Source organism: Paenibacillus sp., assembly GCF_031177825.1.
In the GTDB taxonomy this organism is placed as follows: Bacteria; Bacillota; Bacilli; order Paenibacillales; family YIM-B00363; genus Paenibacillus_AE.
This window is the reverse complement of the sequence record NZ_JAPSKE010000024.1, coordinates 1-57671: the sequence shown is the minus strand read 5'-3', so window position 1 is coordinate 57671 and position 57671 is coordinate 1. Positions and strand designations below refer to the sequence as shown.

Here is a 57671-nt window from a genome sequence, read left to right as displayed (position 1 = left end):
TACTCGGCTTGCCACCGTTCGAGGCTCGCCATCACTTCGGCTTGCGGTTCCGCCTCGAGCGACCGCGCCTCCTCGTGCCACAGCCGCTCGACGTCGAGCGCCGACAGGAAGCCTCCCTTCCCGTCCGGCAGCACGCCGCGCGACGGCTCGTAGAAGAGGACCGTGATCGTCGTGAACGCGACCGGCAGCAGCACGACCGCGATCGCGATCAGCAGCAAGTACTTCCACAACAGCGAATGTCTCTTCTTCACCTTCAGCTTCTGGCTCCGATCGCTCATAGCCTTACCCGATAGCCGATCCCCCGGATCGTCTCCAGAATCGTCGGCGCCGCCGGATCGAGCTCGATCTTCTCCCGCAGATGTCGAATGTGCACCATCAGCGTCTTATCGCCGTCGAGATACGGCTCGCCCCACACCGCCTCGTAGATTTGTTCTTTCGTCGCGATTTGATTGGGGCGCCGCAGCAGGTACATGAAGATATGAAATTGTTTGCCGGTGAGCGCGATCTCCTCGCCCGTTCGTCCGTCGACGACGACGTTGTCCCGCATGCGCACCGTCAGGTGGCCGACGGCGAGCTCCTCCGGCGCGCCCGCTCCGGCGCGGCGCAGCAGCACGTCGATGCGGGCCGTCAGCTCCTCGGGGTGGAACGGCTTCGTCAAGTAATCGTCCGCGAATTGCAATCCGGTCAGCTTGTCCTCCACCGCGACGCGCGCGGACAACATCAGGACGGGCCTGCCCGGCGCCTCCGCCTTCAGCCGCCGGCCGACCGTAAATCCGTCGAGCCCCGGCAGCATGACGTCCAAGACGACGATGTCCGCGTCCCGCGCGCGTTCTACCGCCCCTTCCCCGGAGGGCAGCCAAACGACTTTATGTCCGGCTCGCTCCAGATGCTCTCGGACCCATCCGGCGATTTCCGTATCATCCTCGATATACAATACCGTTGCCATGCCTATGCAGCCTCCTATCGTTCGAACCCAGTATAAGGAAAACCGTCGGCGTTGTACATGCGCGCCGGCGCCGAACCGTTTTCGGCGCTGTTCCGCGACTCCCGGAAACATTTGAGCAAAAAAATATAAGCAAACTTTCATATCATCCTGGCGATGCGGGCGACTGTAGGCTTAGATATATGAAGTTTTGCCGATATGAAGCGGTTTGGGCTGGAAAGGGCGCGCCCGTATATGATATTTTGCGCATACCGACCCAGCACTACGTCCCCCCGCCCGTTCCGCAGCACGACTGACCGTTCACTACAGGAATCAGGAACGAATTAAATTGGGGCGCTTCTCCGCAATAATTAGGGCATGCCACCCCGAAAATTGAGGAACTCTCCCCAATTGGCCGCATAACACGAGTTTCATCTTGGTAGTGAGCTATAAATTGGGGCGCTTCTCCGCAATAATTAGGGCATCCCACCCCGAAAATTGAGGAACTCCTCCCCAATTGGCCGTACAACACGAGTTCATCTTGGTAGTGAGCTATAAATCGGGGCGCTTCTCCGCAATAATTAGGGCACCCCACCCCGAAAGTTGAGGAACTCCTCCCCAATTGGCCGCACAACACGAGTTCATCTTGGTAGTGAGCTATAAATTGGGACGCCCCGCGTGCGTGAATTGGTCGGTCGTAGAAAGAAAAGGCCCGACTTGTCGTCGGACCGTTCCCTAGGTTCGCATCGCATCGCGCCAGCCGCTCGCGAACCGCTTCCTTCTCCATCGGCTTACTGTAAGTAATACCCCTGCATCACATGCCCCGAACGTCGGAACGCCGCCGCGCCTCAACCCGCTTTGCCCGCGACCGATACGCGGTTGCGCCCTTCCCGCTTCGCCTCGTACAGCGCCTCGTCGGCTCGCCGGATCAGCTGCGGGAACGTCTCGTCCCCGCCCTTCCACTGCGCGACGCCGATGCTTACGGTGCAGTACAACGGCTGCCCCTTCGGTTGGCCGAACGGCTGCTCCCGCACCGCCGCGATCAACCGGTCCGCCGCGATGCGGGCGCCTTCGATCGTCGTATCCGGCAGGAGCACGATAAACTCCTCTCCGCCGAACCGGCCGAGCACGTCCGTCCGCGGGAAACCGGACTTCATCAGCTGCCCCAGCTCGCGAAGCACCTGATCCCCCGCCTCGTGGCCGAACGTATCGTTCACCTTCTTGAAATGGTCGACGTCGATCATCAGCAGCGAGACCGCGCGCCCCGGTCTCGCCCGCGTGGCCGCTTCGAAGACGTGGCTCACGTATCTCCGGTTGTACAACCCGGTCAGTTCGTCGGTATCCGCCAGCCGCCGCGACTCTTTCATCAGCTCGACCGCGTGGTCTTTCTCCTTGCGCATCCGCTGGATGTGGTCGGCGAGCCCCCAGGACAAGACGACCGCTTGGAACGCGGACCCCGCTTGAGACGCGTATGTCGTCCACCACGTCATCGGGAGCCATCCCGCGTCGGACAGCGACGACAGCATCGCCCCGATCATGAAGACGCCCCAGCCGAGCAGGAAATACTTCGCCGTCCGCGAGCCGTTCCGCCAGCCGGCGACGCATGCCGCGATCATCAGCAGCTGAATGGCCACGATGCTGTAGATGGACATCTGCAGCCCGATCGGATAGTCCAAGAACAGGACGGCGACGTTCGCGGACTCGAGCGCGACCAGACCCGAGAACGCTCGATATAGACGCGGGCTCTCCAGCTTCATGTTCAAGATGTTCCGCGTGAACAGCAGCGCCGCCACGTGGCTCAAGCAGATAAAAAAGACGATCGCCCGGTTGTTCCACCAGACCGCGTCCGGCCAGATGTATTGATACGCCGTACCGTTCAACGTTAAATATAAGAACAACGTAGACACGTTGATCAAGACGTAATACAAGTACGCCTTGGAACGCAGCGAGACGGCCAAGACGCTGTTATAGATAATCATGATGAGCATAATGCCGTAATAACATCCGAGCAGCAAGACGACGGATTGCTCCTTGCCGACGAACCGCTCCGGCGACGAGACGCTGACGGGCAGCGCCAGCGCGCCCTCCGTTTCGGTCCGCAGATATACCGTCGCCCGCTCGCCCGGTTCCAATTCTATCGGGAACACGAAATTCCGATTCGGCAGCGGCCGCTCGTCGAACGGAAGCGCGTCGCCCGTCGACGTCGCCGAGACGACCGTTCCGGACGCATCGATCAAATACAGCTGCAGCCGGTCCAACGGCGGGTACGCCACCGACAGCAGCCACTCCCGTCGCTCGGATTCGTTCGCGATTTCGAACCGCGCCCAATGTACCGGGGCCCCGTACCCGTCGTTCGGCGTCCCCTCCTCCGAGAGAACGAAAGAGCCGGCGTCGTAGACGGACCGAATGTCCTCCATCGTCCGGTCGCCGGCTTCGTCGCGGAACAATTCCATCGTCGGAACGTATTCATGGGCGTCCCCGCGCAGCGTCAACGTCGCCCCCGCCTCCGCCGAAACGTCCGCGGACGCGACGCCGGACGCGAAGCCCGCTATCGCATAGAGCAGCGCGAGCAGCCCCCATAACCTTTTTCTCATACCCATCCCCGCGTTTCTACGGCCATAAGGCCTTCTTTCCTTCTATTATGGGAGTTTCGGCGGAAAATTGCTGTGAAGCGCGTTACAAATGCGGGGGAAGCCCGCGAAAAAAAACCGCCGCCGCGCATGAGGCGGAAGCGGTTCCCGTGATCCGGTCAATAAGCGACTTTCACCGGTTGGCCCGTCTCGGCCGATGCGTTCGCCGCGGCGGTCACCGCCTGCGTCCGATACGCGTCTTCGTAATCGGAACGGATGCGCGAGACGTCGCCCGTGCGCACGGCGTGCAAGAACGCCTCGTTCTCGACCGCGTACGGATCGACCGCGTCGGTATAGACGGAACGGCTCCCGCCGCCGATCGCCGTCAAGCCCGACGGCGTCCAATCGAGGCGCCCCTCCGGCGTGAAGAAGCTCAACTGCACCGAACCCGCGTCCCCGGGCAGCAGGCACGTATTCGAAATCGACGCCACCGCGCCGCTGCTCAGCTTCAGCACGACCGAGCCGACGTCCGGCACCGTCACGTTCTCGTGCGTCTTATGCATCTCGCGGTTTCCGTAAGCGGCATACACTTCGTCGATCTCGCCGGCGGCGTAGCGAAGCAGATCGACGAGATGCGTCGTCTGCTCGACGAATTGCCCTCCGGAGCCTCCCATGCTTCTCCACCACGGCACGCCCGGCATACCGCCCATCCAGCCGCCCGTCGCCATCCCGATCGTACGCTCCGCCAAGATCGAGCGCAGCCGCTCCGAAATCGTTCGATAACGAAAATGATACCCGACCGATGTAATCAATCCCTTGTCCCGGATTCGACCGAGCAGCTCCTTCGGCAGCGCGGCGTCGATCCCGAGCGGCTTCTCCACCAAGAACGGGATGCCCCGTTCGATCAGCTGACGCTCCATGTCCCCGTGCGCCATCGGGGGCACGCATAGATAGACGGCGTCCAGCTTCTCCCCGTCCAACATGTCCTGCATCGACGCGTAGCCGCGCGCGGCGTCGAAGCCGGCGGCCATCGCGTCCGCCTTCTCCTTCGTCGTGCCCAAGATCGCCGCGACGCGTACGCCGTCCGTCTTCGTCAGCTTGTCCGCATGCACCTTCGAGAACCAACCGGTGCCCGCGATTCCGATTCGCAATGTCTTTTCGCTTCCAAGGCTTCCACGCGTCATGATTTCCTCACGGTCCCTTCGATAGGTTTGCTCCCATCTTACACGAACCGCCCCGGCAATACTATATTTCCGTCACTCCGCCATCAAGACGGACGGACGAAAGACGCGATCGATCGCGCTCAACACCCGGTCCGCGTTGAAGGGCTTCAGGATATAATCCTTCGCGCCGCGATGAACCGAATTGACGATCAAGTGCTTGTGGCCGAGCGCGGAGCACATGATGACCTTCGCCTTCGCGTCCATCCGCATGATGTGTTCGAGCGCTTCGATGCCGCCCATCTCCGGCATGTTCAGGTCGAGAATGACGAGCTCGGGACGATACGCCCGATACTTATCGATCGCCTCTACCCCGTTCGACGCCTCCGTTACGACCGTATGTCCGGCCCTCTCCAACAGATCCTTCAACATGACCCGCAAAAAAGCGGCGTCGTCCACGATTAATATCGTCGCCATCCCTGACTCAGCTCCTTCTCGCTTCCCAACCGTTCCTTGTTTTTACCAATTGTAGCACCCCCCGCTGAACAAAAACTGAACAAAAAAAGAACGGGGGCCGCGATGCCGCCCCCGTTCCCTCGTTACGCTCTTCCATAATGCTCCTCGTACCAAGCCGCGATGCCACGCTCCGGTTCCTCGCCGGTCTCTTCCCGCAGCGCCGCCCGCATCTGCGCGTACGTGCGCCGCACCTCCTGCGCCTGTCCCTGCCGATGAAACATTCGCATCAATAGCGAATAGCTCTCTTGCACGGACGGGAACCGGGCGATCACATCCGTCAGCAGCGAATAGGCGACGCTGCTCCACGATCGTCCGCCCAGCTCGCCGGCGAAGCGCAGCGCGCGCTCCAGCCACTTCATCCGGAGCCGTTCCCGCTCCTGCTCCGCCCATAGATAGCCTTCTTGCTCGAAGTAATCGCCCCGATACAACGCCATCCAGCGCTGCAGCTCCTCGACCGGCAGCGGATCCCTGTCGGCCAAAGCCGCCAGCCCTCGCTCCCACAGGTCGACGTCCACCGCGACGTCGCGCAGCTCGAGCCGATAGCCGCCGTCCACGAAGTTCAGCTTGACCGGCAGCGCCAGTCCCTTCACCGTCTGGCGAATTTGATACACGGTCGTATGCAGGTGCGTCTGGGCTTTGAGAAGATCCATCTCCGGCCACATGAGATCGAGCAAGGCGTCTTTGGATACCGCGCGGTCCCGCATATGAAGCAAGTACGAGAATACCTCCTTCGCCTTCGTCGTGCGCCAAGGGATATCCAGCGCCCGCTCTTCCCCTTCGCCCGCCCATACGCTAAGCCGATGGAAGCAGCATAACGTCGGCGCGGCCCGTTTCCCTTCCGCCTCGTCCTCGCCGGACGATCGGGTCATCCGCGACGCAAGCCGCGCCAGCGTCGTCTCGAGCCGCTTCGTCTGCACCGGCTTCAGCAAGTAGTCCGTCGCGTTCAGCTCGAAAGCGCTCACGGCGTATTGATCGTACGCCGTCACGAACACGATCTGCACGTCGGGAAGCCGCGCGAGCAGCCGCTCCGCCGCGGCGATCCCGTTCATCCCCGGCATCTCGATATCGACGAAGGCGACGTCCGCCGCAAGCGACTCCGCTTGATGCAGCGCCTCGCGCGGATCCAAGAATGCGCCGAGCACGTCGACCCCTTGGCGCCGAAGCATGCGTTCCATGCCGGCGAGCGACAGCGGTTCGTCATCCAGAATGATGGCTCTCATGTTCATCGGTTTCGGTAGGCACCTCCTTCGTTCCGATCGGAATTTCGAAGCGAACGGTCGATCCCCGTTCCGGCGAGGACTCGATCGTCAGCCCTCGGCCGTATACGTGCAGCAAGCGTCGATGAATGTTCGTCAGTCCGATGCCGCCCTCGTGCCGTCCCGACAAGATGCGCTCGGCCGTTCCGTCCGCGAAGCCGATCCCGTCGTCCGAGACGGCGACGACGATTCGATCCATCCCGAGCTCGACGTCGATCCGCACCTCGCCGCCGCCGGGCTTCTTCAGGATGCCGTGCCGCAGCGCGTTCTCGACGATCGGCTGGATCGACAGCGGCGGCAGGTCGAACGCGGCGAACTCCGGCACGTTCGCGACGATGCGCATCCGCTCTCCGAAGCGCGCCCGCTCTACGGACAAGTACGATTCGACGAGCGTCCACTCCATCGCGAACGGCACGACGTCGTTCAGATTGCGAAGATCGAAGCTGTTCTTCAAATACAAGCCGAAGTCCGTCAGCACCTCCCGCATCCGGTCGGGATCCGTCTCGCTCAGGCTGGCGATCGTGTTGAGCGCGTTGAACAGGAAATGCGGCTTGATCTGCGCTTGGATGAGCGCCATCTCCATATGCAGCTTCTCCCTGACGGACAGCTTCAGCTGCAGCAGCGTGCGCACGCGCGCTTTCAGCTCTGCGGAATCGACCGGTTTCAGCACGTAATCGTTCGCGCCGGCGTCGAAGCCGGCCATCAAGTCCGCCGGCTGACTTCGGGCCGTCAAGAACAAGACCGGCAGTTCATGGAACGAGAACCGGCTCCGGATGAACCGGCATAGCTCGTACCCCGTCTTGCCGGGCAGGGAGACGTCGAGAATGACGGCGTCCCATCGCGGCGCGCCCGTCAGCGCCCGCATCGCCTGCGAGCCGTCCGACACCGCGTCGACGCTGTACCGCTCGTTCGTCAACAGCTCGTACACGACTTTCAGGCTGACCGGGTCGTCCTCGACGAGCAGGATGCGCGGGGCGTCCCTCACTTCCTTGCGGTACGACTTCTCCATCGCCCTCGGCCGATCCTCCGGCTCGGATCGGTTCTTCCATCCGGACGCGTCCTGCAAGGCGGCCTTGCTTCGCTCCTCCAGCTTCGCCGAGGCGGCGGCCGTCTCCGCGAGCACCGACGCCGGCGCCAGAGGGAGCGTGAAGCGAAACGCCGTATGCCGGCCCGGATTCGACTCGACGGAGATCGATCCCCGCTGCAGCTCGACCAGCTTCCGCGTAATGGCGAGGCCGAGACCCGCTCCCTTCGGCGCGGCCTCGCCTTCCGCGTACCCTTGCCGGAACTCGTCGAAGATGGCGTCGAGCTGATCCGGCGGGATCCCCTTCCCGTCGTCCGTCACCGATATTTCGACGAACGAGCCGACCGTCTCGGCTTCGACGGCGATCGTCTTCGCGTCGGCGTGCTTCATGGCGTTGCTCAGCAAGTTGAACAAAATTTGCATCACCCGCTGATCGTCCGCCAACACCTTCGGCAGATCGCTCGCCACCCGATTCTCGAAGCGGACGGTCCGATCCTCGGACACGTACGGAAGCAGCTCCCATACGTTTTCCGCGGCCGTTCGCAAATCGACCGCCTTCAAATCGATGTGCATCGTGCCTTCGTTCAGCCGGGACAAGTCGAGAATATCCTCCAACAGATGAGACAGGTTGCGGCCCGTCGACACGATTAAGCGAAGCCGTTCCGCCTTCGCGGCGTCGAGCCCGCCCTCGTCCAACGAAAGCTGCGCCATGTTGATCATCCCGTGCAGCGGCGTGCGCAGCTCGTGGGACGTCGTCGCCAGAAATTCGCTCTTCATCCGGTCGGCTTGCACCAGCTGTCTGGAAGCCTCCTCGACCTTCTTCAGGTTGTCGAAGAATCGCTTGGCGATCAGCACGCCCATCGAAAAGACGAAAGCTAGCATCTCGATCGGAAAGAAGAGGTTGGACGGCTGGAAGCCGAGGAACGTCAGCCCGACGAACAGATGCTCATAGAACAGACAGAGCGCGCCGAGCAGCGCATATACCGATTCGGTCTCGCGGGTCAACACGCCGGCGAGCAGCCACACGATCAAGTACAACGACAAGAGACCTTCGAAGCCCATAAGCAAGTAATCCCAGGACGAATACACGAACACCTCGGTTAAGAGGCAGAAGATCGCAAGCAACGCCGTGACGACCGACGATAGACGGACCACCCAACGGGACGCAAACCGGGGGAACATATACCGAACGAACCAAAGAATCGTGAAGTAAATCGAGAGAGACGATAACATCTGGATCTTGCTCTGCCACTCGTAGCTCAGCGTCGGCCACCAGACGAACAACAGCTTCTCCCCGTGCGTCGCCCCGAATGCCAAATACGCGAGAAAGAAGCACCCGAACCAGAACAGCTCCGGGTTTTGCCGGCGCAGGGCGTAGACCGCGATAAACATCAGCCCTAAGGTGAGGAACAGCGCGCCGAGAATCGTCTCTACCATCTTCTCGACCTGCTCCTCGCGCACGACGTTGTGTACGGTGCCGAGCTGGAACGTGTCGAAGACGCCGCCCTGATTGCCGTAATGGAAGTTGGCCGCGTGGACGGTCAACGTTAGCGTATCGCCTCGTACCGCCGTCTCGGCGACGTACGGCGTATTTTGCGGAGACGTCGACGCCCGGTCGACGCCGGGCGATCCGCTGCCGCCGACGGGCTCGCCGGAGACGTACAGCCGGTGCGCCGTCCGCACGTTGGACGAACGCACCGCCAACGCGAGCCGGTCCGCATCCTCGTCGGAGAGCAGCACCCGGAGCCGGTACGTACCGTATCCGAACGTCGTGTCCCCGTCTTCCGATAGGGCGCCGTCCCACTTGCCCGGCACCTGCAGGGGGACCGGCTCGACGGCCGGCGGGTCTTCCGCCGAGGGATCGACATAGGCGGACGGGTAGAACAGCCACTCTCCTTCCAACCGGACGGTGCCGTCCTCCGCGAGATTCCAATCCCGCAAATCCAGAATCCCCCCGGCCGCTTGCGGCGAAGGGGCTTCCGCGACGAAGAGAGTGTAGCCCCGGAAGAACATGAGCACTGCAAAAGCCGCCAAAATCCAGATTTTCTTACGACTCATCGGACGACCCGCTTTTTCACGTTATATGAACCTATTGATTTCATTCTAGCAGGAATGCGAACCCCCAACTACCGTTACGCGCGAAAATGCAGCCCCCCCGCGAACGGGGAGGCTGAAGCGCGACGCCGCGGCCGCGCGGTTACGGCGTCGGCAGAAGCAGCGAATGCAAGCTTTCGAATTCATACCCTTGCGCTCTGGCGTAGTCGATGATGCGAGCCATCGCGTCCGCGTTGTCCTTCGAGACGGAATGCAGCAGCAGGATCGCGCCCGGATGCAGCTGGGCGGTCACTTGGCGGAACGCGTACTCTGCGCCCTTCTGCCGCTTCGTATCCCAATCGACGTACGCCACCGACCAGAACACGTTGACGTACCCGAGCTTCTTGCTAGCCGCGAGCGTCCGGTCGCTGAAGATGCCGCGCGGCGGCCGCAGAAACAGCATGTCCTTCTGCTTCGTCGCGGCGGCGACGCCCGCCTTCACCCGCTCCAGCTCCCGCTCGAGCTCCGCGTCGGATACGGTCGTCAGATCCGGGTGGCTCCACGAGTGGTTGCCGATCAGGTGCCCCTCGTCCGCCATCCGGCGCAGCAGCTCCGGCTGCTCCTTGATATATTGGCCCGTGACGAAGAAGATGGCCGGCACTTTCTTCTCCTTCAGCACATCCAGAATTTTCGCCGTAAACCCGTTCTCGTACCCGTTGTCGAACGTCAGGTATAACGTCTTGCGCGTGCCGTCCCCCTTAAAGAGCGCACCGTGCTTCTCGACGAGCGGCAGGAACGGTTCCTGCGCGATCGATGCGGGCTCTCCGTTCTTGCTCTTCTTGAACCCGAAGTGAAACGGCGTATCCGTCCGCGCCGACGCCGCGCCCGCCGCCGGGCTTGCGGCCGTCAGCAGCGACAGCATCAGCAGCAGGACGGCGCCGATTCGAAGTCTGATCATGGCGAGCCTCCTCCTCGATAGATTTCCATCATTGGTACTATCCCTCGGAATTTCGCGTCCCATTCGCGACCCGCGAATCCGCACGGCGCCGGCGCCCGCGAAAGCAAGAAAAAAAGCGGCCGGACGAGGGTTTCCCCTTATCCGACCGCTTCTTCCGCATGCGGCGCTTCCTTCTTCCGATTGACGACGACGATGCCGGCCGCCACGAGGACGAGCCCGAGCAAGATGTACCGGTGGAGCGCCTCGCCGAGCAGCAAGGCGGACAGCAGCACGCCGAACACCGGAATGAGGAACAAGTACATCGAGACGTTGCCCACGCGATTGTACTTCATGATCGTGTTCCACAAGACGAAACCGGCCGCCGACAGGAAGGCCAAGTACGCCAGCATCCCCGCCGACGCAAGCGTGAAGTCTAGATGCAGCCAGCCGCCTGCCGCCGACGCGCCCGCCGCCAGCAGGCCGATCGCCCCGAAGAGCATCTGGTAGCCGGTGAGGTACGCCACGGGCAGCGAGGCCGAACCGTCTCGGGCGAACAAGTTGCCGAGTCCGGCGGCCGCCATGGCGAGCAGCAAGCAGAGTTCGCCGGCGCCGAAGCGCAGCTCGAACGCCCCTTGCGTCAGGTTCACGGCGACGACGCCCGCGAAGCCGACGAGCAGCCCGGCCGCCTTGCGGACGTTCAGCTTGTCGTCCGCGTACAGGAAGTGCGCGAAGAGCATCTGGAAGAAGGAGGTCGTTCCCGAGATGACCGCGCCTTGCATGCCCGTGGACAAGCTGAGGCCGATGTAAAACAACACGTACTGCAAGAACGTCTGGAAGACGCCGATCTTCAGCAACGACGGCAGCGCGCTTCGCCGCAGTCCTACGTTGCTTCTCATCAGCGAGGCGAAGATCAGGATCAGGATCGCCGCCAGCAGAAATCGCAGTCCCGCGAACCAGAGCAGCTCCGCCGTCTCGTCGGGGCGAATGTCGAGCGCCTCGTAGCTTCGCTTAATAACGGGGAAGGCGCTCCCCCATAACGCCGTGCATACGACCGCCGAAGCGGCGACGCCGTACGGATTGGTGAAAAATTTCCTCGTATTCAAAATCATTCCCCGGCTGAGCCGAACCCCTTCTCTTTCGATAGCGTCGAAGACGCTTCCCAAGGGTACAACAGAGCGGGTCGCCGGTCAATGCGTCAAGACGCGGATCGGCCCGATTTCGCCAGCAGCTCCTCCTCCGGCATCGGCTTGGAAAAATAGTACCCCTGGATCATGTCGCACCCTACCCGATGCATGAACAAGAACTGCTCCTCCGTCTCCACCCCTTCGGCGACGATCGCTAAGTCCAAGCTCTTCGCGAGCGCGACGATCGCCTTCACGATGCGGCATTGCTTTTCGCTGCTCAGCATATCCTTCGTGAAGGTCTGCGCGATCTTCAGCGTTTCGACGGGAAGAAGATGCAGGTCGCTCAAGGACGAATACCCGGTGCCGAAATCGTCCAACGAAATATGGATGCCCTGCTTTTTGAAAAATTCGAGCTTGCGGATCGCCTCGTCGTCCCGCGTCAAGCTCTCCGTAATTTCCAGAACGAGAGCTCCCGGGGGCACGCCCGTCTCGCGCAGGACATCCATCGTTCGATCCGCGAAATCCGGCTGTCGGAATTGCACCGGAGATACGTTCACGGAAATCTCGAACGGCTCCGGACACGCGTCCAGCCAACGCCTCGCGAATCGGCACGCCTCGCGGAGCGCCCACTCGCCGATACCGACGATAAGCCCCGTCTCCTCCGCGAGCGGGATGAATTCCGCCGGAGAGACGAGCGCTCCGTTCTTCCGCTGCCATCGGAGAAGCGCCTCCGCCCCGACCAGCCGTCCGCTGACCGTCTCGTACAACGGCTGATAGTGCAGCACGAGCTCCCCGCGATCCAGCGCTCTGCGGAGCGAATGTTCCAAGGCCGCTTTCCGCGTGTAGCTTCGATCCAGCTCCTCGGTGAAGAAGCAGTATCGTCCGCCTCCTAGCGTCTTCGCCTTGTACATGGCGGCGTCGGCGTTCTTCAGAAGTCCCGACGGCAAGCGGGCGTCCTGCGGACACACCGCGATGCCCACGCTCGCGCCCGTCATCAGCTCGTGGGTTCTCCACTCGATCGGCTTCGCGAGACAACGCAAGAACCGCTCCGCCCACTCGCCGATCTCGGCGTCGGAACGCATGCCTTGCAGCAGCACCGTGAATTCGTCGCCGCCCCGACGGGAGACGATATGCCTTCCCTCCGCTTCGGCCTCCAACCGGTCCGCGACCTCCCTGAGGAGCGCGTCCCCGACGTCGTGTCCGTAGCTGTCGTTAATATACTTGAAGCGGTCGAGATCGAAAAACAGGACCGCGACGCGTTCGTCGGACGAAGGCGACGTTTCGAGCGCTTCGGCCAGCGCATTTTCGAAATGCATGCGGTTCGGGAGGCCCGTGAGCGTGTCGTGATTCGCCAAGTAGTCGGTCTCGCGGAGCAAACGATTCGTTCCTCGCAGCAGCGCCCGGTTTTCCATCATGACGAACGCCTGCCGCAGCATAATCAAGCTCACGATCGCGCCGTTCGCGACGAGCGATTCGATTCGCTCCTCGCCGGGCTGCGTAATCGGCAGCACGAGAAGAAAGGCGGCGGCGCCGTATGGGAGCAGGTATCTAAGATTCTCGCCCCAACCGGAACGATGCCGTTCCGACACTCCGTCCGTACGGCCGCCCAAGGCGTATATCCCCGCGGAGGTCAAAGCGAACATCGCGGCCGCATAGCCGACGTCCGCCCATCCTTCGGTATCGGCGCCGCCGGTAAAGCCCGCCATGAACAAGACGTCGCCGCAGACGAAGAGCAGCAGCCCCGCCGTGAGAAATCCTTGCACCCTCGGAGCGAACAGCCCCCGATACGCATATCCGATGTAGAGCAGGCAGAAGACGATGACCAGGTCGGAGACGGGATAGACGGCGACGGATGCGATGGAGGCCCAGTCCCGCTCCGCCAGCATCATATCGAGGTTGGGCTCCATGAAATATTTCCACATGGCAGCGGCGACGACGATCAAGATGATGAACGCATCGATCGCGACCTTCACGCCTTGATATACGCTTCGCTCTTTCGCCATCAAGAAACAGATCGCCGCGATGAACAGGACGGTCTGGGCGTACCATAACGCGTCCGCGACACTCGGAACGGGCGGATCGACGCCTGCGATTTCTTCATAATAAGTCCAGACGAGCAAGGCCAGAAAATAAAACAAACACCCGGTCGAAATCAGCTTCCAGAACGTCCGATAGCTGCCCTCGCTTCGACGGGAGACGTGTCGCAGCAGCAGCCAAGCGAAGGCCGGGATGACGCACTGCAGCGATAACCAGACGAGCGGCGGCGCGAGCTCCAACGTCACCTCTAGATGTATCAACGCGATATATCCGGCGAAAGCCGCCAACCAACGCGTACGATTCCGATACCAAGACAAAGGGAAGCCCCCTTCGACGACTGAATTCGATTCGATTCGACCGAATTCGACCCAAGATTTGGTTCGATTATAGGTCTGCTTTGTAACCGCTGTCTATCCCATGAACCTCATATTACAAACGCGCGATTCTTGCTTTACAAAATCATAAAAACCGCCTCCGACGCGATGTCGGAGGCGGTGTGAGGGTTCGGCGGCTTTTTACAATTTTACGACGTTCTCCGCTTGCGGACCGCGGTTGCCTTGAACCACGTTGAATTCCACGCGTTGACCTTCGTCCAACGTCTTGAACCCTTCGCCCTGAATGGCGCTGAAGTGTACGAAGACGTCGTCTCCCCCTTCAACCTCGATGAAGCCATAACCTTTTTCCGCGTTAAACCATTTCACTGTACCTGTCTGCATGCTGTGTGTACCTCCACAATAAAGTCTACCGTTGTTACTATATCCAACAATAGCGCGTTTCATCCCTCCCTTCGAAACTTTTTGTCGCGGCGACTCGGCACGTCCTAGGCCCCATCGCGAATAGGGTGCGGTGTCCTGGGAAGGATAAGGCCGGCCTTCCGGATGGCATACTACGGAAGGCGGATTTCGCCGAAGGAGGGGCTAGCCTTGAACATTATGGACGGCATGGACGCCGCCCGGTTTACGTCCGGAAACCCCGGACCGGCATCGGAAGCTTCCTCGAACAAGCGCAAGCGGGCCGACTCGAAAGCGGAGCCGGCCGCCCCGATGCCGCAGGTGCTGCGCAATTTGAACAACAAGTAGCTCCGCCGCGAGCGCTCCCCGGCCGCCCGCCGCCGAAGCGGCTGCGATTCGGTCGCGGGGGCGCGTTTTCGCTATACTGAAGATCTAAAGTTTCCAAGATGGAGAGGAGCACGATTCCATGATCCCGTTCCGGTACCACAATCCCACGCAGCTGTATTTCGGCCGCGGCATGCTGGAGACGCTCCGGAAACTCGCGCCGGCGTACGGCAAGAACGTGCTGCTCGTCTACGGCGGCGGCAGCATCAAGAAGAACGGACTATACGATCAAGTCATGCGGGAGTTGTCGGCCGCCGGCGCCGCCGTCAGCGAGCTTGCGGGCGTCGAGCCGAATCCGCGGCTGTCGACCGTACATAGAGGCGTCGAGATCTGTAAGAAGGAAAGCATCGATTTCATTCTCGCCGTCGGGGGCGGCAGCGTCATCGACTGCGTGAAAGCGATCGCGGTCGGCGCCAAGAACGACTTCGACGTCTGGGACGTCATTACGCGGAAGGCGACGGCCGACGAAGCGCTGCCTTTCGGTACGGTGCTGACGCTCGCCGCGACCGGCTCGGAGATGAACTCCGGTTCCGTCATTACGAATTGGGAGACGAAGGAGAAGGTCGGCTGGGGCAGCCCGCATACGTTCCCGAAGTTTTCGATTCTCGACCCGAGCTTCACGTTCACGGTGCCTCGGGACCAGACCGTCTACGGCATGGTGGACATCATGTCGCACGTGTTCGAGCAATACATCAGCCACACGACGAACGCGCCCGTCCAAGAAGGCTTCGCGGAGACGATTTTGCGCACGGTCGTCGAGACGGCCCCGAAGCTGCTTGCCGACTTGGAATCGTACGAGCATCGCGAGACGATTCTCTACAGCGGTACGATGGCGCTGAACGGAACGCTGTCGATGGGCGTGCAGGGGGACTGGGCCACGCACAACATCGAGCATGCGGTGAGCGCCGTATACGACATTCCGCACGGCGGCGGCCTCGCGATTCTGTTCCCGCATTGGATGGAGCACGTGTTGGACGAGAACGTCGGTCGGTTCAAGCGGATGGCCGTCAACGTCTTCGGGGTCGAGCCGTCGGGGCGGAGCGATCGCGAGACCGCGTTGGAAGGCATTCGCGCCCTGCGGGCGTTCTGGACGTCCATCGGCGCGCCGAGCCGCCTCGCGGATTACGGCATCGGCGAAGAGCAGTTGGAGGCGATGGCCGACAAGGCGATGGCGAACGGACCGTTCGGACAGTTCAAGAAGCTGCAGCGCGAAGACGTGCTAGCGATCTACCGGAAGTCGTTATAATACGGAAAACGGGCCGCGGTCCGCACCCATCGGTGCGATCCGCGGCCCTATCGTTATGTACTGCTATGCTTACGCCGGCGACAAGCCCGACAACGCCGCCGTCGCCTCCCGCTCGCCTTCCGACGGGATCGGGAACGACGCGCGCTCCCGTTCGCAAAGCCGCGTCCAAGCGTCGACGCAAGCCGGGTCGAAGTGGCTGCCCCGCTGCTCCGCGAGAATGGCCATGGCCGCCTCGTGCGTCATCGCCTTGCGGTACGCGCGGTGCGACGTCAGCGCGTCGTACACGTCCGCGACCGCCACGATGCGCGCCAGCAGCGGAATGCGCTCGCCCGCCAGCCGATCCGGATACCCTCGGCCGTCCCAACGTTCGTGATGCCAACGGATAATCTCCAGCTCGTCCTTCATGAAGCCGAGCTCCCGGCACATCTCGTAGCCCTTGACGGGATGCAGCTCGATGACGGCGCGTTCCTCGTCCGTCAGACGTCCGGGCTTGTTCAGAATCGCGTCGGGCACCTCGATCTTCCCGACGTCGTGGATGATCGTGCCCTGCGCCAAAGCACGTTGCCGATCCGGGCGAAGCCCCATCTCTTCGCCTAACTTAAGCGCATACAAGGTTACCCGCAAATTATGGCCGGCCGTATAAGGATCCTTCTTCTCCGTGGCGATCATGAACGCCTTGATGCTGGGCGAGATGGCGCTCGTCACCCGTTCGACCGCATCGGTCGTATACAGCGCGCGGAACGCGCTCGTTAACGAGCCGCTGCCGCTGTATTGCTTCACAAGCCCGACGAGCATCGAAATCATCGATGCGAGCAGAAGGAAGTGGTATAACCACCAACTAGCGCGCCAGAGTTCTCCCTGCACCATAATCAATTGACTGACGATGATGAGCGCCGAGCTGTATACGATCGCGAGCTGCAGCGGAAACCGGGAATATAAATACGAACGATAGTATCGAACCATGACGGTCCCGAGGAGCAGCACCGTTGCGCTCGCCACGCTCCAGTTCACGGGCTCGGCGGTGAGCGGAATGAACGCCACGAGCTCCGGCCGGAGCATCAACAGCATTCCTACGCCGATCAAGCCGACCGTCCACGACGGCAGCAGCGACGCCTGCCGGCGGGAAAAATATTGCACCCACGGATGGTCCGCCGACAGCGAGGACATAAACAGCCAGAACGTCGCGAAGATCAAGCTGAGCGGACTGCTGATGCTGGGCAGCTGCGAAGGGTGAATCAGAAAGTGCGGAGTGGACAAGCCATGGACGGAGAAGATGACGGCCAGCGATAAGAACGCCAGCGACAAGAACGTCACCTTCGTATTCCGCAGCCGTGCGCCCGCGATGCCGACCGCGAACGCGATGCCTGCGGCAAGCAGCGATACGACGCTGACGACATAGAAATGGCCGCTCGGGGCGCTAAGCGACAAGTCGAACGGCGTTCCCCGCAACCATGCGAATGCTCCGTACGATGCCAACATCACGGCGATCGGACCGATCATACTGCGGTACCTCATGAAATACCTACTCCGTTTCGTGTTAGGCATGGGTAATACGACTCATTCCCTTAATAATAGAACACGAAACGGGAATTGAAAACTCCTACCGGCCGGTTCTCCCCTTGAAAAACCAATGCTTCGTCAGCGTGAAAAACAAGATCGTCGCGCTCTGCGCCAGCAAATATACGAGGAAGGAGTAGCCGGGCGTCCAATCCTTGTAGGTAAACACATGTAACTTCACGCTGAGCAGCTCGAAACCCAAGCCCAAGGCCGAGCCGAACAGCACGTAGACCGGTATCGCCGGCCCTGCGATCCTCAGCCTATGGTAGAAGTATATGTATAGATAGCCCGCTGCCGGATACAGAAACCAGGTCGCGAAATCGGTAATATCGAACACCGGGATTTCGTTCGTGTCGTAATAATCCAAGGGGGCTACGCCCAACGTATGGTCGGCGCCCTTGGCCAGGCTGATACTGAAGAGCCCGATCAAGAGCGCGATCGACTTTGGGAATAATCGCGGCAGACGGAGAATGGTCGTATATGCGATGACGAGGTTGATCAGAATAAACCACTCGTTCTGATCGAAATCGTGGAACAGCTTGATCACCGGACGACGCCCTCCTTCCGCAGCAAGCCTCGGAAGCTCCCCGTGAGCATTCGCGCGGTCGCATAGACGAACACCGCTTCCGCGAACGCCAGCCAGCTCGGCCAGCCGTCGGAAGGCTTCCAGGCGCCTATGGCGACCATGGCGAAGTCGACCCCGAGCAGAGCCGCTACGGCGAACGCCGCGGCGGACGCCTTCCGTAGCGGCCGAACGCAGTCGGCGACCGCGTCGATCGCCCATACGACGATAAGCGGAGTAACGAAATATAAGTTGAGCATGCGCAGGTAGAGCGCTTGAAGCGTGGGCGGCACATCCACGAGCTTCAGGTTGAGGAACGCCACGTTGAACATCGCGTCCTTCACGAACACCGCGACCATCCAGCACAGCACGAGCGCCAGCGCCGGCAGGCGCTTCGTCTTCACGACGAACGACAAGAAAGCAAGAATCGATACCGCGAGCAACGCGACGACGGCCACGCCATCCCCGCCCTTCGTAACGGAGTCACAAACATATTCTATATTGAAATATGCCCATTCCTCGCGCCGCTAATCGGATTTTCCGCAGTTACTCTCGCGCCGACATCGCCTTATACATCTTGATCGCTTGAAAGTGCATGCCCTCGTGGTACAATGTAAAATTCAGGAACGCATCCGTAGCCGTAAGCGTGATGCCCGTCGACGTCGTATACGGCTTCGGCGCGCCTTCGTGCAGCCGCCCGTCCCACGCTTCTGCGACCCGTTTCGGCTGGTCGCGAAGCATCTCCGTCAACTCGGCCAGCGCGGGCGGACGATCGACCCACGAGGCGGGCGACGAGCCGGGGCCGAACCAGGCGGCGAACCCGTCGGGAATGGCGGCCTCCTTCCCTTGCACCGTGAAGGCGAACCGCTCCTGCACGAGGTAAATATGGCCGGCCTGCCAAAGAATCGAATTGCGGAATCCCGCCGGAACCGCGGTCGCCTGTTCCTCCGATACGTCCTGCAGCGCCTTCACCGTCTGATCTCGAACGAACGCCAATTGCTCGAATACATACGCGGACATGGACATGCACCCCTTATGAAATTGGATGAATTTGGAGATCAGTATACCATAACCCTTATCCTTCCGTTACGGTTGGCCTCCGATTTGCGTTATAATAGGATTCATCTGAAATTCAATCGACGAACAGGAGGCGGCGAACCATGACTGACGTTCCGGAACAGCGATTCAAAATATGCGCCTATTGCCAAACGTCGAAGCCCGCCGCCGACTTTCTGCGACGCACGGGCCGTCGGGCCGGTAAGAACGCCAGACGGGGACCGTGCCGCGCGTGCCGGATCGAGCGCAAGACGAAGCTCTTGCCCGCCGCGGAGCCGCAGCCGGCGCCTTCTCGCGCGGCGGCCCCCCCGCCCCCGGCGGATCCCGCGAAGCAGCAGCCTAAGAAGCCCTCGTGGCGGCGGCCGCCGCTGCCCGCGCCGACGCCGCGGCCCGAGGGCCCGGACGTCTCGGTGCTTCGCGTCAACCGCCAAGGGCTCGTCGGCATGCGCGGCAAGACGGATAAAGGCCGGCGCTGGTACCAAGAGACCGACCTCGAGACGGCGGTCACGCTCGTCAAGGAGCACGCCGCCGTCGTCGTCAATCGGCATACGATCCGCCGCATCTACAGCAATAAGGCGTTCCGGCGTTACATTTTGGACCGGGACCGGTACACCTGCTTTTTCTGCGGAGAGCCCGGCGACACGATCGACCATCTGCTCCCGCGGGCCAAGGGCGGACATACGACGCCGGTCAACTGCGTGTGCGCTTGCAACCTATGCAATCAGAGCAAGGCGGATACGGATCTCCACGTCTTCATCGAGCGGAGGCGCGGCGAATAAGAAGAGACACCTCGGACGGTTTCCGCAGGTGTCTCTTCGTTTTGTATTCCCTTACCTCTCTCCCGCCGGCTCCCCCTTCTCGAGCTTGACGAAGAACGACACGGCGACCGAGATCGCGATCAGTCCGAGCGGCACGATGCTGATCAGCGTCCGGAACGTCGCCTCCGGATTCGGTCCCGGATTGTCGCCGCTCTCGTACCCGAAGAGGATGCCGACCACGAGGAACGCCAAGGCGGAGATCAGGCCGCTGGAGCGCGTGATGAAGCCGCTCACGGCCGTGTAGATTCCTTCGCGGCGACGTCCGGTCTTCTCGTAGTCCCGATCGATGATCATGCCGGAGACGATCGGCGGCGTCACGAAAAATCCGGCGAGCCCGAACCCGACGAGAATGCCCGCCGCGATACCGGTGGCGAGCGAGTTGCCGAACCACAACGGGATCACGGACAGCCCGTAGGCGATAAGGGACAACCGCCAGCCCTTCACCGGATCCATCTTGCGGACGAGCCGGTACCATACCCCGACGAGCGGGATGACGGAGATGAACATCGCGGCGAGCAGGATCGTGACTTGCGCTTCCGGGATCTTCAACACGTATTTGGCGTAAAACGGGATCATCGAGCTCAGCAAGCCGTTCACCGTCTGCGCGAAGGAGTTCGCGATGTTGAACGTCCAGAACGCGCCGTTCTTCAGCGTCTCCCGGAACGCTTCCTTGAACGGAAGCGGCGGCGTCCGGCGCGCTTCCTCGTCCTCGCGAACGGAGCTTACGAACAGCAGCATCAACGCCGCGAAGACGATCGCATAGACGATCGACATGCCGTCGAAGCCGATCGCCGCGAACAATAGCGGCGTGGCGGCCGTCCCGATCAGCAGCGCGACGATCTGGAAGCCTTGCTGCACGGCGGACGCTTTGGCCCGCAGCGCATGACCGCGGAACAGCTCGGGGAACAGCGCGCCGTAATTGACCCAGAGCACCGTGGCGACCGCTTCGTAGAACACCAGGGCGAGTAGAAACCACGTGAACAAGCCGTACCCCTGCAGCCCCTCCGGCACGCTGAACACCAGAATGAACGACAGCATGAACAGCGGAATCGCGCCTACGATCCATGGCCGCCTGCGGCCGTATTTCGTGTCGGTTCGATCCGACCAATACCCGAACAACGGCTGATTCGCCGCGTCCCAGACGAGGAAGATCGTGCGGGCCAGCGTCGCCAGCCCGAGACCCAGCCCCAGCTTCTCCACGTAATAATAGCTGTAGAACGAAGAGAACGCCTGGCTTGGAATCATCATCGCCAACATGCCCAGCGCATACATCGCCGGTGAATTTTTGCCTTTCCCGAACATGCCCTGCCGCCCCCGTTCGTCATTGCTTCCTTTTCCTGTATATTCGCCGGCCGCCGCCCTTCTTCCTTCTAACGAAAAAGACGGCGAGCGCCTCCGCTCACCGTCCGTCCTTCGCATACGTTCTTCGCACGACGTCCATCACGTCGAGCTTCTGTTTCGTCTTCTCGTGAATCAACCACCGATCCCGGACATGATCCACGAATAGGATGCCGTCCAGGTGATCGATCTCATGCTGCATGCAGCGGGCCGCGTCCCCCTCGGCCTCCAACGTCACGCGTCGCCCCTGGCGATCCGTCGTCTCGACCCGCACGTAGCTCGCCCGCTCCACCTGCCCGAAAAATCCGGGGAACGACAGGCAAGCCTCGAATCCGGTCTGCGCGCCTTGCCGCTCCACGATCCGCGGATCGATCAGCTCGATCAGCCCGTCCCCCATATCGAGCACGGCGAGGCGCCGGAGGATGCCGATCTGCGGCGCGGCGAGGCCGGCCCGGCCATCGTCCGCGTATAGCGTATCGGAGAGATCGTCGAGCGTCTTCAGGATTCTTGGAGCGATGTCCCCGACCGGCTTCGCCTTCGAGCGCAAGGCCGGGTCCCCGAACGGCAATATCGTCCGGACGGTCATGTTCAAGCCCCCTTGGAACGCCGAGGAGGCGTATGCACCCATAACTCGCTCGGCGTGCAATCCAGCGCCGTACATAGAGCGTCCAACGTGTCGGCCTTCATCTGCTTCGGCTGCCCGTTCAGCAGCGCGCTGACCGAAGGCGGCGACAGCCGGTAGCCGGCTCGCTCCTCCAACACGCGGGCCAGCTCGGCGCCGGACCAGATGCCTCGCTGCGCCATGATTTGTCGGAGCATCCATTCCAACATCGATATTCCCCCTCGATAAAATTAGGTGATACCTTAATTTATTAGCTATCACCTAATGTATCACTCGGCAAGCTCGATGTCGATCCCGTAGCGGTATATGTACACCTTCGTCGCATAGACGTCCCGGCAGACGACGACCCGCTCCGGCCGCCGTCCGGGAATGGCGAAGCCTACGCTGACGACGCGCGTCCCGGGCCGCAACCTACGCTTCCATACGCCGTCTAGACGCGGCATCGCCCCGGGGTACAAATAGCAGACGACGAGGTCGACCTCGTCGTAGGGGAATTCGTATAGATCGCCCCGCCGGAACGCAACCCGCCCGCCGACGCCGGACAGGACGGCGAGCAGCTTCGACGCGATCCACGGGACCGGCGAGTTTTCGACGCCGACGATCGTCCGGCCCGGGTTGCGCTTCGCGATCGCCAGCGCCAGCGTGCCCCATCCCGCGCCCGCCTCCGCGATTCGGCCGGTCGGACCGAGCCGCGCGACCGCCTCCGCGACGGCTCGCCGCACCGGCGCGGACGCCGGCATCGGCGAGATGCCGTTCTTCCAGCTGACGACGACGATCGAAAGCGCGGCGGCCAGCGCGATCGCGACGACCGCGCAGCTCGCGAGCATCGTACTAAAACCGGAACCGCTCGTGGCCGCGGTCCTCGACATGATCGATGCCTTCGAGCGCGAGCAGCCGCTTCTTGACGGTCAGCCCGCCCCGGTAGCCGGTCAGCGTACCGTTCGCCCCCACGACGCGGTGACAGGGCAGGATGACCGGCAGCGGATTCCGTCCGTTCGCCGCCCCGACCGCGCGCGTCGCCGTCGGCCGGCCGATCTCCTCCGCCAGCCGGCCGTACGTCCACACCTCGCCGTACGGAATGTTCGCGAGCGCCGCCCATACTTCCCGTTGGAACGGCGTACCCATGAGATCCAACGGGATGTCCTCGAACCCGACGCGCTCGCCCGCGAAGTAGCGGCGCAGCCGATCCGCCGCGCCGAACGCCTCGAAGGGACCTCGGTCGGCGCGGAGCTGCGCCCCCGGTCTCTGCTTCTCCAGCCATGTTCGCGCCTCGCCCAATTGTTCTTCGTTATATAACAATCCGCACACGCCGCGCTCGCTCCCGAGCAGCGTCCAGGTCGCTTCCGCGTCCGGCAGCGTATAGTGGTAGATCGTCGTTCCCGCTCCCATCGTCATTCGCTCCTCGTTCTTCGCTCGTTCCGATACGCCGTCGGCGTCATCCCTGTGCCGCGAGCGAACCAGACTGTGAAATGCGACGCCGTGCCGAATCCGATCGACGCCGCGATGTCGGCGATCCTGTCGTCGGATCGCGCCAGCCGGCGCTCGGCTTCCTCGCGCCGGAGCCGTTCCACCGTCTCCGCCGGAGAGACGCCCCTCACTCGCTTATACGTTCGCTGCAGATGGTACGGACTCACCGCGAGCTCGTCGGCCAGCGCCGCCAGCGTCACCTTATCCGCGTAGCGCCCGGCCAAGATGGCGTCCGCTTGAGCGGCCATCGCCGCGTCCGGCGACAGAGCGCCGTTCTCTTCCGGCTTGCACCGCTTGCACGGCCGAAAGCCCGCGGCGAGCGCCGCTTCCAGCGACGGGTAGAACGTCACGTTCTCGGGCTTCGGCGTCTTCGCCCGACAGGACGGCCGACAGACGATCTTCGTCGTCCTCACGCCTGTATAATATACGCCGTCGTACGTCGACTCCCGCCGCGCGACCGTCGCGTAGATGCGCTCGAATAGCTCTCGCTCCATGCGCCATCACCTCATAACAGCAGTATAAGCCAGACGCCCGCCCGCTCATAGCCCTCGCGCATAGGAGAGCAACATTACGAAAGCGGGTCGCCCAACATAAAAAGAGGACCCGCAGGTCCCCTTCTTCTTAGTGCATCGAATGCATCGGCGCCGCATGATTTACGATAACGCGGCGGATGAAGAACGCCATCGCGAGACCGACCAGCGTCACGATCATCGCGAACAAGAACACGTGCTGCGAACCGAACGTCATCGCGTTCGCGACTTCGACGACTTCGGTCGGCGCCGACGACGATCCGAGGTAGCGTTCCATGCCCTGCGTCAGAATGCTGATCGCAACGGCGGTGCCGATTGCGCCAGCCACCTGCTGCAGCGTGTTCATGACGGCCGTGCCGTGCGGGTACAGCTCCGGCGGCAGCTGATTCAGGCCGTTCGTCTGCGCCGGCATCCACACCATGGAGATGCCGACCATCAGGCCGATGTGCAGCGCGACGATGAACGCGATCGACGTCGTCGGGGTGATGCCGGAGAAAAACCATAGCGCCGCCGCGACGATCGCGAGGCCCGGGATGACGAGCCACTTCGGCCCGTACTTGTCGAACAGCCGGCCCATGTACGGCGACAGGAAGCCGTTCAGCGCGCTGCCCGGCAGCAGCATAAGCCCCGCGGCGAACGCGGAAAGCGCCATGCCGTTCTGCAAGTACATCGGCAGGATGATCATGCTCGACAAGATGATCATCATGCAGGAGAGCACCATGAGAAGGCCGACGATAAACATCGGATACTTGAACACGCGCATGTTCATCATCGGTTCGCGCATGAACACTTGCCGCAAGACGAACAGGGCGAGCGCGACCAAGCCGACGGCGATCGAAGCGACGACGACCGGATGGCCCCATCCCTCCGAGCCTTCGCCCGCTTTGCTGAAGCCGAAGACGACGCCCCCGAAGCCGACCGTGGACAGCGCGACCGACAGGATGTCGATGTGCGGCTTCGTGACTTCGGTGACATTTTCCAAATACTTGAGCCCAACGAGCAACCCGACGATCAACACCGGGAGCGACAGCCAGAAAATGTAATGCCACGTTAAATACTCGATCATGAGTCCTGCGACGGTCGGTCCGGTCGCCGGCGCGAACATGATGACGAGGCCGACGAAGCCCATCGCCGCGCCGCGCTTCTCCGGCGGATACACGACCAGAATCGTATTAAACATGAGCGGAATCAAGAGACCCATGCCGGCCGCTTGCAGGACGCGCGCGACCATCAGCATCTCGAAGTTGACCGCGAGCGCCGCGATCAAGGTGCCGACGATGGAGCTCGCCAGCGAACCGACGAACAGCTGTCTCGTCGTAAACCATTGCAGCAGCAACCCTGTCATCGGCATGAGAATGCCGAGGGTAAGGAGGAAGCCCGTCGTCAACCATTGCGCGGTCGCGGCCGAGATGTCGAACACGACCATTAAATTGCTGATCGCGATGTTCAATGCCGTCTCGCTGAACATGCCGACGAAGCCGCAGATGAGCAGCGACGCCATGATGGCTTTCGTATTATATTGCTTTACCATGAATCCACTTCCTATCCTCTAGAAAATCTTGTTTGACGAGCTCTTTGATCGGCGGCCCGCTATCTGTTACAGTAATGTTTACAGTTCCGCAAGTCAATACCTTTACAATAATTTATTTGCGGCCGTCGATACACCCTTCGTCCCACACGCGCTCGAGAATGCGAGATACCGTCTCCTCCGGCGTCCACTCGGTGGAATCGAGCCACAGCCCTAGCCTCGGCGTCTCCGTCCGTAATACGTCGTCCAACTGGGACGCCGTCCAAATCCCGTACCCCTTCTTCCCTCTGCCGGCCTCCCGCGCTTCGACGGCGGCGACGGAGGGGCATAACACGACCAAGTGCAACGGCCGATGGTTTACGTACGACAGAAAATCCGTCAGCAGCGCCCCGACTACGACGTCCTGCATGACGACGTGAAATCCCGCCTCCAGATATGCGTCCGCCGCTTGCGCGGCCAGCCGGTACCGTAAGCGAAGCTGCGCGAGCCCGTCCGCGTCGCCGTCCGGCTTCGCCTCGACCCGATCGTTCACGATCATCTTGCGGAAGACGTCCCCGCGAAGATGAACGGATCGTTCGAATCGCTCGGCCATCAGCTGCGCGACGGTCGACTTGCCGCTTGCCATAATCCCCGTTATCAAAAACAAATGCGGTCCGTTCGGCTCCATATTCTTCCTCCTCAAATTCACTATCTTCGAATGATATCCGAATTTCCAACAAGTGGCAACGGAAATCGCACCCACAGATATCTATTCTCTCCGAGCCCGCATATTGCCTAGGAAATAGGACTCCCGCGCGAAAATGGCCTCTCACGCTTGGCGCGCGAGTTTATCAAAGCGAATTCGTCCAAGTACGCATCAAAGGAGTGGCGCTTTTCGTGGGAAGTTCGAATTCGAGCTTATAGGCGGTATTTTCCGACTAACAGGGCTCACTAAGCTCATTGTTGAGCTTAAGCGGAATTTCCCGCCGCCCAGCCCACAAAAAAGGACGCCTTCGCGAGGCGCCCCCCCTTCTATGCTCGGCGATAGACCACGTTCCCGCCGACCATCGTCCACTCTACCTCGAACCGCTCGTCCAACAACACGAGATCCGCGTCCGCGCCCGGCTCGATCCGGCCCTTCGTCGGCAAGCCGAGCAGGTCGGCCGGCGTCCGCGTCGCCATCGCGACGGCGTCTCGCAGCGGGATGCCCGCTTTCACCGTCTTCGCCAGCGCCTCGTTCATCGTCACCGTACTCGACGCGAGCGTGCCGTCGGCCAACGTCGCGACGCCGTCCGCCACCTTCACTTCGTGCCCGCCGAACGTGTACGTGCCGTCGCCCATGCCCATCGCCTGCAGCGCGTCCGTGATCAGCACCATCTTCTCCGGCCCCTTCTCGCGGTACAAGAGGCGAACCATCGCCGGGTGCAGGTGCACGTCGTCCACGATCGCCTGCACGCTGACGTGGTCCGCCTCGAAGGCGGCCAAGATCAGGCCCGGATCGCGGTGATGGATCGGGCGCATACCGTTGCAGCAATGCGTCACGTGACTCGCGCCGCCGCGGAACGCCTCGACCGCTTCCTCGTACGTCGCGTCCGTATGCGCGAGCGCCGGGATGACGCCCCGCTCCTTCAAGTAGCCGATCATCTCCATGCCGCCCGGCAGCTCCGGCGCCAACGTCACCATGCGGATCAACGAGCCCGCCTTCTGGAGAATGAGGCCCATCTCGTCCCGATCCGGATGGCGCAAATATTTCTCGTTCTGCATCCCCTTGCGTTTCACATTCAAATACGGCCCCTCGATGTGCATCCCGACGATGCGGGCGCCCGGCTCGCGGCCGACCGTCTGCGCGACGCTGTCGATCATCGTCAGCAAGTCCTCCAACGTGGACGAGACGGATGTCGCGAGGAAGGACGTGCAGCCGGTCCGCGCGCAAGCCTCCGACACGACCTCCACGCTCTTCGTCGTGCCGTCCATCATATCGAAGCCCTCGGCGCCGTGAATGTGCACGTCGATCATGCCCGGAATGAGCAGCCGCCCGTTCCCGTCGACGAACTCGTCGACGTCCGTCCAGACGGCGTCGGCTTCCGCGTGCACGGAGACGATGCGGCCGTCCCGCACCAGCACGCTGCCCGAAACCGTCTCGTCGCCGGCGATCCATCGAATATTTCGGATTCCCGTAGTTGTCATGCTCGGTTCCACCCTTACGAATAAGTTACCACCCAGTATACCCCTGATGCGAGGCGGTTGCCACGATCGGAATTATCCATAGAAAAAAGAGCGAACGCCTCCGTCCGCTCCAGACTCGCATGTTTATAGATCCGGGGCGATCAAGCCCCGCCCGATGACATTGGGAGACACCGGCGCCTTCCCGACTTCCCGCGCCCATACCGACAGCTGTCCGGCATGATGGATATGGTGCGCGACGACATGGCGCATAATTTCGCCCCAAGCGTCGACGACGACCGTGCCGTCCGCGCGGCGATCGTGGAACGGCCGCCGCTCCAACCCGTCGTGCCAGGCGTCTACGAACGCTTCCACCTCGGGACGAAACCGTCGGTCCAGCTCCTTCACCCGCTTGAGGCTCCGGTATCCGGCGAAATCCTCTTGGAAGTCCGGCTCGCCCTGCATGACGCGAATCCAGCTCCACTCCACGTCGACCATATGGAACAGCGTGCGCAGGATACCGCCGACGCCGCCCGTCCGCTCGCGAAGCAGCTCTTCCTCGGGGACGCCTTCACACCACGCATACCAAGCCTCGCGCACCATCCAGTTGTACCGAAACATCGTCTTCATGGCTGCGCCCCCTTCGTTATCTTCCGCCCGATCCTCGGTGCGACCGATTCGCGCCGGTCGACGCCGCCACCGGCTGCCTCCGCGGTTCCGACGGCTTCGGCGAAGACGCCTGCCGCTCCTGTCGCGGCGATTGCCCGCCGCTGCGCGGTGAAGACGAGCCCGCGCCCCGCTGCGACGGCTGCGACTGCGGCCCCCGCTGCTGACCCTGCGGCTGCTGACCTCTCGGCTGCTGACCCCGCGGTTGTTGCCCGCGCGGCTGCTGCCCGCGCTGCGGCTCCGGCTTCGCGGCCGGCATCGCGCCGGTCATCGGGTACGGGTGATCCTTCACGACCGGGATCGTTTTTTTCGTTACCTTTTCGATATCTTTCAAATACGGAATTTCTTCCTGCTCGCAGAAGGAAATCGCCACGCCGCTATGTCCGGCGCGCCCCGTCCGGCCGATCCGGTGCACGTACGTCTCCGGAATGTTCGGCAGGTTGAAGTTGATGACGTGGGACAGCTCTTCGATATCGATGCCCCGCGCCGCGATGTCCGTCGCCACCAACACGCGCGTCGTGCCGTTCTTGAAGTTATTCAAAGCCGCCTGCCGCGCGTTCTGCGACTTGTCGCCGTGGATCGCTTGGGCGGCGATGTTCGATCGCGTCAGCCCTTTGGCGACGCGGTCGGCGCCGTGCTTCGTACGCGTAAACACGAGCGCGGACGAGATGGATCGGTCCTGCAGCAGGTCCGTAAGGAGCTTCTGCTTATTTTCCTTATCCACGAAATACAACGATTGTTCGATCCGATCCACCGTCGAGGACACCGGCGTCACTTCGACGCTGACCGGGTTCACGAGCAGCGAGTTCGCCAGCTTCGAAATTTCCGGCGGCACCGTCGCCGAGAAGAACAGCGTCTGCCGTTTCGCCGGAATCGCCGCGATGACCTTCTTCACGTCGTTGATGAAGCCCATGTCGAGCATGCGGTCGGCTTCGTCCAACACCAAAATCTCCACGTGCCGCAGGTCGACCACCTTCTGGTTGATCAAGTCGATGAGCCGCCCCGGGGTCGCGATCAGAATGTCCACGCCGCGCTCGAGCGCCTGCTCCTGCGGCTTCTGGGATACCCCTCCGACGATCGAGACGTTCTTCAGGCCCGTGAACCGGCCGTACGCCTGCATGCTCTCGTCGATCTGAATCGCCAGCTCCCGCGTCGGCGACAGGACGAGCGCGCGAATGCGTCGGCGTTCCCCCTGCTTCCGCGGGCGCGAATGCAGCAGCTGAAGGATCGGCACGGAAAAGGCCGCCGTCTTCCCCGTCCCCGTCTGCGCGCAGCCGAAGACGTCGCGGCCGGCCAGCACGGCGGGAATCGCCTGCTCTTGAATCGGCGTCGGCTTCTCGTAGTTTTCCTTCGCCAGCGCCTGCAGGATCGGGGGGATTATGTTCAATGCTTTAAAGTTCATTAAAGGTCTCCTACTCTAATTCTCCATTTGAAATCGTAAGTTCAACCGTACCACACTTAAGCGCAATTGAAAAGGAAGGGACATGGTATAATGGGTGAAGTACGCAAGGAGGTTTATGGAAAATGAATGCGACTCCTCCGTCGCCGTCCCGGCGCAACGTAGGCATCTTCGCCCACGTCGACGCGGGCAAGACGACGACGACCGAACACCTCTTATACGAAAGCGGCCGCATCCGCGCGCTGGGCGACGTGGATCGGGGCACCGCCTCCACCGATTGGCTGGACGTCGAACGCGAGCGCGGCATCTCGGTGCGGGCGGCGACGACGATGTTCCAATGGAACGGCGTCTCGGTCAACGTCGTCGATACGCCGGGCCACGTCGATTTCCTCTCCGAGGTCGAACGGTCGCTCCGCGTCATGGACGGCGCGGTTCTCGTCCTCTCCGCCGTGGAAGGCGTGCAGGCCCAGACCGAAGTCATCTGGCACGCGCTCCGCAAGCTGGGCATCCCGACGATCCTTTACGTCAACAAGATGGACCGCGCCGGCGCCGACGCGGCTCGCGTCCTGAACGATATCCATAAGCACCTGTCCCCGCTCGCGACGCCCGTGCAGCAACCCATCGGCGCGGCGGAGACGTTCGACGGCGCGAGGGACCTCTGGAACGCCGCCGAGCGCGAGCCGGGCGCGATCGCCTCCCGAACGGAGCTGATCGAGAGCGTCGCCCAGACGAGCGAATCGCTGATGGAGCGATATTTCGAGGAGGGCGTGCCCGATGCCGATGCCGGCTTGGCGTCGTGGCGGACGGCCTTCCGTTCGCTCGCCCGGAGAAGCGCCTTGTTCCCGGTGCTGTTCGGCGCCTCGAGCAAGGGGATCGGCATCCGAGAGCTGATGGAAGCCATCGCCCTGTACCTCCCCGAGCCCGGCGGCGACGCGTCGGCTCCCGTATCCGGCGTCGTCTTCAAGATCGAACGCGACAAGACGATGGGACGCATGGCGTACGTCCGGTTGTACCAGGGTACCCTCCGCAACCGCGATCCCGTTCGCAACCTGACGCTCGGCGCCGACGAGAAGGTGACGCAAATTCGGAAGGTCGACGGGCAGAAGTCGGAGGACGTCGGCGTGCTGACGGCCGGGGACATCGCGGCCGTCTGCGGCCTTCAGCAGGCGCGGATCGGCGACGTGCTCGGCACCGGGGATGGCGTGCCGGAGGAAGCGAAGCTCGCGGTCCCGCTTCTTACCGTGCAAGTGCATTGGGCGAACGAACACGACTACCCGCGCGTCATCGCCGCCCTGCACGAGCTCGCGGACGAGGACCCGCTGCTGTCCTTGCAATGGCTGCAGGAAGAGCGCGAGCTGCATCTGAAGGTGATGGGTCCGATCCAGCTCGAAATTTTGTCCCGCCTGCTCGAGAGCCGATTCGGCCTCGCCGTGACGTTCGGACAGCCGTCCGTCATCTATAAGGAGACGCTCCGCGGCGCCGGAGAAGGCTTCGTCGCGTACACGATGCCGAAGCCGTGCTGGGCGATTCTGCGCTTCCAGATGGAGCCGCTGCCTCGAGGGGCGGGCTTGCGATACGACGCGCAGGTGCGCGCCGAAGACTTGCTGCCGCAGTACCAGAACGAGGTCGCCCGCCGCGTCCCCGAAGCGCTACAGCAAGGCTTGTACGGGTGGGAGGTCGTCGACGTGCGCATTACGCTCGTCGAAGGACAGCACCACGTCTGGCACACGCATCCGCTCGACTTCGTCGTCGCCACGCCGATGGGCATCATGGACGGCCTGAACCGGATCGGCACGAAGCTGCTCGAGCCGATGCTTCGCTTCCGGCTGACCGTGCCCGAGGAGTTCGGCGGCAAGGTGATGAACGACCTCGTCCTCATGCGCGCGACGTTCGAAGCGCCGGAGCCGCACGGCGACCGCATGACGATCCACGGCCGCGTGCCCGTGGCGACGTCGCTCGAATACGCGGTCAAGCTCGGCTCGATGACCAAGGGCCGCGCCGCGTTATCTACGTTCTTCGACGGCTACGAGGAGTGTCCGCCGGACGTTTGGGCGGAGCGCCCCCGCCGCGGCGTCAACCCGCTCGACACCGCGAAGTACATTCTCAGCGTCCGGAACGCGCTGTCGTCATCCTAATGAGTTATAACCCCTTGCACCAGAACGTATTGACGAACGCGGTACGGAAGCCGGCCTTTTCCATATTGGCATGACTGGGCGTACCGAAGACGACGTCCGTATAGACGGCCTTCGCGCCGAGGCGAGCGGCGTCCGCAAGCCTTCTGCGGATCAAGGCGGTCTGGCAGCCTCGCCCCCGGTACGCTTCGAACGTGTAGTCGTTCGCGAGGTACGCCTCGCCGCCATGGAGGAACAACGACGCCATCGCGGCGGGGCTGCCGTCGATTTCGATCATGTAATTGCGGAAGTGCGGCTGCCAGAAGTACCCCTTCGTTCGCTCGACCGTCGCGTCCGCGATCGGCTGCCCCGGCGAAGACGCCTCGATCCATCGGATGAACGTCTCCGCCGTGCGCTCGGTCACCAGACGGATGTCGAAGGACGTCGCGGCCTCCGCATCGGACGGCTCCGCCGCCATGAACGCAAGCTGCTCGGCCGGGAGGAAGCCCGCGTCGGCCAACGCGCGGCTCGCCTCCGGCCCCGTACGGTCCGGCGTCATGTCGAAGCAAGGCGCGGCGTCGCTGGCCGGGTACCATGCCAAGATCTCCTGCAGCCTTGGAACGTCGCCGGCGCCGAACCCTTTGATTCGGTTATAGTACATCGAGTGCGGGTCCGTCCGGTCCTGGAGCAGAACGCAACCCCCGACGTCGGTCGCTTCCACCTGCCGCTTCGTCGGCGTAAGCGACCTTTCGGCGTTCCATTTCGTCAGCTCGAGCTCCATCCGCTCGATGTTCGCCTGCAATTCAATCGGCTTCTTATAAGCGCCCAATCGTTTCCGTCATCCTTCCTTCACCGCTCTGGCGGCCGCTTCCATCGCCCCGACGACGCGATCGCACCACGCGTCGAATTCCGGGTCTTCCTGCTGCAGCTCCGGATGCGCCAAGATGTTCCGAATCGTCGCCTTCAGCCCTTGATCGAGCCGCGTCGTCGCTACGAAGTCCGGCACGAGCCGCTTTAGCTTCGCGTTGTCGAACACGACCGAGTTCGCCTTGTCGCCGAGCAAGCCGCCTCGATAATCGATGTCGCTGCACGCCGCGAGAAACTCGGACGCCACGTGCACCGCGCGAAGCTCGACGCCGAGACTGTCTGCGATAATCTCGTAAATTTGATTCCACGTCACCGTCTCGTCCGACGTAATGTGAACCGACTCCCCGATCGCGTGAATGTTGTCCATCAGGCCGATGAAGCCCTTCGCGAAATCGCTGTTATGCGTCATCGTCCACAGCGACGTCCCGTCCCCGTGGATGATGACCGGCTTGTTCTCCAGCATCCGCTTGGCGACCTGCCAAGTCCCCTTGCGCCCGTGAACGCCGAGCGGAATGGAGCGCTCGTCGTACGTATGGCTCGGCCGGACGATCGTGATCGGGAAGCCGTGTTCGCGGTACATCCGGACGAGATATTCTTCGCAGGCGATCTTGTTGCGGGAATACAGCCAATAAGGATTGGATAAGGGCGTGCCTTCGGTAATCCGGTAGTCGGACAACGGCGTCTGATACGCCGAGGCCGAGCTGATGAACATGAACTGCTTCGTCTTTCCGGCGAACAAACGGTAGTCCCGCTCCAGCTGCGCCGGCTCGAAGGCGATGAAGTCGGCCACGACGTCGAACCGCATGCCGTCGATCAAGCCCGCAACCTGCGCTTCGTCGTGGATATCGGCCGTCAGCGCGCGCACGCCGTCCGGCAGCCGATCGTTCCGACGGCCACGATTGATCACATACAACTCGTGCCCTTGCTCCGCCAGCTGTCTCGTAATCGCCGAGCTGATCGTTCCCGTACCTCCGATAAATAGCGCTTTCATAAACCCGCACCTCCGTATCGTGTAGGAGAGGGGCGAACCGGGTTTACGCCCGTTCCGCCCATTCTTCCGCATTGCTCCAATCCTTCGCCTTCCACCGCAGGACGTCCGGATTCGCCATCGGGATGATCTCCTTCGCAAACTCCAGCCGTTCGATCTCGGTCATCGGACGGAAGCTTCGCGCGACCGCCAGATTGTTTTCCAGCTGCTCCATCGACTCCATCCCGATAATCGCCGTAGCGATCGGCAGCGACCACGTATATCGCAGCGCTTGCTCGTACCACTGCGCCAGCCGGCCGAGGCCGAGCACCTTCATGCCTACGACCGCGACGCCCTTCTCGTTCGCTCTCGGGACGAACTCGTGCGCGAAGCTGTAGATGAACTGATCCGCCGCGGAGAGCGCGACCAGCGCGCTGTCGAACGGAAACCGCTCGATCGCCTCGAGCTGTACGCTCGGATTCGTGTGTCCGCTAATGCTAATTCGCTTGATGACGCCCTGCTCCTTGGCCTCGAGGAGCGCTTGCAGCGCGCCGTCCCTCGCGAAGCAGGCGTCTAGCTGCTCCATCGTCCGCACGTCGTGCAGCCGCCACTCCTCGACATGGTCCGTCCGCAGCCGCTTGAGGCTGCCCTCGAGGGACCGCCACGAGCCGTCCCTCGTCCGGTCGATCGTCTTCGTGGCGATCCACACCTGGTCTCTGCGCGCCCCGAACGACTTCCCGAGCCGCTCCTCCGACTGCCCGTCGGAGTAGATCGGCGCCGTGTCGAAATAAGTGATCCCTTCGTCGATCGCCCGGTTCACGATCCGGACCGCCTCTTCCTCCGCGCAGCCGTGATCGTCGACGATCCGCTGCGCGCCGAAGCTTAGAATCGGGAACGACGCGCCGGTGTTCCCGAAGGCCCGCTTTTCCATCGAAGCCCCTCCCCCAACGACTCAAAAAATGGTTACGATTGTAAATATGCCTTCCATCCGAGCAAAATATCCCGTTTCAGCCGAACGACGGAACGATTTTCTAGCATTATGTATTCTCCATCGCGGCTCCGGTTCCTTCCGGCGGCCGGTTCGGTTGTCACGCCTGTCCGTCTGTGTCACAATCGAAGAAGCAACGGATTTTTGTATCAAAGAGGAGATGGATTTCAACCCATGAGAACGATTCCGTTAGGACAGAGCTCGTTACAGGTGCCGGTCGTCGCCGTCGGCTGCATGCGCATTACGTCCCTCGACAAGACCGGAGCGGAACGCTTCGTGCGAACGGCGATGGAGGAAGGGGCGAACTTCTTCGATCATGCGGACATCTACGGAGGGGGCGCTTGCGAGGAGCTGTTCGCCGACGCGATCGGAATGAACGCTTCGGTGCGCGAAGAGATGATCCTGCAATCGAAGTGCGGCATCCGCAAGGGGATGTTCGACTTCTCCAAGGAGCACATCTTGGATTCGGTGGACGGCATCTTGAAGCGACTGAAGACCGATTATTTGGACGTCCTGCTGCTGCATCGTCCGGACGCGCTGGTCGAGCCGGAGGAAGTCGCCGAGGCGTTCGATACGCTGGAGCGCTCGGGCAAGGTGCGCCACTTCGGCGTCTCGAACCAAAACCCGATGCAAATCCAGCTGCTTCGGAAATTCGTGAAGCAGCCGATCGTCGCGAACCAACTGCAGCTCAGCATCACCAACGCTACGATGATCTCGAGCGGAATCAACGTCAATATGGAAAATGAGGCCGCCGTCAACCGCGACGGCAGCGTGCTCGACTTCTGCCGGCTGAACGACATCACCATTCAGCCGTGGTCCCCGTTCCAATACGGCTTCTTCGAGGGCGTCTTCCTCGGCAACGAGAAGTTCCCGGAGCTGAATCGGAAGATCGACGAGGTCGCGGCGGCGTACGGCGTAACCAATACGACGATCGCCATCGCGTGGCTGCTTCGCCATCCGGCGCGCATGCAGCCGGTGCTCGGCACGATGAATCTCGACCGTCTGCGGGATTGCCTCAAGGCCGCCGAAATCACGTTGACCCGCCAGGAGTGGTACGACATCTACCGCGCCGCTGGGAACGTACTGCCGTAAGCGGCATCCGAACCAAGAGAAGAACCTCCCGTCCGATCGAGACGGGAGGTTCTTCTCTTTCATTCTTATCCTTCGACCCGTTCCGAATCGTCCTCCTCGACGAACGCCTTCAACGCAATCAGCTTATTGTCCCAATAGCGATCGAAGTACGTCAGCCATCGTTGAAGGTCGCGCAGCGGATCCGGCCGCAGCTTATATCGGGTCTCCCGTCCGACCTTCCGGTTGCTGACGAGGCCCGCTTCCGTAAGGACATGCAGATGCTTGTTGACGGCCGTTCGGCTGATCGGGAAGTGCTCCGCGATGCGCGAGATGGGCAGTTCCGTATCCGTCTCCGCGAGCAGCGTTAGCATGCTCCGTCGCGTCGAATCGGCGACCGCCTGAAATACGTCGTACCTAGCTTCCGCAACCGGCATCTTACGCCTCGACGTAAGCGGGCAGCGCCTCGGCGACGATCTTCTCCCAGCCGTTGTCCATGATGCCGCGAACGACCGCGTGCGGCTGTCCGAATTCCGTCGTCTTCGCCGGATCCCAGCCGGAGTGGATCAAGGTGAATTCCGTCTTGCCGTCGACTTCTTTCAACTCGAACGTCAGATGCCATTCCGCACCCCAATCGAAGCCGACGCGATGCGGAGGCTCGATCTCCGTCACCTTGCAGTGCGAATCGCCGAACGGGCCCGCGTGAAGAATGAAGTCCTTCCCGACGACCGGCTCGAACGTATTGGGCATCCACCAGCCGGCGATTCCCTCCGAGGTGGCGATCGCCTTCCACGCCTTCTCGATCGGGACGTTGAGGACGACGGTCTTGCGAATGTCTGGAATCGTATCTTGAGATTGCATGCGAATGATACCCTCCGTTCTTTTTATAACACCTTTTGGTTTCACGTTTAATATAACACCAATAGGTGTTATATTGTCAAGCCTCTTCCCCTTCCTCCCATAGGTTGCCCCGCTTCCCATTCCCGATGAATAAATCGTCCACTTCCGAAATAGGGTTAATTAATAATTTTCTCTTGTATTTCCGTCGGTTGTTTCCTATGATGAATAGTGCATTTTTGTCATTTGTTGTCGGAAGATGTTGTTTGAAGCGAAATATGATGCGGGCGGTGCGGAATGGTTCAAGAGAGAAGTATCGGGTTGGCGGTCGTCCTGACGCTAGTAACCTGCGGGATTTACGGAATCTATTGGTTTATCGTCCTAACGAACGACGTCGGGCGGATAAGCGGGGACCCTTCCTTCACAGGGGGCAAGCATTTCCTGCTGAGCATCGTCACTTGCGGCATCTGGAGCATTATCTGGTCTTACCAGGCCGGCAAGCTCGTCGAGTCGGCGCAGCGGCAGCGGGGCATTCCAGGAACGGACAATTCGGTTCTCTACCTCGTGCTGACGATTTTCGGCCTCGGGATCGTCACGTATGCGCTGGTTCAGGCGGATGTCAACAAGCTGGCTTAACTCGGCGTTCGCGACGGTCGCAAGGAGCCCTCGATGGATTCATGGCTCCTTGGCCGCCGCCGGAGGGCTGCTGTACTTGAAGGTCTGGCTGCCGGCGACCGGCCTCGGCATTCCCTGCGTCTTCCACGAAGCGACGGGGTTGTATTGCCCGGGCTGCGGCATGACGAGAGCCGCTTTATCGCTGCTCGAGGGGGATCTGCCTCAGGCGTTCCGGTACAACGCATTGGCGTTCGGCCTGCTCCCCTTGCTTTTCGTCTACTTTCTCGCGAATCGAAGGGGGATGCGACGGACGAGCCGGGCGGTCATGGCCGCGATGGTAACGGCGGCGCTCGCCTTCGGCGTAACGAGGAATCTGCCGGCGTGGGCTTGGCTTTCGCCGACGGCGATCGGATCATGAAGGAAAAAGAGCGAATCGGCCCGTCGGGTCTGATTCGCTCTTTGTTTAAGCGGTCGTATCCGCCTTCATCGTCGCCGGCCGATCTTGCCGGTTCGCTTGCTGATCTTCGGCGCCTTCGTCTTCTTCGGCTTCGTGAGGACGCTGCTCTTCTCGCTGGAGGAACCGCTTCCGTCCCTCACGATCTTGCCGGGGGAAGCCGACGAGCCGGGCGATGCAGCGCTCTTCGACGCCGAAGCGTCCGCGTCGGACGAGCGACGGACGATGCTGCCGGACCGATTCACAGTGACCGGCGGCGCCATCTTCTTATCGTCGACCGTAGGCGTGCGATAGGTTTGCTTAGGGGCGTATGCGCCCTTGCTGCCGTACCCTCTATAGTCGCCCCCCGCATATCGCCCGCGGTCGAACAAATCCCCGATGACGGAAGCGATGATATAAGCTTCCAAGAAGCTCGGGCTGTAATTCTGACGGACATACTCTCGGCTGCTGATCTCGATCAGCGTATCTTCCGGCTGTTCGGGATCTTGCTGCACTTGAACGATCTCGTCGGCGTAGACCAAGAACATGCGCTCCGCGTCTTCCTCGGATTGCTGCTGCGGCCGTTTCCGTTCCGCCAGCTCGTTCGCGACCTCCGGGACGTTCCGGTCCGCCGCCCGATACACGTAGGACGTCTCGTTCCCCGAACCGCTGACCGACTCCAACGGATAGGTCTCGCCGACTTCGAAACTTTGCATGCATCCGGCCAATACCGGGACGATCAAACTCAAAATCAGGAGATGCTTTATCCCCCGGGACAGCCACGATTTCAATGATTTCCCTCCTTACCCGCCGCGCAGCACGCGAACGTCGGCCGGGAGCACGGACTCGCCCTCGTACAGCATGAACCTTCCGTCTTGCCACTCGATGCGAAGCAGCATTCGGTCATCCGATACGTACTGCCATACGTATTGCTCCCCGCCCTGTCGGAACGGCGTCTTCCCGCTCGATTGGATGATACCGGAATAATGCTCCTCCATGTGATAGGCGCGATCGTCCAACTCTAGGGTCGTCGGCACTTCTTCGAAGGAATCCAGCCGTCCGTCGATCGGTTCGTACAGGGCGAACAACGTCCGTTCGCGATCCTCGATCGCGAGATACCGAATCGCCGTTCCGTCCTGCAGCGTGAGGACGATCGCGTTGCGCTGTCGATTTTGCGTGCGTCCGACGACCTGATAGGTCGCGAGCGACACCTCGCAGACGTCGCCCGGCCCGATCGTGAGGATGCTCTTCTCCGGCATCGGCGGCGCCGGCTTGCTAACTAGATTTTTAATACGTCGGAATACACTCATCTTGCCGCTCCTTATGTTCAGGAATTAGACCGCTCCGATGATCAAGGCGCCTGCGAGGTGAAGCGAACCCGCGAAGAGCGCGTTGGCGATTTTCCCTTCGTGTATGCCTTCTTCCAATTGGAAATGGGTGAGTTTCGACAAGACAGTCCGCGCCAGCCACTCCAGAACGAACAGCAACACGAAGGAGACGACGGAGATGATGATCGCTTCCCAGATGACGTCGGACTTGGCGATCGACTGCCCCAAAATATACGCTTGCGCGATCAGCTTCATCATGAATCGCGTCGTTACCGCCACGTTGCCGGCTTTCATCTCTTGAATGTCCTGATAGCGCGTCGTCAGCGAGTCCAGGTACATGATTAAAAATAAGAGCAATGCGCCCATTCCCGTCCATACGGGAATTCGGGCGTAATCGATCCAAGTCAAAACAAATCCCCCCGAACGGTCCTTAAATGTAAAACGCCTGTATGTCGCTATCGCAGCTTTCGTCTCATACAGGCGCACTTCGTATCCGGTTGTAGGTCGGCTTCGGCTTATTTATCCTTGTTCTCGTATTGCTTCATCAACGCGGCCAATTCGTCTTCGACGGCCTTATCCTTGCCGAGCTCCTTGAACTCGTCGTCGAGCGACTTGCCCTTAGAAGCGTACAAGCTGTTGCTCGCTTCGGCCTGCGCCTCCATCTGAAGCATCTTCTCTTCCATCCGCTTGAGCCCCGCGGCGGCCGAATCGGATCCGAAGCCGTTCATCGCTTTATTGATTTCGGTCTGCGCCTTCGCCGCGTTGTAACGGGCGACGAGCATCTCGCGCTTGTTCTTCAGCTCCGTCAATTCCTTGCGCATCTCTTCCAGCTTCGCCCGAAGGTCGTTGGCCAGCTTCAGATTCAAGTCGTAGCCGGATTTATATTCGGCCATCTTGCCTTCGGCGGCTTTCTTCTCCTCCAACGCCCGGCGCGCCAAGTCGACGTTCTGCGCTTGCGCCGCCATATGAGCTTGCTGCGTGCGCTTCTCTACGAGTTCGACTTGTTCTTCGTAGAGCCGCTTGAACTTCTTCTCCAAGGCGATCTGCGCGGCTACGGCTTTCTCCGCGTCCCCCAAGTCCTCCGTCATATCCCGAATGTATTGATCCGTCAGCTTGATCGGATCCTCCGCTTTGTCGATCAACGCATTGACGTTAGATAGGGTCAGGTCTCGAAGCCTCTTAAACAAAGACAATATCGCCGCCTCCTAAGGTTGAATATCGAATACATATCAATACGTACGTGGCAAATCCTGGTTTCATGCGCCTCCGATAAAGCAGAAAGAGAGATGAGGTTCTCATCTCTCTTCGCGATCGCTATCCGATTCCATCCGTCCCTACTGCAATGACTATCTGCCGAGCTTCTTCGACCCGCCGCCCTTGCCTTGCAGCGCCAGGAGGTTCGTGTCGTAGCTGAACGTCAGCTGCGACTTCGTCCGGTGCCGCTTCAGCGCGAGCTGAACGAGCTGGCCGGTCATCTGCTCGAAACTCTTGCCCTTCGGCTCCCATAAGTAGAACGCCAGCGAGCCTGGGATCGTATTGATCTCGTTGACATACACCTTGCCCTCGTCCTGGTCGATGAGGAAGTCGATCCGCGACACGCCGTTGCAGCCGAGCTCCATGAACGTCTGCCTCGCCAATGCTTGGACTTCCTCCGTCATCTCCGGCGAGATGTCGGCGGGGATGATGCGGTTCGTCCCGGACATGCCCTTCGACGCTTGATTCAAGTATTTATCTTGATAGCTCAAGATTTCGCTCGTCTTGAGCACTTCTTCGCAGACGGACACTTCTACCGACTCGTGGTCCCCGATGACCGAACAGTTGACCTCTTTCAAATTCTGGACCACGCGCTCGATAATGACTTTGTCCGCGAAGCCGAAGGCGTTCCCGAGCGCGCTTGTCAGCTCCTCGGTATCCGCCGCGATCTCGATGCCGACGCTCGAGCCGAGGTTCGCCGGCTTGACGATGACCGGGTACTTCAGCTGCGCTTCGGCCTTAGCGATGCAAGAGCTAGGATCCTCCGACCATTGGTGACCGTAGAACGTTACGAAATCCACGACGGGCAGCCCGGCGCTGCGGACGACGGCTTTCATGACGACCTTATCCATGCCGAGCGCCGAGGACAGTACGTCGCAGCCGACGTAAGGCACCTTCTGGAACTCTAGCAAGCCCTGCAATGCGCCGTCTTCGCCGAACGTCCCGTGGGTGACGGGGAAGGCGACGTGGATTTCGTCGACGACCGGATTCTTGAACCAGGATTTCTTGGTCGCGACCAACTGATGCGCCCCGTTCTCGTTCGTAAACAGCATTACGTTCGTGCTTTTGCGAAGCAAGCCCGGGAGATCCTTGTATTCGTCGATGGAGCCGACCGCTTCGCCGGTGTACCACTTGCCCTCTTTCGTAATATATATCGGGACCGGCTCATATTTATCTCTCGGTAACGCATGATATGCCTGCAGACCGGAGATGACGGATACCTCGTGCTCGACCGACATCCCTCCGAATAGGACTCCGACGCGTATTTTCATAAGTAAGAAATCCTCCGTTTATTCGTTGTAATTGTCGGGCAAGTCGTTCTCGAGAAGGACGACGGTATGTTCTTCCGTGAATCCTTGTAGGAATTGTAGCCCCTCCTGCAAATGCTTCGCCACGCGGAAGTTCGCGTAGCCCGCCGCTTGCAGCGCATCCTGCATCGGCTTCGTCTGCTTCGGCCCGACCAGTATGATATAGTCGCACACCTTCGCGGCCGCTTCGGCGAAGGCGTAATTGTATTCATATTCTTTCGCGCCCAGCTCGATCATTCCGGGGGTCACGAGAATCTTCTTCTCGGGCATCTGCGCGAGCACCGCGAGCGCCGCCTTGGAGCCGACCGGATTCGAATTGAAGCTGTCGTCGAGAATCGTCAAGTTCCCGTTTTTCTTGAGCTCTAACCGATGCTTGACGGGTTTGACTTTGCGGATATAGATCGCCAGCTTCGACAGCGGTATGCCTAACGTATCGCCGACGGCGATGCACGCCAGCAAATTTTGAATGTTGTGTTCGCCGAGCAACGCGGTTTCGAACTCCTGAACCGCGCCGTTCCGGAGCCGCACCGCGAAGGCGCAGCCGTTGCGGGAATAGCGAATGTGTTCCGCGTAATAATCCGTGTCCGGATTGCGGCTGCCGTACGTCACGACCTTGCATCGCAGGTTCGACTTCCGCAGCTGGTCGACCACGTTCTCGTCGTCCAGATTGAGGAACGCGACGCCGTCCGCGGGCAGCGCTTCGGCGAGCTCGAATTTGGTCGCTTTCACGTTTTCCAAACTCTTGAAGGTTTCTAAGTGCTGCTCCCCGATCGCCGTAATAATGCCGTATTTCGGATGCACGATGTCGCAAATTTCCTTGATGTCGCCCTTCTGCTTCGCGCCCATCTCGCTGATGAAAATCTCGTGCGTCGGCTGCAGGTACGTTCGGATCGTCTTCGTGACGCCCATCGGCGTATTATAGCTCTCCGGGGTCATGAGCACGTGATAAGACTGAGACAACACCGTCGATAGAAAATGCTTCACGCTCGTCTTCCCGAACGAACCGGTAATCCCGATGACCTGCGTCCCGGCGTGCCGCTCGATTTTCTTGCGCGCGTCGGAGATGTAGTAGTTATTGATCTGATGCTCGATCGGCTTGTTCACGGTATTCGCGAGAAGGATGAAGACCGTGGCAAGAAGCGCGACGGCGTACATCGCGAAGAAGGCGAACGACGTCCACAGCAGAAGGGCGCCGATCAAGACGATCAGCAGGATCGCCGTCGTCGTCAGCAGCCGCTTCACGCGGGCGGTATATACCAGCTTCTTCTTCTCGATTTCCTTCGGTACGGTCAGCGTCAGGAGCAAGAAAGCCGCGATCCAAACGATGTGACCCCATACCGGTTTGTCCATGGCGAACAGAATCAAGGGGACGATCGGCAGGACGTCCATGAAGCGGATCGTGCGCTTGTAGTTTCCCTTGTACCAGTTCCACAGCCGCAGATTGCGATAGGAATTCAACTGCAGCATATGCACGCTCTTGATCAGCTTCCTGCCCGCATAGATCGCCCAGACCGTAATGCTGACGATTTGTAACACCGCTACTAGCGTCATTGGTTGTTCCTCTCGTTCTCTAGGAATTTATTCACGATGATATCGAACTCTTGAGGTCTCTCCAAGTACGAGAAATGCCCGGCGTTCAGCACGACCAACCCGGCGTCCGGCAGCAGCGACTCCATCAGCTTCCCGTCGGCGATCGGCGTCGCGGTGTCGTTCTGCCCCCAGATGAGCAGCGTCGAGCAGCGGATGCCCGGCAGCAGATGACGCAGATCGACGTTCACGACGCGGACGAGCGTCTGCTGCATCACCCCGGAGACGTTCTTGTAGTCGGTCGATCCTACCCGGCTCTTCATATAAGTAAGAATGCGATCTCTGAACAGATGCAGTCCCGGAATTCTCAATACGTTCTTCACGAGTTTATATGTGTATACTTTCACATAGTACATCGGCTTCCGCTTCGGCTTAATGCCCGCGCTGTTGACGAGAATCATCTTCTTCACGGGATACTGCGAGGCGTACATGATGCTGATTCTTCCGCCGTTGGAGTGTCCCATGAGAATCGGCGCGTCGATGCCGAGCTTCTCGAAAAACTTGCGCACGAACTGCGTATACTCCTCGACGCCCCAAGGTACGGGAGGCTCCGAGCTTATCCCGAACCCGGGCAAGTCGATCGCGTATACGCGAAAATGGCGGGACAGATTCTCTTGAATTCTGTGGAAGGTGCCCAGTTCCGCCCCCCAGCCGTGCAGCAGGACGACGTCCTGGCCTTCTCCCTTCACCGAATAATGTATTTGTAAATTATCGATGGTGATGTTCAATCCTATCGCATCCCTTGTTTGAAACTTAAAATAAAAAAATCATATCACACCCTCTGAACCGGGAACAACATGATCGCCGCCGCGGAGATAACCTCTGTTCTATATATGCGTTCTGCTTGTTTCGTTATAACTCGAAATATCCATAGCTAGGATGTCCATCGCCACATACGCGGATACCCTAATCATACCATGAAACGAGCAAAGGAAAATCCACAACCCTATGTCGGTCGTGGATTTCTTCGCATCAGTATTACGAAGTATTACTTCGCAACACTAAACTCGTTTTTTTAATAGAAGTAACACTTGGTAATACTAAACATCACCCAGTCATTCCGAATAACACTCAGTATTGCTCGGTGTCACTTCGCGATTCTCGTTACATCCAAGCTTCGATGTCGTCGTCGTCGATGTCGTCGTCGACGCCCTGCTTCGCCGCAGGGGGCTCGTCCTCGGTACGCGCCTTCGGAGGCTCCGGCTCCTCTCGAATCGCTTGTCTCCCGGCCGCGACCTCCGCCGTTCCCTCGCGAACGTCCTTCAGCGCTTGCATCGCCTCGGCCGGCGGCGCAGGTCGTTCCGTTGCGGGATTAATATCCGGCGCGATACCCGAAACGGTGGTTCCCAACACGTTCCGTTCCACCGGGATGAACGTCTGCAGATTGCGGACCCCGTTCCGCACGATTTCGTGTTCGATCAGGTACCGCAAGGAATCCATCAGATTCGTCTGGGCATTTATCCAGTTCATGACGAGCGGATCTTCCGTCTTCTTCGTCTTTAGGCTGATGTTCTCTCCAGGTTGTTTCGTCTTTTTCACGCTTGCCACCTTCCGGTATCCCCTTACCTACTGCCTTGCGTCTTCCACCTAATCTCGATTAGGCCGGCTGCACGGCTTTATTCTTCAGCGCCTCGTAGATTTTCCCGCGAACGAAAGCATCCAGTCCCATCGCATTCATCTGCACCGCATAAGTCGGCGGGATGTACAGCAGCTGCATCTCCCGTTCGACGCACAGCTCCTCGAGCCGCGGATACAGCAGCGAACGCATAAGGATGCTGCCTCCGCCGTAGACGCAGATCAGGTCGATCTCGTTCCGCGTCTTGGTCAGCTGCCGCTTGACGTTCTGCACGATCTGGCGGACTTGGCTTTCCAGCGGCCGCTTCAACGTCTTGATCGCGCGCGCATGGTACTTATGCTTCGGATTTTTGATGACGTCGCTGAAGAACTGCCTCGGGCTGTCGGGCAAGTGGATCAGCCGGTTGAACTCGTCCAACGCTTCTTCGATGGCATATCCGGTTCCATGGTGGCTGCCGTGGACGAATTGACGGAGGAACTTATTCCCCTCGGTGACGGGATATTCCGTCGAGCCGTCGCCGATATCGACGTGAAGGATCCGTTTCTCCTTGAAGTAGTTGCCGTTGAACTTCTTGTCCAGCTCATAGGTTTCTACGAATTCCTCGAAAATGTCCCCTTCCCGCCAGTTGCCTTCCGCATCCTTCTGGAGCGCGAAGATGACGGGCGTCGCTTCCGGAACGACCTTCGCGAACGGGAACGCGATCTTGACCGCCACGCGGTGAATGCCCAGATGGACCGTTACGCGGTGGGTTCCGGTCATGAAGCGCCGCTCGAACTTCGCCGACGTCTCGTCGGTATGCTGCGTAACCGGCAGCGCCGTGGCCATATCGACCTCCACGTCGATCTGCTCCGGCACCTTCTTTTCTTCGTCGTATGCCTTCTGTACCGCGATCGCCGCGATCTGCGCGAGCGTGTTGACGATCGGAAGGTCCATGTCGCACTTCATATCGATGCCGATCTGCAGGTTGTCTAATACCTCGCCGCTCTCGAGCGCGAACTTGCCGACATAATACATGCCCGGCCTCGCCGCCGGCGAATCGACCGTGACGACCAGCTGGTCCTGAAGGTTCTTAATGAAGCTCTCGGGCGCCTGTTCCTCGCTCCACGGCAGCTCGTCCACCGCGCAATTGACGTTCGGCTGCTGAATCAACTTGCCGTCTATGATCAGATCATGCTCGCTGTTTCCGTTGTCATTGCCTACGAAAAAATGATAATTCATAGAATTCCCTCCTAATATGTAAGACCCACAGGTAATACTTTGACATACCCGGTGTTATTCGACAAGTTCTATTGGGCCCACCCCAATATTTCCCACCCCCTGTCCTACGCTTCAAATATGTCGAACTATGAAAAAAGACAATACGCCTCTCACTGGGAGATGCATATTGCCCATTTTCCATGCCTATTGGTTCGTCAGCTTGTCCGGGTTGTACCGGGCTCCGAGCTTGTTCGCGATATACGTTTCGTATATTTCCCGCTCCACCGGATCGTCTACGTGGCACACCTCGATCTTCGCCACTTCGTTGCGATGGTCCTTGATCGGCGATACCGTATCCTCGAAGTGCTTCTTGATGCGCTGCCGCAGCTTCCGGGCTTTGCCGACGAAGAGCAGTTCGTCCCTGTCGTTATAGAACATGAAGATGCCGCCCTTCTCCCGGGTGATCAGGTGGAAGTCGGTAAATCCGTAAATGTGGCTCAGCTCGGGAGCCTGCTGTTTGTAAATCGTGAAGTCCGGCGTCGGGACCGTTATCGTAATCATCCGTATACACTTCCTCATTCCATATAGAGCTTCATCGTAACATAGATGCGCGTTATACGATAGTTTACCCATTACGACGAGAGGACATAATGGAACGCATATTCTAAGTTCGCAGGGGAAACGATAAGTTCGACCGCAATGAAAAAAAGCGACCCGCAACAGGCCGCTTCTTCATCCTATATTTATACGTAAGCCGGAACCTTCTTGTCCTCCGCTGCGGCGGCTGCAAGACCGAGCGTCCTCGCCGTCGATACGTGAAGATCCCGCACCAAGTCCGGGTTCTTCGCGAGGGATGCGCCGTACGAAGGAATCATCTCCTTCAGCTTCGGCTCCCACGCTTGAACCTGCTGCGGGAAGCATCTCGCGATGACTTCCAGCATGACGGACACGGCGGTGGACGCCCCCGGGGATGCGCCGAGCAAGGCGGCGATCGAGCCGTCCGCGGCGCTGATGACCTCCGTGCCGAATTGGAGCGTGCCTCGGCCGGCGGCCGTATCCTTAATAATTTGTACGCGCTGGCCTGCGACGATCAATTCCCAATCTTCGCTCTTGGCGTCCGGAACGAATTCGCGCAACGCTTCCATCCGCTGGTCCTTCGACAACATCACCTGCTTGATGAGGTATGTCGTCAACGGCATATTCTTCACGCCGGCCGCCAGCATCGTCACGAGGTTGTGCGGCTTGACGGAAGTGATCAGGTCGAACATGGATCCGAACTTCAGGAACTTCGGCGAGAAGCCGGCGAACGGACCGAAGAACAACGACTCTTGCTTGTCGATCACCCGCGTGTCCAGATGCGGCACGGACATCGGCGGAGCGCCGACCGACGCCTTGCCGTACACCTTCGCGCGATGCTTCGCGACGATCTCGGGGTTCCGGCATACCATGAAGAGCCCGCTGACCGGGAAGCCGCCGATGCCTTTGCCTTCCGGAATGCCGGACTTCTGCAGCAGGTGAAGGCTTCCGCCGCCGCCGCCGATAAAGACGAACTTCGCTTGGCGACGCTCGACGGCACCGTTCTCGACGTTGCGTACTTTCAATTCCCAAGCGCCGTCGCCTGTACGCTTGATATCGTCGACTTGACGCTTATATTGGATTTCGACGTTCTTGCTCTTCAAGTGGTCGAACAAGAGGCGCGTTAACGCGCCGAAGTTCACGTCCGTGCCGGACTCGATTCTCGTCGCCGCGATCGGCCCGTTCGAAGCCCGGTCGTTCATCATCAACGGAATCCATTCCGCCAGCTTCGCCGGATCGTCGGAATATTCCATCCCTTGGAACAGCGGATGGGAGGACATCGCTTCGAACCGTTTCCGCAAGAAGGCAACGTCCTGCTCCCCTTGCACGAAGCTCATATGCGGCACCGGCGAGATGAAGTCCCGCGGGTTGCGGATCAAGTCGCTGTTCACGAGATAAGACCAGAATTGCCTGGAAACCTGGAACTCTTCGTTCACTTTAATCGCCTTGCTGATATCTATGGAACCGTCCGGCTTCTCGACGGTGTAGTTCAATTCGCATAAGGAAGCATGCCCCGTCCCCGCATTGTTCCATTCGTTGGAACTTTCCTCGCCCGCCGTCGCGCGGCGTTCGATCACCGTAATGCTCCAGTCCGGCATTAACTCCTTCAAGAGCGAACCTAAGGTCGCGCTCATGATTCCCGCTCCGATTAAGATCACATCTGTTTTCTTTCGTCTATCGCTCATGATTACCGTCCTTATCCCCTACGATTTGCAGAAAGGATGTAGGAACCGAGTTCGTCGCACATCTTTTCTGGATCAACTATTACCTTATCATAGTTTATCACTATTTCAGTTTATAATATTTATCGAATTTTTAACAGAAACGCGCGATCGGTTCATTTCTCCCCAATTTTTTTAATAATCATATGCGCGAATCGGGAAAATGTCATAAAAAAGGAGCCTCGCGGCCCCTCCACTAGTGTTCATGCTCCATGTCCGAGCCCGAAAGCCGTCTCGACACTTGCGACTCCGTTCCCGGCTCGACGACGACGAACTGCCCCATCATGCCGCTGTCCTCATGGTATAAGAGATGGCAGTGGTACATGTATGGCGTCTCGGGGTCGGGAAAGCTTCCGAACTCGACGGCCAATCGGACGGTCGTTCCGCTTGGGAGGAACACCGTATCCTTCCTTCCCCGTTCGTAGATCGGCGGCGCCTCGCCGTTCTTGTCCAACACGGCGAAGACGGCGTCGTGGATATGGAAGTTATGGTCCCAGCCGCGATTCGAAATCTCCCAGATTTCCTTGGCCCCGGCCGGGACGACCTCGTCGATCCGATTCATATCCATCGGCTTCCCGTTGATCGCGGACTCCGTCGTAAGCACGAACTTCCGAACCGTGGCGTCGTCCGGCGCTTCGATCGGCGGTTCGGCGGACAACCGGCTCGGGAGCGGCTCGGAAGCCGAGAGCTCCCGGTCGGCGACGATCTTGACCAGATCGAACTCGCCGTTTTCGATACCGTCCTCGCCTGCGAAGCTGTGCAAGATCGTCTCCTCGCCCGGTTGGAATTCGACCACGATCTCGGCGCGTTCTCCCGGGCTCAATAGGAGGCGGTTCAGGGATACCGGCTCAGGCAGAAGCCCCGCGTCGTTCCCGACCAGGGCGAACGACCGGTCGTCCGAGAAGCCGATCCGGAACGCGCGCGCGTTCGAGCCGTTCAACAGGCGGAAGCGGATCTGGCTGGCGGTGATTTTCAAGTAAGGGTCGTACGTTCCGTTAATCAGGATCTGATCGCCCAGCATTCCGAAGGGAGTCAGGTCCATGCTTTCATGGAAGGAACCGTCGCCCTTGAACCGCTTATCTTGCACGACGATCGGGATGTCGTCCACCCCGTACTGGGACGGCAGCTTCTTGGAGTCTTCGTCCTCGATCAGAAATAACCCTGCGAGTCCGCGATACACATGCAGCGCCGTCTTCCCGTGCAGGTGCGGATGGTACCAGGTCGTCGCCGCCGGCTGCTCGATCGTCCAATGCGGCTTCCACGTCGCTCCCGCTTCGATCATCTGGTGCGGTCCGCCGTCCATCTTCGCCGGCAGCAGCATTCCGTGCCAATGCAAAGTGGAGCGTTCCGGCAGCCGATTCACGACGTCGAACGCGACTCGGTCGCCGCGCGACGCGCGAATCGTCGGTCCTAAATACGATCCGTTGATCCCCCAGGTCGACGTGCGCTTCCCTTCGAAAAACTCGGTCGTCCCCGGCTGCATCGTTAACGTAAATCGTTTTTCGCCTCCGCTGTCCACGGTCGGCTCCAAGAGCGGCGGGATGTGCAGCGGATTCGTAAATTCGAGCTTGCCGACGTTCGTCGTCGTATTTCCGTCGCAGCCGGCCAAGCCGACCGCGATGACGACGAGCGACAACGCAATCGCCCATGAATGACATCGTTTCATGTTCAACTCGTTCCTCTCTATCGTTTGATCTTCCCCCTTATCAATGTACGACACGAATGTTGCGAACTTTTGACGATTTCCTATGAGAGCTGTGAACGGAAAAAAGCCCCGAACGCCCATCGTCGGGGCTTCGAGGCTTGGAACTCTATGAATCTTGCGGATCGTTATAAGTCTACCCCACATCCTGTGTCCGGGATGGTCTCGCATGGATTCGTATGACGCTTATCGAACGAGCTGGCGAGCGATGTTCGCCGGCACTTCCGCTACTTTCTTTAATCCTTCTTCGATGATTGCCGCTGCCTGCCCCGGATTCGCATTATGGCCTTCGATGACGACTTCGTCGATAATCTCCATCCCGAACACGCCGCCGAAGACGCTGCGCATATAGTTGACGGACATCTCCATCCCCGCGGCTTCCGGGGTCGAGTACACGCCGCCGCGCGCGTTCAACAACACGACTTTCTTGTGCTTCTGCAGCTGAGCCATCGAGCCGTCCGCATTGTATTTGAATGTAAAGCCTGCGGCATACACGTAGTCGATGAAGGTTTGAAGCACGGCCGGGATCGTTAAGTTCCACAGCGGGAAAGCGAAGACGAGCACATCCGCCGCCGCGAAAGCGTCCATCGCCTTTTGTTTAGCGGCCATGAGACGTCCTTCCGCTTCCGTTAACGCTTCGTTATTTTGCAATTTGCCGAAGGCGCTGAATAAGTCTTGTCCGAGGTACGGCAGATCCTCGTTATACAAATCATATGTGGTAACGTTCAATTCTTTGTTCCCGGCCGCGGCAGCGATGAATGCTTCGTACATCTTTGTAGATACGCCGTCCGGACGGTTATTTGCTTTTACGACCAATACCTTCGTCATTCTGGTTGTCCTCCACGTCTATATATAATTTCTGACTTTCACATCATAAACTATTTTAAAGTAAGTTACAATTAATAACTGAGTTGGCTTCGTTCCCGTCTCACAACCGATTTAACCCGTTATCCTCCAACACGGCGGATTTGTCCCCGTACTCTCTGATGATATGGTTCTCTCCCCAAGCGCACAGCGAATCCAGTATGGATTGCAAGCTGCTCCCGTATTCGCTTAGCTCGTATTCCACTTTCGGAGGGACTTGATTATAGACGATCCGATTGACGATGCCGTCCTCCTCTAACTCCCTTAACTGCTGCGTTAACATTTTTTGCGTAATCCCGGGCATCAGTCGTTTTAAATCGCTCGTCCGTTTCTTCCCATGCGTCAGATGACATAGAATGACGCACTTCCATTTTCCGCCGATCACTTCCAACGTCGCCTCGACGGATATATTGTATTTCTTCCTCACTGGAGCCTCGTTCGGCATAAGCTTAACCCCCTAGATCTATATTTTACAGGCACTTTTAAGTATCTATATCACTAAAAAGTACGTACTATTCAATCTAGCCTCTATCCAGCATAATAGCATTCACCGGCCGGACTTACTATACAACGTAGGAGTGGAAACATGACATTGGAAAACAGAGGAAACCTGCCGGCCTTGCTGGCGCTAGCCGTATGCGCCTTCGCCATTGGAACGACCGAGTTTATTAGCGTAGGGCTGCTTCCCCTCATTGCTGAAGACTTTCACATATCGGTGTCGATCGCCGGACTCACGGTCACCTTATATGCGCTGGGCGTTACGCTCGGGGCGCCGGTGCTCACTTCGCTGACGGCCGGTATGCCTCGCAAGACGTTATTGCTCTGGATTATGGTTGTGTTTATTGCGGGCAATCTTCTCGCGGCTACGGCCGACGGGATGCTCGTCCTACTGGTCGCTCGCATCGTCAGCGCCTTATCGCACGGCGTATTCATGTCGATCGGCTCGACGATCGCGGCCGATCTCGTCCCGGAACGCCGCCGCGCGAGCGCCATCTCGATTATGTTCTCCGGACTTACCGTCGCGACGGTGACCGGCGTACCGCTTGGAACTTATATTGGCCAACTCATGGGGTGGCGAGCCGCATTCTTCGCGATTGTCGCTGTCGGCGTATTCGCTTTGCTGGCGACCTTGGTCTTGGTTTCTTCGAATTTGCCGCAAGCCGCGAAAATCCCGCTTCGCCGGCAATGGGAGCTCGTCGCGAACGGCCGCTTGCTGCTCGCCTTCGGGATTACGGCATTGGGCTACGGCGGAACGTTCGTCGTCTTTACCTATTTATCCCCGCTGCTTCGCGACATTACCGGATTCGGGGAAACATCCGTAACTCTGATCCTTCTCGCGTACGGCATCGCCATCGCCGTCGGCAATGGGATCGGGGGCAAAGCGGCGAATCGAAACCCAGCTACGGCCTTGTCCTATATGTTTACGCTGCAAGCGATCGTTCTCTTGGCGCTGCTGTTCACGGCCCCGTTCCAGGTCGCGGGATTGGTTACGGTTCTCTTCATGGGGTTATTCGCCTTTATGAATGTCCCCGGTCTTCAAGTGTACGTCGTCATGCTGGCGGAACGGTTCGCGCCCGAAGCGAAGGATGTCGCCTCCGCCCTCAATATTTCTGCTTTTAACGCCGGCATTGCGATAGGCGCCTACTTGGGCGGCATCGTGGCGGATTCCGTAGGATTGATTCATACGACATGGATCGGAGCGCTGATGGTATTCGGAGCGGCGGCGCTTACGATGGGCGCCCGGATCTTAGAACGCAAGGAGCGAACCGAGGTTTGCCTCCCTGCGGGTCGATGAAGACGTAAGGCGAAGAAATTTTACTTTTGATTACGGAGGAATGAACGATGATACGACATCTGCAAGACACGGTGACGCTGCGCAATGGAACTCGGATGCCCGGGCTTGGTCTCGGGGTGTTCAAAGTAGAGGAAGGCGCGGCCTTGGTTCAAGCAATCCGATCCGCCGTCGCACACGGATACAGGAGTATCGACACGGCTTCGATCTACGGGAACGAACGCGGCGTCGGCGAAGGCATTCGTCAAGCTTTGCTGGACAACGGAATTCGGAGGGAGGACCTCTTCGTCACGTCCAAAGTGTGGAACGCCGACTTAGGGTACGAGAGCACATTAGCGGCTTATGAAGAAAGTGTAGAGAAGCTGGGACTCGACTACCTAGATTTGTATTTAATCCACTGGCCGGTAAAAGAGAAATATAAGGAGGCTTGGAGAGCGCTTGAAACGTTGTACCAAGAAGGGCGCGTAAAAGCCATTGGGGTCAGCAATTTCCAAATCCATCACCTTGAAGATTTATTAAGCGTCGCTCGGATCAAGCCGATGGTCGACCAGGTCGAATTCCACCCGCGCCTTACGCAGAAACCGTTGCTTCGCTTCTCGAGGGAGCAAGGCATTCAATTGGAAGCCTGGTCCCCTCTCATGCAAGGCGAACTTCTCGAACATCCGACGTTGCTGGAGCTGGCGGCGAAATACGGCAAGTCGGTCGCGCAGATCATTCTGCGCTGGGATGTGCAGCACGGCGTGGTGACGATCCCGAAATCGACGAAGGAACATCGGATCGTCGAAAATGCGGCGCTGTTCGACTTCGCGCTCAGCGAGGAAGACATGAATCGGATCGACGGATTGAATCAAGATGTACGAGTCGGTCCCGACCCCGACAACTTCGACTTTTAATGCAATCGCGCAACGCGGCGCTCCCTTCTTGACGGGAGCGCCGTGTCGCTCTATATAACTACATAACCGGATGAAATGGTCAGTCGAGCCGGTTCGTCATCCTTTTCTACCTTGAAGCCCACCTGTTTTTCTCCGCAAATCAAATCGTAATCGCCGAGGAAGCCTTCGAACGTAATGATTCCGTTGTCGTCGGTCCTCCCTGTTACATTCGTAGACCAGTCGCCCTTGATCCGTTTCTTCAGAACCTCGTAAGAAGGCTTCGGGCTGTTATCCTTCCTTACCAATCCGGCCGGTGCGCCGAGCCAAGCCCCCTCGTCGCTGAAGTTCCACGTCGTGATGGCCTCGACCCGCGGGTGCTTGAATAGAATCGTATACATTTCATCGACTTCCCTTGCCTGGCGCTCTTCGAACTCCGGCGTAGACGGCCATTCGGGAATCTGATAATCGTTCAAGTCATCGATTTCAGGCGGCATGAGATGACCGGAGGTCAACGTATTTTCCGTAAAGTGAATCGGAAGACCGAAATGCGAAAACCGTTCCAATACTTCCTCTATTTTCTCGCGTCCCCAATATCCCTGATGCTGATGCGACTGAATCCCGATCGCGTCGATCGGAACGCCTGCGCTCAGGCATCCGTCAATTAAGATTTCGTAGTTTATCGACGTATTGAAGTCATTTAACAGCAGTGTCGCGCCGGGGTTGCATTGCCGCGTCCTCGCGAACATTTCCTTAATGATACCTACACGACCGAGTTCTTTACTGATTCTGGTAATCCCATTGTCGTACTTGTCGAAGATCGGCATGATCACGACCTCATTGATGACGTCCCACGTATCGATCAGACCTTGGAAATCGGATACGTCGCGCTCGATTCTAGCCAGCTGCGCTTTCAGGATCTCTTCGTTGCTCAGATCCAGAAGCCACGGAGCGGTTAAGGTGTGCCAGACAAGCGGATGCCCTTTCACGGTTACGCGTCTGTCCTTTAACCACCGGGCTGCAGCCTGCAATTCTTGGGTCTGCGGTTTCCCTTGTTCCGGCTCGAATCTTGCCCAATAGAAAGGCAGCGTCGCCGAGTTAAAGACGTCTAGAAACAAATCCATCTTTTCTTCTAGAAAGGTCAGTCGGTCCGCCGGAACATTCTTATTCGCTACTTGGATCGCATCGAAGATGCCGCAGCCGAATAAGAACTTATGGTTTGTCTGTCGGATCGTCACTTCCGTTCCGGCAACGGGATTTCCGGCCCCGTCCACTAGCTTGATCGTCTTGTTCGACATGCGGTGCGCGAATTCAGGTTGACGTCCCATTCGACCTACCTCCGTTTAGTACCGCTCATTTGAGGGAAACGATTTCATTTCTCCTATATAAATAGTACTAAACTTTCTATCTCCGCAAACCCGACACGTTAAAGCTCTTCCTTTGATTATTTAAGTTTTCGTTCACACCTGGTATCAAAAAGATCGGTTCAGCGACCCTAAAACAAAAGGCGAAATCCCTCCGTTTCTACTGGAGAGATTCGCCTTTTGTTATCGGTCCCTTATACTTCTATTTCAGTTCATCTTCTGGAGTAAGTTCATAATGATCGTGACAGCTTCGGCTCTTGTCGCCGTAGCATTCGGCGCAAACATGCCGCCGCTTCTTCCCTGCACGATCCCCGACTGACGAACCGCAAATACCCCTCCCTTCGCCCAGACGGGAATGTCCTTGTCGTCGGAAAACCCGGTCGGAGCAGTGGCTTCGGTCTCGATGTCCGCACCGTAAGCTCGTGCGATCATGACCGCCAGCTCTGCCCTCGAAATGTTCGCTGCCGGACGGAAGCGTCCGTCGCCGTAACCGGTCACGATCCCCGCTTCTACTGCCTGCGCAACCGCCGTCGAGGCCCAAGCCCCGATCTCCGCCGTATCCGCGAACGTCATCTCCGTTCCCGTTTCCCACGGCTTCAGCGCGTTCATCAGCATGACCGCAAATTCGGCGCGGGTGACGTCGGCGTTCGGTTTGAACGTGCCATCGGCGTACCCTTCGACAATGCCGGCGCCTACTGCCGCCCGAATGCTCTCCTCCGCCCAATGACCGGAAATATCGCTCAAGTTCATCGTCGGCTTCTCGTCCGGTACGGACTCCGTCTCTTGGTCAACCGCGAATACCGCAAATTTCGTAAAGTGGTTCACGCTTGCCGCAATCGTATTCCCGCTCACCTCGCCGCCGACTTTCACCCAGACTTTCTTCCATTCGTCATAGTAGAAGACGGATGGCTTTTGTTTGTCCGTTACGCTTGTCGGATCGAAGGCAAACGTCAGCGTGACGTCCTTGCTAAAGTTATTCGCGACGTTTTTCAATATTTCGAATATCGGGCTAAGCAAAATCTCGTTACTCTTGATCAGCTTCTGCGTGTCCGTCACTTGTTCGATCGTCACTTTCAGTTCAACGTCGGAAGCCCCGGCAGGTATCGCGATCTTCACCTTGTCGCTCAGGCTAACTTCGCCCGATTTGCCTGCGGGAATCGTAAGCCTACCGTCTGTAGATGTGACTTTATCAGGGTTCGAGACCATCCCGCCAGGGGCACCGCTTCCTCCGCCGCCGTTCCCGCTGCCGTTCGTTGCTGCGGTTATGCTTTCGCTGAGTCCCGAACGATTCCCCAGCCTATCGACTGCCTTGACCGTATAGGTGTACGTTCTCGAAGCGGAAAGACCGGTATCGACATAGGTGCTTTCCGCCGTCTCCGCAACGAGCGTTCCGTCTCGATAAATCAAATAGATCGCCACACCCGAATCGTCGTTCGCGGAAAGATGAAGCGCGATCGAGCTTGTCGTCTTTTCGCCCGATGCGACCGTTGCCCGGTCCGGCGCAGTCGTGTCCGCAAGCACGCCGTACGTGGAGAAATGGCCGACCGACGTCTTGATCCCGTTGTCCGTTACTTGAGAAGGCTGGTACTCCCACTTGCCGGTCGATTCGTTGTAATAGAAAATCGCGAGTTTGCTCGGATCTGTATTCCCGTCATATCCGAGCGTAATCTCCACGGGTCGATCGATCGTCATCCCTTCGAATTGAAAATCGATCACCTGTCCGGCTCTGGCAAGTTTGACCTCCCCGGACGGCGCGGCGTTCGAATCCCGTACCGTTAACGTCGCTCCTGGAGGAATCGACAGTCCGTCAGGCAGCCGGATCGCGAGTCCTCCCGGGAACGTAAGCGTGCGAATCGCAGGATTTAAAGCAACCGGCTGTCCCATCGCTTCATCCGCCGAGACGTTCACCGTCAGATGGTACGTATTTCGATCCTGATTTTCGGCGGTGACCGAGATCCGAATCGGATTCGGCCCGACGGTCAAGCCCGAAACGTTGTAGGAATACACATCGTCCGTTACGGAGCTGTAAGTCGCCCCCGTTACCGTTATGGATTGGGCCGGGTCCCCTTTTCTCAGGAAAAGGTTGAGGTTCGTCACCGCATTCGGCACTTCGATGACATAACTTGCCTCGAATGGTGAAAATGCCGGACGAAGCGTTCCTTGATCTGCCGTCAATTCGGACAACAACGCATTCGCGGAAAACCATTTCGCATACAGCGTTACGTCTGCGGCACCGATGGGCGCTGCGAGGTCGAACGGCTGCGTCAAGGCTTCAGGATCCGTATACCATCCGGCGAACGCATACCCTGCCTTCGTCGGTGCCGTCGGCTCGACCGGCGTACTTCCAAAGCTCACCGCCTGGCTGTTCACCGGCGAACCGCCGTTGCTTTCGAAGCGGATCGTATACTGGTTCGCCGTCCAAATCGCGTATAACGTCACATCGGCTGCTGGAATCGTAAGCGTGTCGCCCGCAGCAAATCCCGTTCCGCTTCCGTCCGCCGCCGTGTTCCACCCCGCGAACGTGTGGCCCGTCTTCGCAAGGCCGCCCGGGTTGCCCGGCACCGCGACGCCGGTGTTGTAGTCGTGACTGCTGTTCGCAGGTACGCTGCCCCCGTCGCTTCCGTTGCCGTCGTATGTCACTGCGTAGCTGTTGATCGTCCACTTCGCATACAGCGTGACATCGGCAGCTCCGATCGGCGCCTCGAAATCGAAGGCCGCCGTCAAGTCTGCGTCCGTATACCACCCCGCAAACGTATGCCCCGTCTTCGTCGGGTCCGCCGGCCGAACGGCCGTGCTGCCATAGCTCACCGTCTGACTCGCCATCGGCGAACCGCCATCGCTCTCGAAGATTACCGTGTAGCCGTTGACCGTCCACTTCGCGTACAGCGTCACATCGGCGGCTGGAATCGTGAGCGGTTCCGACTCCGCATAGTCCGTACCGCTGCCGTCCGCCGCCGTGTTCCAGCCTGCGAACGTGTGCCCCGTCTTCGCAAGACCGCCCGGGTTGCCCGGCACCGTGACG

Annotated in this window: 56 protein-coding genes (1 of these 56 running past the window's edge); 9 read left to right on the top strand and 47 right to left on the bottom strand. The window is 59.7% G+C overall.

Annotated features, from left to right (window positions below; all coding sequences use genetic code 11):
• The 11 genes from RIN49_RS22065 to RIN49_RS22015 form a co-directional block, all read right to left on the bottom strand.
• Positions 1–278: the beginning of a sensor histidine kinase gene (locus RIN49_RS22065; RefSeq protein WP_309122314.1), read on the bottom strand. It extends 1123 nt beyond the left edge of the window; the window shows 278 of its 1401 coding nt (coding positions 1–278); its start codon is at positions 276–278; its stop codon lies off the left edge, out of view.
• Positions 275–946, bottom strand: coding sequence for a response regulator transcription factor (locus RIN49_RS22060; RefSeq protein WP_309122313.1), 672 nt, complete (start codon positions 944–946; stop codon positions 275–277). The genes RIN49_RS22065 and RIN49_RS22060 overlap by 4 nt, the downstream gene beginning before the upstream one ends.
• 824 nt (positions 947–1770) lie before the next feature.
• Entirely contained in the window at positions 1771–3516 is a 1746-nt protein-coding gene (locus tag RIN49_RS22055; RefSeq protein WP_309122312.1) for a diguanylate cyclase, read from the bottom strand.
• A gap of 155 nt (positions 3517–3671) precedes the next feature.
• Positions 3672–4643: a Gfo/Idh/MocA family protein gene (locus RIN49_RS22050; RefSeq protein WP_309122311.1), complete on the bottom strand. Its 972-nt coding sequence runs from the start codon at positions 4641–4643 to the stop codon at positions 3672–3674.
• Between the two features lie 105 nt (positions 4644–4748).
• Positions 4749–5129: a response regulator gene (locus RIN49_RS22045; protein WP_309122310.1), complete on the bottom strand. Its 381-nt coding sequence runs from the start codon at positions 5127–5129 to the stop codon at positions 4749–4751.
• 122 nt (positions 5130–5251) lie between these two features.
• Positions 5252–6394 carry a response regulator gene (locus RIN49_RS22040; RefSeq protein ID WP_309122309.1) on the bottom strand — a complete coding sequence of 381 codons (1143 nt, stop codon included), beginning with the start codon at positions 6392–6394 and terminating at the stop codon, positions 5252–5254.
• On the bottom strand, positions 6366–9506 hold the full coding sequence (locus tag RIN49_RS22035) for an ATP-binding protein (RefSeq protein WP_309122308.1): 3141 nt from the start codon (positions 9504–9506) through the stop codon (positions 6366–6368). Before RIN49_RS22035 ends, RIN49_RS22040 begins: the two co-directional genes overlap by 29 nt.
• A gap of 139 nt (positions 9507–9645) precedes the next feature.
• Positions 9646–10440 carry a delta-lactam-biosynthetic de-N-acetylase gene (pdaA, locus tag RIN49_RS22030; protein WP_309122307.1) on the bottom strand — a complete coding sequence of 265 codons (795 nt, stop codon included), beginning with the start codon at positions 10438–10440 and terminating at the stop codon, positions 9646–9648.
• 137 nt (positions 10441–10577) lie between these two features.
• Positions 10578–11522 (bottom strand): DMT family transporter, encoded by a 945-nt coding sequence (locus RIN49_RS22025; RefSeq protein ID WP_309122306.1) that lies wholly within the window; start codon positions 11520–11522, stop codon positions 10578–10580.
• Positions 11523–11614: 92 nt separating this feature from the next.
• Positions 11615–13897 (bottom strand): putative bifunctional diguanylate cyclase/phosphodiesterase, encoded by a 2283-nt coding sequence (locus tag RIN49_RS22020; protein WP_309122305.1) that lies wholly within the window; start codon positions 13895–13897, stop codon positions 11615–11617.
• Positions 13898–14095: 198 nt separating this feature from the next.
• Positions 14096–14296 carry a cold-shock protein gene (locus tag RIN49_RS22015; RefSeq protein WP_138196895.1) on the bottom strand — a complete coding sequence of 67 codons (201 nt, stop codon included), beginning with the start codon at positions 14294–14296 and terminating at the stop codon, positions 14096–14098.
• 207 nt (positions 14297–14503) lie between these two features.
• On the opposite strand from RIN49_RS22015, the gene RIN49_RS22010 reads away from it, so the two are divergent.
• Positions 14504–14659: a hypothetical protein gene (locus tag RIN49_RS22010; protein ID WP_309122304.1), complete on the top strand. Its 156-nt coding sequence runs from the start codon at positions 14504–14506 to the stop codon at positions 14657–14659.
• 118 nt (positions 14660–14777) lie between these two features.
• Positions 14778–15941 (top strand): iron-containing alcohol dehydrogenase, encoded by a 1164-nt coding sequence (locus RIN49_RS22005; protein WP_309122303.1) that lies wholly within the window; start codon positions 14778–14780, stop codon positions 15939–15941.
• Positions 15942–16010: 69 nt separating this feature from the next.
• Here the strand turns inward: RIN49_RS22005 and RIN49_RS22000 are convergent, their stop codons facing one another.
• The 4 genes from RIN49_RS22000 to RIN49_RS21985 form a co-directional block, all read right to left on the bottom strand.
• Positions 16011–17456 carry an HD-GYP domain-containing protein gene (locus RIN49_RS22000; RefSeq protein WP_309122302.1) on the bottom strand — a complete coding sequence of 482 codons (1446 nt, stop codon included), beginning with the start codon at positions 17454–17456 and terminating at the stop codon, positions 16011–16013.
• A gap of 85 nt (positions 17457–17541) precedes the next feature.
• Complete coding sequence (locus RIN49_RS21995; protein ID WP_309122301.1) at positions 17542–18045, bottom strand: hypothetical protein; 504 nt, start codon at positions 18043–18045, stop codon at positions 17542–17544.
• Entirely contained in the window at positions 18042–18518 is a 477-nt protein-coding gene (locus RIN49_RS21990; protein ID WP_309122300.1) for a hypothetical protein, read from the bottom strand. The genes RIN49_RS21995 and RIN49_RS21990 overlap by 4 nt, the downstream gene beginning before the upstream one ends.
• Before the next feature lie 88 nt (positions 18519–18606).
• Positions 18607–19080, bottom strand: coding sequence for a DinB family protein (locus RIN49_RS21985; protein WP_309122299.1), 474 nt, complete (start codon positions 19078–19080; stop codon positions 18607–18609).
• A gap of 140 nt (positions 19081–19220) precedes the next feature.
• Here RIN49_RS21985 and RIN49_RS21980 point away from each other — a divergent pair, with 140 nt between their 5' ends.
• A complete protein-coding gene (locus RIN49_RS21980) occupies positions 19221–19895 on the top strand; it encodes an HNH endonuclease (RefSeq protein ID WP_309122298.1) in 675 nt (224 codons plus the stop codon).
• Between the two features lie 51 nt (positions 19896–19946).
• On the opposite strand, the gene RIN49_RS21975 is transcribed toward RIN49_RS21980, so the two are convergent.
• The 11 genes from RIN49_RS21975 to RIN49_RS21925 form a co-directional block, all read right to left on the bottom strand.
• Positions 19947–21236: an MFS transporter gene (locus tag RIN49_RS21975; RefSeq protein ID WP_309122297.1), complete on the bottom strand. Its 1290-nt coding sequence runs from the start codon at positions 21234–21236 to the stop codon at positions 19947–19949.
• 97 nt (positions 21237–21333) lie between these two features.
• On the bottom strand, positions 21334–21858 hold the full coding sequence (def, locus tag RIN49_RS21970; RefSeq protein ID WP_309122296.1) for a peptide deformylase: 525 nt from the start codon (positions 21856–21858) through the stop codon (positions 21334–21336).
• 2 nt (positions 21859–21860) lie between these two features.
• Positions 21861–22103 (bottom strand): helix-turn-helix domain-containing protein, encoded by a 243-nt coding sequence (locus RIN49_RS21965; RefSeq protein ID WP_309122295.1) that lies wholly within the window; start codon positions 22101–22103, stop codon positions 21861–21863.
• 60 nt (positions 22104–22163) lie between these two features.
• A complete protein-coding gene (locus tag RIN49_RS21960) occupies positions 22164–22763 on the bottom strand; it encodes an SAM-dependent methyltransferase (protein WP_309122294.1) in 600 nt (199 codons plus the stop codon).
• Complete coding sequence (locus RIN49_RS21955) at positions 22726–23283, bottom strand: methylated-DNA--[protein]-cysteine S-methyltransferase (protein ID WP_309122293.1); 558 nt, start codon at positions 23281–23283, stop codon at positions 22726–22728. Before RIN49_RS21955 ends, RIN49_RS21960 begins: the two co-directional genes overlap by 38 nt.
• A gap of 2 nt (positions 23284–23285) precedes the next feature.
• On the bottom strand, positions 23286–23855 hold the full coding sequence (locus RIN49_RS21950) for an Ada metal-binding domain-containing protein (protein WP_309122292.1): 570 nt from the start codon (positions 23853–23855) through the stop codon (positions 23286–23288).
• Positions 23856–23982: 127 nt separating this feature from the next.
• Entirely contained in the window at positions 23983–25422 is a 1440-nt protein-coding gene (locus tag RIN49_RS21945) for a DHA2 family efflux MFS transporter permease subunit (RefSeq protein ID WP_309122291.1), read from the bottom strand.
• Between the two features lie 112 nt (positions 25423–25534).
• On the bottom strand, positions 25535–26086 hold the full coding sequence (locus RIN49_RS21940; RefSeq protein ID WP_309122290.1) for a phosphotransferase-like protein: 552 nt from the start codon (positions 26084–26086) through the stop codon (positions 25535–25537).
• 344 nt (positions 26087–26430) lie between these two features.
• Positions 26431–27585: an N-acetylglucosamine-6-phosphate deacetylase gene (gene nagA / locus RIN49_RS21935; RefSeq protein WP_309122289.1), complete on the bottom strand. Its 1155-nt coding sequence runs from the start codon at positions 27583–27585 to the stop codon at positions 26431–26433.
• Positions 27586–27708: 123 nt separating this feature from the next.
• Entirely contained in the window at positions 27709–28191 is a 483-nt protein-coding gene (locus tag RIN49_RS21930) for a DinB family protein (RefSeq protein ID WP_309122288.1), read from the bottom strand.
• A gap of 16 nt (positions 28192–28207) precedes the next feature.
• A complete protein-coding gene (locus RIN49_RS21925; protein ID WP_309122287.1) occupies positions 28208–29629 on the bottom strand; it encodes a DEAD/DEAH box helicase in 1422 nt (473 codons plus the stop codon).
• A 122-nt stretch (positions 29630–29751) separates the two neighbouring features.
• Here RIN49_RS21925 and RIN49_RS21920 point away from each other — a divergent pair, with 122 nt between their 5' ends.
• The gene (locus tag RIN49_RS21920; protein ID WP_309122286.1) at positions 29752–31761 is read left to right on the top strand and encodes a TetM/TetW/TetO/TetS family tetracycline resistance ribosomal protection protein; all 2010 of its coding nucleotides are present in this window, start codon (positions 29752–29754) and stop codon (positions 31759–31761) included.
• A 4-nt stretch (positions 31762–31765) separates the two neighbouring features.
• Here RIN49_RS21920 and RIN49_RS21915 read toward each other — a convergent pair whose 3' ends face one another.
• From RIN49_RS21915 to RIN49_RS21905, 3 genes are read right to left on the bottom strand one after another with little or no spacing between them, the layout of a single operon-like run.
• Complete coding sequence (locus tag RIN49_RS21915; protein WP_309122285.1) at positions 31766–32566, bottom strand: GNAT family N-acetyltransferase; 801 nt, start codon at positions 32564–32566, stop codon at positions 31766–31768.
• Between the two features lie 9 nt (positions 32567–32575).
• Entirely contained in the window at positions 32576–33595 is a 1020-nt protein-coding gene (locus tag RIN49_RS21910; protein ID WP_309122284.1) for an SDR family oxidoreductase, read from the bottom strand.
• Positions 33596–33638: 43 nt separating this feature from the next.
• Complete coding sequence (locus tag RIN49_RS21905) at positions 33639–34502, bottom strand: aldo/keto reductase (RefSeq protein WP_309122283.1); 864 nt, start codon at positions 34500–34502, stop codon at positions 33639–33641.
• Positions 34503–34733: 231 nt separating this feature from the next.
• Here RIN49_RS21905 and RIN49_RS21900 point away from each other — a divergent pair, with 231 nt between their 5' ends.
• A complete protein-coding gene (locus tag RIN49_RS21900; protein WP_309122282.1) occupies positions 34734–35651 on the top strand; it encodes an aldo/keto reductase in 918 nt (305 codons plus the stop codon).
• Positions 35652–35716: 65 nt separating this feature from the next.
• Here RIN49_RS21900 and RIN49_RS21895 read toward each other — a convergent pair whose 3' ends face one another.
• Entirely contained in the window at positions 35717–36064 is a 348-nt protein-coding gene (locus tag RIN49_RS21895) for an ArsR/SmtB family transcription factor (protein WP_309122281.1), read from the bottom strand.
• Position 36065: 1 nt separating this feature from the next.
• Complete coding sequence (locus RIN49_RS21890) at positions 36066–36488, bottom strand: SRPBCC family protein (protein ID WP_309122280.1); 423 nt, start codon at positions 36486–36488, stop codon at positions 36066–36068.
• A gap of 273 nt (positions 36489–36761) precedes the next feature.
• On the opposite strand from RIN49_RS21890, the gene RIN49_RS21885 reads away from it, so the two are divergent.
• Both RIN49_RS21885 and RIN49_RS21880 read left to right on the top strand, forming a co-directional pair.
• Positions 36762–37100, top strand: a complete 339-nt coding sequence (locus RIN49_RS21885; protein ID WP_309122279.1) for a DUF4234 domain-containing protein — start codon at positions 36762–36764, stop codon at positions 37098–37100.
• Positions 37081–37497 (top strand): DUF2752 domain-containing protein, encoded by a 417-nt coding sequence (locus tag RIN49_RS21880; protein ID WP_309122278.1) that lies wholly within the window; start codon positions 37081–37083, stop codon positions 37495–37497. Before RIN49_RS21885 ends, RIN49_RS21880 begins: the two co-directional genes overlap by 20 nt.
• A gap of 65 nt (positions 37498–37562) precedes the next feature.
• Here RIN49_RS21880 and RIN49_RS21875 read toward each other — a convergent pair whose 3' ends face one another.
• The 14 genes from RIN49_RS21875 to RIN49_RS21810 form a co-directional block, all read right to left on the bottom strand.
• Positions 37563–38303: a DUF4247 domain-containing protein gene (locus RIN49_RS21875; protein WP_309122277.1), complete on the bottom strand. Its 741-nt coding sequence runs from the start codon at positions 38301–38303 to the stop codon at positions 37563–37565.
• Between the two features lie 12 nt (positions 38304–38315).
• The gene (locus tag RIN49_RS21870) at positions 38316–38822 is read right to left on the bottom strand and encodes a DUF4178 domain-containing protein (RefSeq protein ID WP_309122276.1); all 507 of its coding nucleotides are present in this window, start codon (positions 38820–38822) and stop codon (positions 38316–38318) included.
• Positions 38823–38846: 24 nt separating this feature from the next.
• On the bottom strand, positions 38847–39248 hold the full coding sequence (locus RIN49_RS21865; RefSeq protein WP_309122275.1) for a DUF350 domain-containing protein: 402 nt from the start codon (positions 39246–39248) through the stop codon (positions 38847–38849).
• 107 nt (positions 39249–39355) lie between these two features.
• Positions 39356–40033: a PspA/IM30 family protein gene (locus RIN49_RS21860; RefSeq protein WP_309122274.1), complete on the bottom strand. Its 678-nt coding sequence runs from the start codon at positions 40031–40033 to the stop codon at positions 39356–39358.
• 153 nt (positions 40034–40186) lie between these two features.
• On the bottom strand, positions 40187–41365 hold the full coding sequence (locus tag RIN49_RS21855; protein ID WP_309122273.1) for a D-alanine--D-alanine ligase family protein: 1179 nt from the start codon (positions 41363–41365) through the stop codon (positions 40187–40189).
• A gap of 18 nt (positions 41366–41383) precedes the next feature.
• Positions 41384–42952 carry a UDP-N-acetylmuramoyl-tripeptide--D-alanyl-D-alanine ligase gene (locus tag RIN49_RS21850; RefSeq protein WP_309122272.1) on the bottom strand — a complete coding sequence of 523 codons (1569 nt, stop codon included), beginning with the start codon at positions 42950–42952 and terminating at the stop codon, positions 41384–41386.
• Positions 42949–43716 carry an alpha/beta fold hydrolase gene (locus RIN49_RS21845; protein WP_309122271.1) on the bottom strand — a complete coding sequence of 256 codons (768 nt, stop codon included), beginning with the start codon at positions 43714–43716 and terminating at the stop codon, positions 42949–42951. Before RIN49_RS21845 ends, RIN49_RS21850 begins: the two co-directional genes overlap by 4 nt.
• Positions 43717–44092: 376 nt before the next feature.
• On the bottom strand, positions 44093–44527 hold the full coding sequence (locus tag RIN49_RS21840; protein ID WP_309122270.1) for a hypothetical protein: 435 nt from the start codon (positions 44525–44527) through the stop codon (positions 44093–44095).
• A 58-nt stretch (positions 44528–44585) separates the two neighbouring features.
• Positions 44586–45782: a ParM/StbA family protein gene (locus tag RIN49_RS21835; RefSeq protein ID WP_309122269.1), complete on the bottom strand. Its 1197-nt coding sequence runs from the start codon at positions 45780–45782 to the stop codon at positions 44586–44588.
• A gap of 183 nt (positions 45783–45965) precedes the next feature.
• Positions 45966–46322, bottom strand: a complete 357-nt coding sequence (locus tag RIN49_RS21830; protein ID WP_309122268.1) for a nucleotide excision repair endonuclease — start codon at positions 46320–46322, stop codon at positions 45966–45968.
• A gap of 182 nt (positions 46323–46504) precedes the next feature.
• Entirely contained in the window at positions 46505–48022 is a 1518-nt protein-coding gene (locus RIN49_RS21825; RefSeq protein WP_309122267.1) for a malate:quinone oxidoreductase, read from the bottom strand.
• Positions 48023–48254: 232 nt separating this feature from the next.
• Entirely contained in the window at positions 48255–49724 is a 1470-nt protein-coding gene (locus RIN49_RS21820; RefSeq protein ID WP_309122266.1) for a multicopper oxidase family protein, read from the bottom strand.
• Positions 49725–49946: 222 nt separating this feature from the next.
• Positions 49947–50588 carry an FMN-dependent NADH-azoreductase gene (locus RIN49_RS21815; protein WP_309122265.1) on the bottom strand — a complete coding sequence of 214 codons (642 nt, stop codon included), beginning with the start codon at positions 50586–50588 and terminating at the stop codon, positions 49947–49949.
• A 100-nt stretch (positions 50589–50688) separates the two neighbouring features.
• Positions 50689–51069, bottom strand: a complete 381-nt coding sequence (locus RIN49_RS21810) for a winged helix-turn-helix transcriptional regulator (RefSeq protein ID WP_309122264.1) — start codon at positions 51067–51069, stop codon at positions 50689–50691.
• A gap of 141 nt (positions 51070–51210) precedes the next feature.
• Here RIN49_RS21810 and RIN49_RS21805 point away from each other — a divergent pair, with 141 nt between their 5' ends.
• Positions 51211–52419 (top strand): MFS transporter, encoded by a 1209-nt coding sequence (locus RIN49_RS21805; protein ID WP_309122263.1) that lies wholly within the window; start codon positions 51211–51213, stop codon positions 52417–52419.
• Positions 52420–52466: 47 nt separating this feature from the next.
• Positions 52467–53309, top strand: coding sequence for an aldo/keto reductase (locus tag RIN49_RS21800; protein WP_309122262.1), 843 nt, complete (start codon positions 52467–52469; stop codon positions 53307–53309).
• 50 nt (positions 53310–53359) lie between these two features.
• Here RIN49_RS21800 and RIN49_RS21795 read toward each other — a convergent pair whose 3' ends face one another.
• Both RIN49_RS21795 and RIN49_RS21790 read right to left on the bottom strand, forming a co-directional pair.
• Positions 53360–54613, bottom strand: a complete 1254-nt coding sequence (locus RIN49_RS21795; protein WP_309122261.1) for an endo-1,4-beta-xylanase — start codon at positions 54611–54613, stop codon at positions 53360–53362.
• 243 nt (positions 54614–54856) lie between these two features.
• Positions 54857–57671, bottom strand: a 2815-nt coding sequence (locus RIN49_RS21790; RefSeq protein WP_309122260.1) for an InlB B-repeat-containing protein, incomplete at its 5' end; no start/stop codon positions are given.

Bases quoted from the DNA above. Each gene is read 5' to 3' on its own strand.
- RIN49_RS21980 (WP_309122298.1), top strand. From the start codon at position 19,221: ATGACTGACGTTCCGGAACAGCGATTCAAAATATGCGCCTATTGCCAA.
- RIN49_RS21885 (WP_309122279.1), top strand. From the start codon at position 36,762: ATGGTTCAAGAGAGAAGTATCGGGTTGGCGGTCGTCCTGACGCTAGTA.
- RIN49_RS22000 (WP_309122302.1), bottom strand. From the start codon at position 17,456: ATGAGGTACCGCAGTATGATCGGTCCGATCGCCGTGATGTTGGCATCG.
- RIN49_RS21920 (WP_309122286.1), top strand. From the start codon at position 29,752: ATGAATGCGACTCCTCCGTCGCCGTCCCGGCGCAACGTAGGCATCTTC.
- RIN49_RS21830 (WP_309122268.1), bottom strand. From the start codon at position 46,322: ATGATTACGATAACGGTCCCGACGCCGGACTTCACGATTTACAAACAG.
- RIN49_RS22040 (WP_309122309.1), bottom strand. From the start codon at position 6,394: ATGAACATGAGAGCCATCATTCTGGATGACGAACCGCTGTCGCTCGCC.
- RIN49_RS21800 (WP_309122262.1), top strand. From the start codon at position 52,467: ATGATACGACATCTGCAAGACACGGTGACGCTGCGCAATGGAACTCGG.
- RIN49_RS22055 (WP_309122312.1), bottom strand. From the start codon at position 3,516: ATGAGAAAAAGGTTATGGGGGCTGCTCGCGCTGCTCTATGCGATAGCG.
- RIN49_RS21960 (WP_309122294.1), bottom strand. From the start codon at position 22,763: ATGTCGAGGACCGCGGCCACGAGCGGTTCCGGTTTTAGTACGATGCTC.
- RIN49_RS22035 (WP_309122308.1), bottom strand. From the start codon at position 9,506: ATGAGTCGTAAGAAAATCTGGATTTTGGCGGCTTTTGCAGTGCTCATG.
- RIN49_RS21940 (WP_309122290.1), bottom strand. From the start codon at position 26,086: ATGGAGCCGAACGGACCGCATTTGTTTTTGATAACGGGGATTATGGCA.
- RIN49_RS22015 (WP_138196895.1), bottom strand. From the start codon at position 14,296: ATGCAGACAGGTACAGTGAAATGGTTTAACGCGGAAAAAGGTTATGGC.
- RIN49_RS21905 (WP_309122283.1), bottom strand. From the start codon at position 34,502: ATGGAAAAGCGGGCCTTCGGGAACACCGGCGCGTCGTTCCCGATTCTA.
- RIN49_RS21985 (WP_309122299.1), bottom strand. From the start codon at position 19,080: ATGTCCGCGTATGTATTCGAGCAATTGGCGTTCGTTCGAGATCAGACG.
- def (WP_309122296.1), bottom strand. From the start codon at position 21,858: ATGACCGTCCGGACGATATTGCCGTTCGGGGACCCGGCCTTGCGCTCG.
- RIN49_RS21805 (WP_309122263.1), top strand. From the start codon at position 51,211: ATGACATTGGAAAACAGAGGAAACCTGCCGGCCTTGCTGGCGCTAGCC.
- RIN49_RS21950 (WP_309122292.1), bottom strand. From the start codon at position 23,855: ATGGAGCGAGAGCTATTCGAGCGCATCTACGCGACGGTCGCGCGGCGG.
- RIN49_RS21900 (WP_309122282.1), top strand. From the start codon at position 34,734: ATGAGAACGATTCCGTTAGGACAGAGCTCGTTACAGGTGCCGGTCGTC.
- RIN49_RS21810 (WP_309122264.1), bottom strand. From the start codon at position 51,069: ATGCCGAACGAGGCTCCAGTGAGGAAGAAATACAATATATCCGTCGAG.
- nagA (WP_309122289.1), bottom strand. From the start codon at position 27,585: ATGACAACTACGGGAATCCGAAATATTCGATGGATCGCCGGCGACGAG.
- RIN49_RS21835 (WP_309122269.1), bottom strand. From the start codon at position 45,782: ATGAATTATCATTTTTTCGTAGGCAATGACAACGGAAACAGCGAGCAT.
- RIN49_RS21820 (WP_309122266.1), bottom strand. From the start codon at position 49,724: ATGAAACGATGTCATTCATGGGCGATTGCGTTGTCGCTCGTCGTCATC.
- RIN49_RS21815 (WP_309122265.1), bottom strand. From the start codon at position 50,588: ATGACGAAGGTATTGGTCGTAAAAGCAAATAACCGTCCGGACGGCGTA.
- RIN49_RS21850 (WP_309122272.1), bottom strand. From the start codon at position 42,952: ATGACGCTAGTAGCGGTGTTACAAATCGTCAGCATTACGGTCTGGGCG.
- RIN49_RS21945 (WP_309122291.1), bottom strand. From the start codon at position 25,422: ATGGTAAAGCAATATAATACGAAAGCCATCATGGCGTCGCTGCTCATC.
- RIN49_RS22060 (WP_309122313.1), bottom strand. From the start codon at position 946: ATGGCAACGGTATTGTATATCGAGGATGATACGGAAATCGCCGGATGG.
- RIN49_RS21925 (WP_309122287.1), bottom strand. From the start codon at position 29,629: ATGAACTTTAAAGCATTGAACATAATCCCCCCGATCCTGCAGGCGCTG.
- RIN49_RS21855 (WP_309122273.1), bottom strand. From the start codon at position 41,365: ATGAAAATACGCGTCGGAGTCCTATTCGGAGGGATGTCGGTCGAGCAC.
- RIN49_RS21965 (WP_309122295.1), bottom strand. From the start codon at position 22,103: ATGTTGGAATGGATGCTCCGACAAATCATGGCGCAGCGAGGCATCTGG.
- pdaA (WP_309122307.1), bottom strand. From the start codon at position 10,440: ATGATCAGACTTCGAATCGGCGCCGTCCTGCTGCTGATGCTGTCGCTG.
- RIN49_RS21870 (WP_309122276.1), bottom strand. From the start codon at position 38,822: ATGAGTGTATTCCGACGTATTAAAAATCTAGTTAGCAAGCCGGCGCCG.
- RIN49_RS21795 (WP_309122261.1), bottom strand. From the start codon at position 54,613: ATGGGACGTCAACCTGAATTCGCGCACCGCATGTCGAACAAGACGATC.
- RIN49_RS21910 (WP_309122284.1), bottom strand. From the start codon at position 33,595: ATGAAAGCGCTATTTATCGGAGGTACGGGAACGATCAGCTCGGCGATT.
- RIN49_RS22005 (WP_309122303.1), top strand. From the start codon at position 14,778: ATGATCCCGTTCCGGTACCACAATCCCACGCAGCTGTATTTCGGCCGC.
- RIN49_RS21955 (WP_309122293.1), bottom strand. From the start codon at position 23,283: ATGGGAGCGGGAACGACGATCTACCACTATACGCTGCCGGACGCGGAA.
- RIN49_RS21895 (WP_309122281.1), bottom strand. From the start codon at position 36,064: ATGCCGGTTGCGGAAGCTAGGTACGACGTATTTCAGGCGGTCGCCGAT.
- RIN49_RS21880 (WP_309122278.1), top strand. From the start codon at position 37,081: ATGTCAACAAGCTGGCTTAACTCGGCGTTCGCGACGGTCGCAAGGAGC.
- RIN49_RS21975 (WP_309122297.1), bottom strand. From the start codon at position 21,236: ATGTTCGGGAAAGGCAAAAATTCACCGGCGATGTATGCGCTGGGCATG.
- RIN49_RS21825 (WP_309122267.1), bottom strand. From the start codon at position 48,022: ATGAGCGATAGACGAAAGAAAACAGATGTGATCTTAATCGGAGCGGGA.
- RIN49_RS21930 (WP_309122288.1), bottom strand. From the start codon at position 28,191: ATGAAGACGATGTTTCGGTACAACTGGATGGTGCGCGAGGCTTGGTAT.
- RIN49_RS22045 (WP_309122310.1), bottom strand. From the start codon at position 5,129: ATGGCGACGATATTAATCGTGGACGACGCCGCTTTTTTGCGGGTCATG.
- RIN49_RS21890 (WP_309122280.1), bottom strand. From the start codon at position 36,488: ATGCAATCTCAAGATACGATTCCAGACATTCGCAAGACCGTCGTCCTC.